The sequence below is a fragment of the Methanoculleus sp. UBA291 genome, assembly GCF_002499755.1.
In the GTDB taxonomy this organism is placed as follows: Archaea; Halobacteriota; Methanomicrobia; order Methanomicrobiales; family Methanoculleaceae; genus Methanoculleus; species Methanoculleus palmolei.
Genome location: NZ_DANC01000055.1, coordinates 1 through 41,750, shown reverse-complemented (window position 1 = coordinate 41,750; position 41,750 = coordinate 1). Strand labels below are relative to the sequence as shown.

The 41,750-nt window shown below is 61.0% G+C and carries 37 protein-coding genes and 1 tRNA gene; 23 read left to right on the top strand and 15 right to left on the bottom strand.

Going from position 1 to position 41,750, the window contains the following annotated elements:
* From BP737_RS13345 to BP737_RS13325, 5 genes are all read right to left on the bottom strand, one after another.
* A partial coding sequence (locus BP737_RS13345; protein WP_292407235.1) for a PRC-barrel domain-containing protein occupies positions 1-665 on the bottom strand: 665 nt, incomplete at its 3' end.
* A 151-nt stretch (positions 666-816) separates the two neighbouring features.
* Entirely contained in the window at positions 817-2,130 is a 1,314-nt protein-coding gene (locus BP737_RS13340) for a methyl-coenzyme M reductase glutamine C-methyltransferase (protein ID WP_292407239.1), read from the bottom strand.
* Between the two features lie 56 nt (positions 2,131-2,186).
* Positions 2,187-2,864 (bottom strand): hypothetical protein, encoded by a 678-nt coding sequence (locus tag BP737_RS13335; RefSeq protein ID WP_292407242.1) that lies wholly within the window; start codon positions 2,862-2,864, stop codon positions 2,187-2,189.
* Between the two features lie 87 nt (positions 2,865-2,951).
* Positions 2,952-4,034, bottom strand: a complete 1,083-nt coding sequence (locus BP737_RS13330; RefSeq protein WP_292407244.1) for an ABC transporter permease — start codon at positions 4,032-4,034, stop codon at positions 2,952-2,954.
* Positions 4,031-5,836, bottom strand: coding sequence for a PrsW family intramembrane metalloprotease (locus BP737_RS13325; RefSeq protein WP_292407247.1), 1,806 nt, complete (start codon positions 5,834-5,836; stop codon positions 4,031-4,033). The genes BP737_RS13330 and BP737_RS13325 overlap by 4 nt, the downstream gene beginning before the upstream one ends.
* Before the next feature lie 81 nt (positions 5,837-5,917).
* Between BP737_RS13325 and BP737_RS13320 the strand changes: the two genes are divergently transcribed.
* Together BP737_RS13320 and BP737_RS13315 are read left to right on the top strand one after the other, a co-directional pair.
* Positions 5,918-6,805, top strand: a complete 888-nt coding sequence (locus BP737_RS13320) for an ABC transporter ATP-binding protein (RefSeq protein ID WP_292407250.1) — start codon at positions 5,918-5,920, stop codon at positions 6,803-6,805.
* Between the two features lie 399 nt (positions 6,806-7,204).
* Positions 7,205-7,939 (top strand): PAS domain-containing protein, encoded by a 735-nt coding sequence (locus BP737_RS13315; RefSeq protein ID WP_292407253.1) that lies wholly within the window; start codon positions 7,205-7,207, stop codon positions 7,937-7,939.
* A 32-nt stretch (positions 7,940-7,971) separates the two neighbouring features.
* Here the strand turns inward: BP737_RS13315 and BP737_RS13310 are convergent, their stop codons facing one another.
* Complete coding sequence (locus tag BP737_RS13310; protein WP_342686260.1) at positions 7,972-11,088, bottom strand: PAS domain-containing protein; 3,117 nt, start codon at positions 11,086-11,088, stop codon at positions 7,972-7,974.
* Between the two features lie 322 nt (positions 11,089-11,410).
* Here BP737_RS13310 and BP737_RS13305 point away from each other — a divergent pair, with 322 nt between their 5' ends.
* The gene (locus BP737_RS13305) at positions 11,411-13,249 is read left to right on the top strand and encodes a methyl-accepting chemotaxis protein (RefSeq protein WP_292407259.1); all 1,839 of its coding nucleotides are present in this window, start codon (positions 11,411-11,413) and stop codon (positions 13,247-13,249) included.
* A gap of 10 nt (positions 13,250-13,259) precedes the next feature.
* A complete protein-coding gene (locus BP737_RS13300; protein WP_292407262.1) occupies positions 13,260-13,751 on the top strand; it encodes a chemotaxis protein CheW in 492 nt (163 codons plus the stop codon).
* A gap of 349 nt (positions 13,752-14,100) precedes the next feature.
* Here BP737_RS13300 and BP737_RS13295 read toward each other — a convergent pair.
* Positions 14,101-14,174: transfer RNA gene (locus BP737_RS13295), tRNA-Lys, on the bottom strand.
* A gap of 113 nt (positions 14,175-14,287) precedes the next feature.
* Between BP737_RS13295 and BP737_RS13290 the strand changes: the two genes are divergently transcribed.
* The 7 genes from BP737_RS13290 (at position 14,288) to BP737_RS13260 (ending at position 21,348) form a co-directional block, all read left to right on the top strand.
* Entirely contained in the window at positions 14,288-15,748 is a 1,461-nt protein-coding gene (locus BP737_RS13290; protein ID WP_292407264.1) for a DHH family phosphoesterase, read from the top strand.
* A complete protein-coding gene (locus BP737_RS13285) occupies positions 15,745-16,368 on the top strand; it encodes a 6-hydroxymethylpterin diphosphokinase MptE-like protein (RefSeq protein WP_292407268.1) in 624 nt (207 codons plus the stop codon). The genes BP737_RS13290 and BP737_RS13285 overlap by 4 nt, the downstream gene beginning before the upstream one ends.
* The gene (locus tag BP737_RS13280) at positions 16,358-18,001 is read left to right on the top strand and encodes a radical SAM protein (protein WP_292407271.1); all 1,644 of its coding nucleotides are present in this window, start codon (positions 16,358-16,360) and stop codon (positions 17,999-18,001) included. The genes BP737_RS13285 and BP737_RS13280 overlap by 11 nt, the downstream gene beginning before the upstream one ends.
* Before the next feature lie 1,181 nt (positions 18,002-19,182).
* Entirely contained in the window at positions 19,183-19,605 is a 423-nt protein-coding gene (locus BP737_RS13275; protein WP_292407274.1) for a DUF4367 domain-containing protein, read from the top strand.
* Positions 19,606-19,898: 293 nt separating this feature from the next.
* Positions 19,899-20,279, top strand: coding sequence for a hypothetical protein (locus BP737_RS13270; protein WP_292407277.1), 381 nt, complete (start codon positions 19,899-19,901; stop codon positions 20,277-20,279).
* A 302-nt stretch (positions 20,280-20,581) separates the two neighbouring features.
* A complete protein-coding gene (locus BP737_RS13265) occupies positions 20,582-20,785 on the top strand; it encodes a hypothetical protein (protein WP_292407280.1) in 204 nt (67 codons plus the stop codon).
* A gap of 35 nt (positions 20,786-20,820) precedes the next feature.
* Positions 20,821-21,348: a hypothetical protein gene (locus BP737_RS13260; protein WP_292407283.1), complete on the top strand. Its 528-nt coding sequence runs from the start codon at positions 20,821-20,823 to the stop codon at positions 21,346-21,348.
* A gap of 527 nt (positions 21,349-21,875) precedes the next feature.
* Here BP737_RS13260 and BP737_RS13255 read toward each other — a convergent pair.
* Positions 21,876-23,012 carry a CBS domain-containing protein gene (locus BP737_RS13255; RefSeq protein ID WP_292407286.1) on the bottom strand — a complete coding sequence of 379 codons (1,137 nt, stop codon included), beginning with the start codon at positions 23,010-23,012 and terminating at the stop codon, positions 21,876-21,878.
* A 53-nt stretch (positions 23,013-23,065) separates the two neighbouring features.
* Here BP737_RS13255 and BP737_RS13250 point away from each other — a divergent pair, with 53 nt between their 5' ends.
* Complete coding sequence (locus BP737_RS13250) at positions 23,066-23,329, top strand: PRC-barrel domain-containing protein (RefSeq protein WP_292407290.1); 264 nt, start codon at positions 23,066-23,068, stop codon at positions 23,327-23,329.
* Between the two features lie 45 nt (positions 23,330-23,374).
* On the top strand, positions 23,375-24,109 hold the full coding sequence (locus BP737_RS13245) for a tRNA(His) guanylyltransferase Thg1 family protein (protein ID WP_292407293.1): 735 nt from the start codon (positions 23,375-23,377) through the stop codon (positions 24,107-24,109).
* Here BP737_RS13245 and ileS read toward each other — a convergent pair.
* Positions 24,092-27,271 carry an isoleucine--tRNA ligase gene (gene ileS / locus BP737_RS13240; RefSeq protein WP_292407297.1) on the bottom strand — a complete coding sequence of 1,060 codons (3,180 nt, stop codon included), beginning with the start codon at positions 27,269-27,271 and terminating at the stop codon, positions 24,092-24,094. The two genes, BP737_RS13245 and ileS, sit on opposite strands and share 18 nt — an antisense overlap.
* 187 nt (positions 27,272-27,458) lie before the next feature.
* Between ileS and BP737_RS13235 the strand changes: the two genes are divergently transcribed.
* Positions 27,459-27,941 (top strand): TIGR00725 family protein, encoded by a 483-nt coding sequence (locus tag BP737_RS13235; RefSeq protein ID WP_292407302.1) that lies wholly within the window; start codon positions 27,459-27,461, stop codon positions 27,939-27,941.
* Here BP737_RS13235 and BP737_RS13230 read toward each other — a convergent pair.
* From BP737_RS13230 to BP737_RS13220, 3 genes are read right to left on the bottom strand one after another with little or no spacing between them, the layout of a single operon-like run.
* Positions 27,868-29,730 carry a molybdopterin biosynthesis protein gene (locus BP737_RS13230; RefSeq protein WP_292407332.1) on the bottom strand — a complete coding sequence of 621 codons (1,863 nt, stop codon included), beginning with the start codon at positions 29,728-29,730 and terminating at the stop codon, positions 27,868-27,870. The genes BP737_RS13235 and BP737_RS13230 overlap by 74 nt on opposite strands.
* Positions 29,724-30,926, bottom strand: coding sequence for a gephyrin-like molybdotransferase Glp (gene glp / locus BP737_RS13225; protein ID WP_292407335.1), 1,203 nt, complete (start codon positions 30,924-30,926; stop codon positions 29,724-29,726). The genes BP737_RS13230 and glp overlap by 7 nt, the downstream gene beginning before the upstream one ends.
* Complete coding sequence (locus BP737_RS13220; protein WP_292407337.1) at positions 30,923-31,105, bottom strand: hypothetical protein; 183 nt, start codon at positions 31,103-31,105, stop codon at positions 30,923-30,925. Before BP737_RS13220 ends, glp begins: the two co-directional genes overlap by 4 nt.
* Before the next feature lie 93 nt (positions 31,106-31,198).
* On the opposite strand from BP737_RS13220, the gene BP737_RS13215 reads away from it, so the two are divergent.
* From BP737_RS13215 to BP737_RS13175, 9 genes are all read left to right on the top strand, one after another.
* On the top strand, positions 31,199-32,512 hold the full coding sequence (locus BP737_RS13215) for a D-aminoacyl-tRNA deacylase (RefSeq protein WP_342686259.1): 1,314 nt from the start codon (positions 31,199-31,201) through the stop codon (positions 32,510-32,512).
* Entirely contained in the window at positions 32,509-33,606 is a 1,098-nt protein-coding gene (ftsZ, locus tag BP737_RS13210) for a cell division protein FtsZ (RefSeq protein WP_292407343.1), read from the top strand. Before BP737_RS13215 ends, ftsZ begins: the two co-directional genes overlap by 4 nt.
* Before the next feature lie 6 nt (positions 33,607-33,612).
* Positions 33,613-33,822 (top strand): protein translocase SEC61 complex subunit gamma, encoded by a 210-nt coding sequence (locus tag BP737_RS13205; protein WP_292407346.1) that lies wholly within the window; start codon positions 33,613-33,615, stop codon positions 33,820-33,822.
* A 5-nt stretch (positions 33,823-33,827) separates the two neighbouring features.
* Complete coding sequence (locus BP737_RS13200; protein WP_292407358.1) at positions 33,828-34,301, top strand: transcription elongation factor Spt5; 474 nt, start codon at positions 33,828-33,830, stop codon at positions 34,299-34,301.
* A 205-nt stretch (positions 34,302-34,506) separates the two neighbouring features.
* On the top strand, positions 34,507-34,983 hold the full coding sequence (locus tag BP737_RS13195) for a 50S ribosomal protein L11 (RefSeq protein WP_292407349.1): 477 nt from the start codon (positions 34,507-34,509) through the stop codon (positions 34,981-34,983).
* 51 nt (positions 34,984-35,034) lie between these two features.
* Entirely contained in the window at positions 35,035-35,676 is a 642-nt protein-coding gene (locus BP737_RS13190; protein ID WP_292407352.1) for a 50S ribosomal protein L1, read from the top strand.
* Entirely contained in the window at positions 35,676-36,704 is a 1,029-nt protein-coding gene (locus BP737_RS13185) for a 50S ribosomal protein L10 (protein WP_342686258.1), read from the top strand. Before BP737_RS13190 ends, BP737_RS13185 begins: the two co-directional genes overlap by 1 nt.
* Before the next feature lie 30 nt (positions 36,705-36,734).
* A complete protein-coding gene (rpl12p, locus tag BP737_RS13180) occupies positions 36,735-37,061 on the top strand; it encodes a 50S ribosomal protein P1 (RefSeq protein WP_342686257.1) in 327 nt (108 codons plus the stop codon).
* Between the two features lie 158 nt (positions 37,062-37,219).
* Positions 37,220-39,055, top strand: coding sequence for a KUP/HAK/KT family potassium transporter (locus BP737_RS13175; protein WP_342686256.1), 1,836 nt, complete (start codon positions 37,220-37,222; stop codon positions 39,053-39,055).
* A gap of 102 nt (positions 39,056-39,157) precedes the next feature.
* Here the strand turns inward: BP737_RS13175 and BP737_RS13170 are convergent, their stop codons facing one another.
* The 3 genes from BP737_RS13170 to BP737_RS13160 are packed head-to-tail and all read right to left on the bottom strand — an operon-like array spanning position 39,158 to position 41,643.
* Positions 39,158-39,916 (bottom strand): DUF364 domain-containing protein, encoded by a 759-nt coding sequence (locus tag BP737_RS13170; RefSeq protein ID WP_292406306.1) that lies wholly within the window; start codon positions 39,914-39,916, stop codon positions 39,158-39,160.
* A gap of 3 nt (positions 39,917-39,919) precedes the next feature.
* Positions 39,920-40,954 (bottom strand): ABC transporter ATP-binding protein, encoded by a 1,035-nt coding sequence (locus BP737_RS13165; RefSeq protein ID WP_292406309.1) that lies wholly within the window; start codon positions 40,952-40,954, stop codon positions 39,920-39,922.
* Positions 40,951-41,643, bottom strand: coding sequence for a GTP-binding protein (locus tag BP737_RS13160; RefSeq protein WP_292406312.1), 693 nt, complete (start codon positions 41,641-41,643; stop codon positions 40,951-40,953). The genes BP737_RS13165 and BP737_RS13160 overlap by 4 nt, the downstream gene beginning before the upstream one ends.
* Positions 41,644-41,750 lie beyond the last annotated feature (107 nt).

Below are 41,750 nucleotides of genomic sequence, written 5' to 3'. Positions count from 1 at the left end.
AGGTATGTCTGCAGGTCTGCGGCGGAGAGGTGCGCGAGAGACGGCTTCCCGGTCGCTGTAACCGGGCGTTCTGCTCCCGCTCTCTCCCTGGTCCCCATCGTGGGTTCGGGCGTCGGAGCGTGCGCCTCCCTCTCCGCCGGATATTCCCTCCCGGCCTCTTCAGCCGGATGCGCCTTCTGCTGCCCTCCCCAGCCGGCTGCAACCGTCTGAACGGCGGGCTGCGGGATATCTCTCTCCTCTTCTCGGCGCATCGATTTCGCTGCGGTCGCCGCTGTCGCTGCCGTCGCTGCCGCCGCCGGGACTGTCCGGACCAGACTCCAGTCTCCTTCCCGGGGAATTCTGTCCCTGATATATCCGGAATTACTCTCAAATGTCTGTTTATCCGCATCGATGACGGCGATCCCCTCTTCAGGCCGGATGCGAATCGCTTCCCAGGGAATGGCGAAATGTTTCTCGCCGAATCCGAGGATTCCGCCGTACGAGAGCACCGCATACGCGATGCACCCGGTATCGCGGTCGATCGCGATGTCTCCGACCTCACCGAGGTTTTCTCCTTCCGGGTTCTGTGCTTTGAGATCCCTGATGTCGTCTGTGCGCATCAGGTTCATTGCCCCTTCCGTTCTCGGTCGGGTTTCCAGCACCGACCCTGCCTGTCTCTCAACCATCCTTCTGCACCTCCAGTGTGTTCCCGCCTTGGCGAAGGGGATACCCCCTCAAGGCATGGGGGGTAGAGGATCGAAGATACTTAAGAGTTTCCCGAATAGGACGGGATCGGAATATTGCAACGTAGCGGGGGAGGGGTTGCCGTCCCGGACTTTACGTCCGGTCCCGGGCGTAGCGGAGAATGAGTTCGGTCGCCGCCCTGATATCCTGCCCCTGCTTCCTTGCCTCGGCGAGGTACGCGGCGTAGACTTCTTCGGTCACGAGCCGGATCTGCGGGCGGTACATATCGGCATGCATCATCAGGTCAAAGCACCGGGCCTCGCTCTCCGTGAGGTTCAACGCCCGGTACTCCCCGGTATGGGGAATAAAAGACGGGTTCTTCTCCCGTGGCGTCCTTGCCGCGAGGGCGGCAAGCGGTGTCCCGGGAATGGGTTCGGCGCTGCTTATGAAGACGTCGTCGAGAGAGAGACGGGCGATCAGGTCTTTTGTCGCCTCGTAGTCCCGCTCCGTCTCTCCGGGGTAACCGACGATGAAACTTCCCGCAACCCTGAGGTTGTGCTCCCGGCACCGCTCCACCGCTTCCTCGACCTGCCGCACGGTCGCACCCTTGCCCATCATCCGGAGCACCCGGTCGCTCCCCGACTCGATCCCGAAGAAGACCCACCCGATGGTATACCGCCGGATGGCGTCCAGGACCTCATCGGTGATGCAGTCGACGCGGATGTCGGGAGAAGAGACGTTCCGCGGCCCCATCACCCCGGCCATCCCGCGAAGGAGGCCGATGAAGGCTTCCGGGTTCATCTCCCCGTTGTGAGAGCCGTAGAGCGATCCGGTCCCCCCGGAGACCGAGAGCCGTGTGGCGCCGTGCGCCGCAAAAGCCTTCACCTCCTCGACGATGCTTGCAAGCGGCCGGCTCCGGACCGCTCTCCCGAAGAACCGGGGCACCTGGCAGAAGGTGCATCCCCCGATGCACCCCCGGTGGGTCTCGATGTAGGCGCTCGCGCCCCGGATGCTCTGGCTCCCGATGTCTTCCGGGATCAGGGGGAGCGGCCGGTCGATCGGCGCTGGCGGTGCGGGCGGCGTCACGACCACCCGGTCGCCGTCGAGGTAGGCGATCCCGGGGAGGATAGTCGAGACTCCCTCGGTGACGAGGCGGACCACCGTCTCCTCCCCTTCGCCGACGACCACCGCGTCGGGGCCGAGCTCCCCGAGCACCATTTCCGGTGCGGCCGATACCGGCCCCCCGACGTAGACCGCCCCCCCCTGCTCGCGGTGGGTCCGGACCAGATCCCGGATAGCGGGATCGAGGAGGTGCTGGGTCGAGAAGAGGCTCATGAGCAGGATTGGAGTGGCCGGAGCGGCGGGCGTTCGGGTGAGGGTCACCCGGTGGCCCGCGTCGCGGAGGACGCCGCCGATCAGCATGGCGCCGTAGGTATAGATACCGGGGGAGAGTATCGTGATATCCATTGCTTACTGTATCGGCGGAACAGTATACAAATGGTGGGGGTCCCCCGGTTGCCCGGTCAGAGCGGCGTCGGCTGCTTGAACCGCCGGGCCTCGGCGACGGTGTGGGCGTTCCGATCCGATGCGGTCGACAGCTGCACCTGGAACCGCATGATGTCGGCTATGACGGGCTCCGGGTTCCGTAGCAGGACCTCTTTTGCCACGGCGCGGGCTTCCCGGAGCCTCCCCGACCTGCGGAGCAGGTCCGTGAGGAGCGCCTCGTCCGCCCCCTCCTGATGGGCCAGGCGTTCGCCCCGCTCCCACGCCCGCTGCAGGAGGTCGGCGGCACGTCTCCGGCAGATCCGGGCGGGCACGTCTTCCCCTTCGTCGTCGCAGGTCCAGGCCGCGTGGAGGGATGCCCACGCAGCCCGAGCGGGGGCGCCGAGTTCTTCCTGGATGATCGACCAGCAGAGGAAGGTGTTTGCAATCTCCGGGAATCTCCGGGAGTCGAGCTGCACCCGGTAACGCGGGAGTTTCACCACGTCGGCCGCACCCTCCGGGGCTTTGCCCGGGTCCGGGGCGCAGTAGCCGCAGGAAGGGCACCGCTTCACCCATGCATAGATGGTGGACCGGAGGGGTTCGGCGGGGCGGGTGTCGAGGTCCCGCGACCCGACGTTCGCGGCGGCTTCGGGGATGGTGAACCGGCAGGTCTCCCCGCAGACTGCACAGGTCGTATTGAGGTAACGGAGGTGGGTCATCGATAGCCTAAATTACATAATATCCAGTATATACTTTGTCATGGATGAAAATCCGCGGGATGACGGGTACATCCCGACCCCCTCCCCTCACCGGATTTCCGGGGCCCCTTCTCCGATGCGCCGGGCGTAGACCGTCGCGATCCATCCGAGGAGAACCGTTCCGCCTGCGGCCAGTGCCAGAACAAGCCAGTGGACCGGGCCGGCGGTGTCCACCGCGAGCCGGACCATAAGGTTTAAGGGATTGCGGGGGACGGCCATGACAACGAGAAGGACCACGACGAGTGCCGTCGAGAAGATGAACTGGGCGCTGGTCCGCTCGCGGTAGTGAAGTGCCACGAGGGCTGCAAGGAGGATGAGGAAGAACCCGACTGTCGATGCGTGGAGGAGGATTGCGACGGCGTTATTGACCGCGATGCCGTTTAACCCGAGGAGGAAGAGCCACGCCCCGGCCTGGACCGGGACCAGGACAGCACAGGCGGCGATCTTTCCCCAGATCATCTCCGTGAACGTGACCGGCGTCGACATGAGCGTCTCGAGGGTCCGGCGCTGGTACTCCTCGGTGATGAGGTCGATGATCAGGGCCGCCGATATGATCGCCGGGAGGAGAACGAGCAGAGGGATGAGGAGACCGTAGACAAACTCAAAGAAGTTCTCGTCGTTTCCCGATTCGGGGAAGTTCAGCCCGACGGGAAAGGAAGTCATCCGGTCGGCCCGGACTTCCCGGAGTTCCTTCTCGTAGTCCTGGAGGACCTCTTTTACTTTGACGTTGATGATGCTCGACTGCAGGTCGTTTCGGACGAGGTAGAGCGTGATCTTAACCGGTTCTTCTGCGTCCGGCGGCGTATCCGGGACATAGACCACTGCCGCCACCTCTCGCTCGCGGAGTGCTGAAAGCGCCCGGTCGAGGTCCATCCGGTGAAGGATGAGGTCGTCTCTCCTCTCAAACTCATCGATGAGCGGTGAGTCCGCCCCGGCGTAGCCGATGCCGTAGGTGGCCGTCGAGTAGCCTTCGAGCGCCTCCGGGTCGTACATGGTGGTGAGCCCCACCAGCAGAAACGAGGAGAACATAGCGATGAAGACCTGCAGGAGGACGGCAAAGACGATCGTCTTCTCCGCCGAGAGCCCGGCGAGTTCTTTCTTCGCGACAAGACCAATACGGTGCGCGTTCATCCGAGTGCCCCCGTGATGAAGTAGAGGTTATAGAGACTGTGCACAACGCTCGCCGCGACGAGCCCGGGCACGTAGGCGCGCCGCCCCCAGAGCAGGAGGAAGGTGCCGGTGATCAGCACCCCGGCGATGTGGAGGAGGAGCGGCATCCAGAGCACCTGGAGGGAGAGGAAGAGGATGCTCCCGAAGATCGACTCGGTGATCTGGGCGAGTGTGGCAAAGAGGAGGAGTTTTTCCCCGACAAGGAACCCGAAACCGATGGCTACGGCCCCGGCGAGCAGATTTTTTGCCGTGAGAAAACCCGGGCGTTCCCGCGCGATCGCATAGATTCCCAGGGATTTCGCGAACTCTTCGATGAACGCCGCAAAGACGATCAGGAGGATGAGGGAGATCGGCATCGGGATGTTGAAGAAGAGGACGAGCGTCATCATCTGGGCCATAAAGACGAACGGTATCGTGAAGACGGCAAGGAGGAAGAGCGAGACATAAGGGTGATCGCGGCCGATCATATCGGCAATGAAGTCAGTGAACCTCGATACGAGGGAATTTTCTGAAAACAGCCGCTCTTCCCGGAAATTTACGGTGCCGACGTAGAAGAGGATGGCGCTTGTAGCAAAGAAGAGCGCGGTCGAGTAGACATACTCCATGGCAGTAAACCCTTCGCCCTGGAGTTCAAGGATGACCAGGGTGAGGGGGGAGATGATGCTGATGACGTGGGTGTTTGCAAAGACCGTCGGGAAGAAGAGGTACGACGTCGCGAGGGTCGAGAAAAAGATGGAAATAAACGAGAGTTCCTTGAAGCTCCGGGCGGCCATCCCGATGATCAGGGCGCTTGCGAGGAAGAAAAGGACGACCGGGATGAGCGGGATGAGGATCGCGAGCGGCGCACCGACGAAGAGGGTGATGGCGGCCGCGATAAGGAGCATGACCGTGAAATAGGGAAGACCTTTTCCGATGATGATCGCAGACGGCCGGATGGGGGTGGAGAGGAGCGCCTCCCCGGCCCGCCCCACCCGCTCGTTCATCACGCTCATCATGAAGAACTGGGAGGTGAAGTAGAGGGGGAAGATGAAGACGAAGATGAGGACGATGGAGTCCAGGGGGAGCGGCGGGGAGAGTTCCGCCGGCGTCTGGAGCCGGTCTTCTCCTCCGCCTTCCGAGAAGATGCCGGTGTAGCGGGCGAGCGGGTTGTCGCTCTCCGTCCCGGTGAGTTGCTCCCGGAGATCGTCCTCGGAGACCGGCATGGCCGACGGAGGGAGAGTCGCCGCCTCGACCGGGCCGGAAGGGGCGGGGGGCACCCGGGAGTCCGGCGGGGTGCCGACCCGCTGCCCGCTCTGGGTCGTCTGAAAGTCGAGTTCGCTCTTCACGTACTCAAGGTCGATCCAGAGCGGGTAGGCAGCGAAGAGGTCTGGCTCTTTTGCAGCCACGTAAGAGACGTAAGCCTCGTAGTCGCGTTCGAGCGCCGTCAGAGCCGCCCGTCCCTTCTCCGTGTCGGCGGCATAGATTTCCCCGTCCAGGACGATCAGGTCGTACGCGAACCGGTTCTCCCGGAGGGCGGGGCCGGCGTCGAGATAAGCGGTAAAGCGGTTGTCCTGGGCGACGATCCGGGCGACGTCGGGGTCGTCGATGCCGATGCGATAGATGCCGTCCTGCATATGGACGCCGCTCTGGGCGGCAAACGCGGTCGCCAGGACGAGGAGGACGAGCAGCCCGGCCGCAAGCGGCAGGACATGTCTTCCCATGGTGGTCATCGACTGGCTTATCTCCCAGGTGGCGATCGTCCGGATGGAGGAAGCGAAACTCATGGTAATCCTTGAGGGCGTCGGAGAGAGTTCTACCTCTGTGCAGCAACCTATTAGTAGTCATCGGAACTATATGGAACTTCGATGATTGCCGCCCGCTCTCTTGTCAAACACTACGGCGACTTCCCGGCCCTCGACGGCGTTACCTTCGACCTCGACGACGCGCAGATCCTCGGGGTGATCGGGCATAACGGGGCCGGCAAGACGACGCTCTTGAAGATCATGGCCGGCCTCGTCGCACCGACGGCAGGAAGCCTCGTCATCGACGGGATCGATGTCGCGAGAAGACCGTTCGACCTGAAGCAGAACCTGGGTTACCTTCCCGAGGAGTCCCGGCTCTACGAGACGATGACCACGGATGCCTACTTAACGTTCTTCGGCGAGATCTACGGCCTTCCGAAGGCGGCCATCAGGACCCGGAGAGACGACCTCCTCGCTTCGCTCGCGCTTGAACCGGACGGAAAGAAGATCGGGGAACTCTCAAAGGGGATGAAGCGGAAGGTTGCCCTTGCGAGGTCGCTGATGCATGACCCCGGGCTGCTCATCTACGACGAGCCGACCTCCGGTCTCGACCCCATGACCTCCCGGTCGGTGCTCGACTACATCAAAGCCCTCCGCGACCGGGGAAAGACGGTGGTCTTCTCGGCCCATAACCTCTTCCAGGTGGAGGAGGCCTGCGACCTCGTGCTGATCCTGCGCCGGGGGAGGGTGGTGGCCGGAGGGACCATGCCCGAACTCCGGGAGACCTTCGGCTCGATCACCTACCGGGTCTTCTTCCGGATACCCGATCCGGCGGCTTTCACGGCATCGGCCGATTACACCGCTTCCGACGGCCGGTACTTCGCCGAAGCATGCTCCATCGAGGAGTTGAACCGGACGACCGCGACGCTCGCGGCAGACGGCGCGACGGTCGAGCGGATCGAGTCCCACTACCCGACACTTGAAGAGATGCTCTTAAAGATCGGGCGGTGACCCTGGCGTTTCAACCCGACCGGAGACGCATCCGACGATGATGAACTAACGGCAGAACACGGTCTCTGCCGGTGAGGTGCTGTTGTCGCGTCGATCTGCTGCCTCTCGGCCGGTCCTCCGGCACCCGCGATTGCCGGGTTATTTGCGGAGATGTTCCGGCGTGCCCGGTTCCGATCTAATACCGTTTTTTTATTCTGCGACCTGCCTTGGCGTAGTGTTCAGCACCTTTGCCTGGCAAATCTGACATTTAAAGCACTTTCCCGGGAATCTATCAGGACGACTGGTTAGTTGTTCGAGAAGAGTCGGGAGAGGGACGGGTCGGACAGGAGTACATCACGGCGGAAGCCGGACCTCCGGTGTTCGCCTGATGCCGGAGAGAACGGAGGTCGGGTACGTAACATGCGTCGTGAGCGATCTACGCTGGAAGATGATAAACCCTGGTACCGGGCAGTACTGCACACCCTGCCCGATGCGGCGCTGCTGGTTAAAGACGGCAGGTGTATCGATGCGAATGCCGCTGCCGCGGAGTTCTTCGGCGTCGGCGGGCGGGACGCGGTCTCCGGGCAGAACCTTTCCCGGTTCCTGCCGCCGGTACAGCCGGGTGGGGGAGAGACGATCGATGCCCGCATCCTGGATTCGATGCAGGGGGGGCCCCGGCAGTTTACCTGGCAGTGCAGACGGGCCGACGGCACGTCTTTTTGTGCGGAAGTCACCGTGGAGGCCGTTCGTGCCGAGGTTCCCGGTGTGACCCTGGTCCTGGTAAGGGACCCCCGCAGAGCGAATCGTCCGCCTCCCATAGCCCGGTCATCGTCTCCGATGATCCGGAAGAATTCCCTGTATGTCGTTCTCTGGAGTCCGGGACTGCGTATCCGGACCGTAAACAAAGCGTTCCTGCAGGCGACGGGCTTCGAGCGGAGAACCGTGGAGTCGATGCGTGCCCGTGACTTTGAGTCATTCGATCCGACCGCCTGGAAGATTGCGGATGTGATCCGGTCGAGGCAGACGGTCGTTGAAGAAGTCCATTTGGACTTCCCTGCGGGGGCCCGTACCATGCTTCGCTTCAGCGCTCCTATCATGGATGAAGAGGGGAGCGTTGTAGAGATACTGACTGTTTATCGGGACCACATCCCGTAGGGGAGAGTGTATGGCCCTGCCCCTTTCCAGTATCAGCACCGGCTGTTCTGCCACGTTCTGTGTTCCTGGACGTTGAGGGCGGGAATCCGCCGGAGTATTTCATGAGCCGTGCTCGCGAAGGTTTTCTCCTTTCTCAAAACCTCTTCGCCCAGCCTCTGTTCCGTTACGTCCCGGATCGACTCGATGGCCCCGACAACCTCTCCCTGGCCGTCGTAGAGCGGGACGGCCTTAAGCCACCATAATCGCGGCGTATCACCATGATTGGGCGACAGCATGGTCTCTGCGGTGATGCCGTTGCCCTCGGCATAGGTGATGGAGCGGTATCGGTTCCAGATCACCTGGTCCGGCTTTAACACTTTATTTATAAGCATGGGGACCCGCTGTCCGTAGAACGGGAGTGCATATTCATAGTTCCCTTTGCCGAGCATCTCTTCTGCGGGAATCCCGGTCAGGTCCTCCATTGCGAGGTTCCAGACGGTGACGACTTCCTTCTGATCGATTGCAAACATAGCGTCGGGCAGGTGCCGGGCGATGCGTGCCAGATGATCGTGTGACTCCCGGAGCGCCCCCTCGGCCAGAACACGGGTGGTGACGTCGCGTACCTGGACAAGGTATCCCTCCGGGAGCCCGCCTTCCTGCGACCTGAGCGGGCGGATGACACCTCCGATGTGAATGGACCCGGTTCGGGCCGTCGGGAGGAGACCCTGATTCGCGACCTGATCGAAGTCGAGGAGGCACTCAAACGGGGTCGCTGTGTTTCCGGATACCTGTACGTCATCGTTCCCGATCTTCCTGCAGACCTCCCGGAGACCGGTTCCCCGGATCTCATCCTCGCGGGAAATCCCGAATAGTTCGAGACAGGCCCGGTTGGCGTGAAGCAGCAACCCCTCGGGGTCGCAGACCGCAATCCCGATGGGGGAGTCCTCGTAGATGCTCCGGAACCACCCGGCGTTCTTACGCGAGGTCTCTTCGGCCCGCATCTGTGCGGTAATGTCGCGTGCGACGCCCATGACCTGTCGGCACGTCCCGTCCTGTGCCCTGACCGGGATGAACCGCGTATCGTACCAGGTTTCGCCGTCGGGCAATTGCAGCCGGTTTACGCTGGTTTTGATCGTGCCGGTGGCGACCGCCGATGCAATGCTCCGGCGATACTCCTCGCCCGGGTCGTCCGGAAAGAGATCCGGGAGTTCCTTTCCGATGACTTCCTCCGAAAGGCGATGCAACATGCGTACTCCGGGCGCGTTGACATGGAGTACATGTCCCTCCGGGTCGAGCAGGAAGACGACGTCCGGCAACGACTCCACAAGCGTCCTGTATCGGTTCTCGGTCTCCCTGTGCATCTCCTCGACCTCCCTTTGCCCGGTGATGTCGCTGAATACAACGACTATCTGAAACGGTTTCGCGTCTCCTGGTCTGAATCGAGGAATAGCGAGAGTATCGAGCCAATGATATCTCCTCTCCCGGGGGTTGAAGATGCCGAGCGTCTTTCTCTCCGGTATGCCGGTTGCCAGGGCCGTCGTATGCGGGAGCAGATCTTTTGTGCATTCAGAGTCGTCCTCGCAGAGAACCCGCCACCGGAGTTCACCGCAGGTTCTGCCCCGCATCTCCGAGAGCGAATACCCGAGTATCCGTTCGGTGACAGGATTGGCGTCGATTATCCTGTCGTCCGCCCCGAGATAGACGACGCCTTCGGCCAGTGCCTCAAGGAGGTTTCGATACCGTGATTCGGCCTTCTTCACGGCGTCTTCTGCTTTCTTTCTCTCCGTCACGTTACAAAGTTGCAGCACAAACCCGGATGACACGCCGTCTTCCCCGGATATCGGCGACGCCACTCCGTCCAGGCAGATCGTCTCCGGACTCTCTGTTTTCCTCATGCCTAGGTGCGGGTCTTCCTTCCCGGAATAGGGTACGGTGAACCTGACCGCTGCCCCACCTTTCAGGCGCTGCAGCATCTCCCGGGGCGTGTTCAGGATGGAGGCGACGTTTCGCCCTACCATCTCCTCGCGGTTTTTGACGCCGAAGATCGTAGCAAACGCTTGATTGACGTGAAGTACGGTGCTGTCTCTATTGCAGAACGCTATTCCGACCGGAGATTCCTCAAAGATTGCCCGAAACCACCCCTCGCTCTCCCTGAGTGCGGCCGTTCGGGTGCTCATCTGCTCTTCAAGGCTCTGCTGGCGCCAGCGCAGAGAGTCCTCGAGCATCCTGCATTCGTGGATCGAAAAGCAGAGGTACTGGTACTCGATCACTCTGCCGTCAGCGTCGCAGAGGGCCCGCCCCCTCCACCGGTACCACTGAACGCTTCCGTCCGGCACGATCATCTCGCAGTCGATCGTCGCGGTCGGGTTGCCCGGCGTGAGGCTTCGAACAAACTCCCTCCACGCCGCCCCGCCGCCCGCGATAAGGAGCGGTCGGAATACCCGCCCGATGATCTCTTCCCGGCTCTTTCCTGTCACCCGGCAGTAGGCATCGTTGGTCCATCTGACGCATCCGTCGGGGGAGACACGGACGATGCCTTCGATCTGGTCTTCCTGGAGTGCCTTTTCGCGAAGCGTCTTGAGGTGGCGTGCCTCCTCCGTGCCGCCTGTCTCCCGGAGTTCTTCTATTACAAGTGAGACCGCAGGTCGTCCGGACTCGAGCACGGTGGGGATCAGGAAGATGCGGCGGTTCGATCCTCCGGTACCCGGCAGGTGCCAGATGAAGGTTTCTTCTTCCCCCCGGAGTGCCCTCCTGAGCGAAAGAATGATATCGTCGGAGGGGTTCAGGCTGAAAAACAGGTCCTGGACCGGTTTACCGGTGAGAACTTCCGGCAACATTCCGATGAGTCCCGCGAGCGTGTCGGACACCTCCAGGATTTCCAGGTTGTGGTCAACGACGATGAGATTTTGTGAGCAAAAGCGGCGGACGGCAGCGACCGGGAGGCGCCGGGTCGGGTAGTAGATTTTGGCTACGCCGATCTGGCGCATGTCGATGGACCCCTGCCTCTGCAGTATATCGAGATATTTTGAGGCGGAGTTTCTGTTCATCGAGAGCAAAACCGCAAGATCGGTGATGCTCAACCCTTCCGGGTGTTCCTTTAAGGTGTCGAGCACCTTTGAGATGCTGTGGTCCGTGCGGGTGTTGACCATGTAGCAACGATCCTGGCGCACTGATAATTTATCGTACCCATTCATGAACATTTTATAACGCCGGGCGAATATGCACGGCATAAGATCTGTTTTAAGGGCAACATGAGGACCCACCTGTATTAGCGAGGTAAACACAGCGCTCCTACCCGTCTTCGTGCGGGATCTGAACCATCCTGGGGTGGGATGGAATGATCGCCACATACCGTAACCGGAATGCTCAGCCGCGACTCCCGTTAACCCCGGTTAGTTCACGTGACCCACGGCGGGGCTGGATCTGTTCGGCACCTGCTGGGCCCCCGGTGGAGTTCACAGGAGGTGCATGCATTCGCACACGAGGTTGACCATGATAACAGACGAACAAGCGGCACCTCCCTCCCTTGACCCGTTGGAGGGAAGTCGACAGCAGGCAGAGATCATCTTTCAGGAGTACCCGATGCCCACCGTCCTCTGGGACCGGGATCTGCACGTAACGGCGGTGAACAAAGCATTTCTGCAGGTTACCGGCTACAGCGGAACGAAAGGCGGGTCCATGGCGCTCAGGGACTTCAGCCGGTCGGGCGAGGAGGTGGTGGACGCCTTCAGGACGAGCCGGTCGTCGTCCCGGGAGGTGACGGTCACCCTTCCGAATGGCATTTTCACGTTCATCTGCTATAGCATCCCGCTCCCCGACGGGGCCGGCGGCGTTGAGAGCGTGATGACCGTCTACCAGAACATCACCGATCAAAAACTGGAGATGGAGCGACTCCAGGTGCTTCAACAGCAGTCGGACGCGATCGTTCAGGAGAACCCGATGCCGATCCTCCTCTGGAACCCGGACCTGACCATACGGGTGGTCAACAGGGCTTTCCAGGAGATGAGCGGTTTCTCCGAAGAGCAGGGCGCTCACCTCACCGTCCGGGACTTCAACTACATCAACCAGTCCGGGGAGGGCGTCGCGGACACGGTGAGGAGCCGCAAGGACAGCAGGGGCGAGGCCACCCTCGAGTTCCCGGCGGGTATCCGCATCGTCGAGCGCTATAATATTCCCCTTTTCGATAAGAAGGGAGATATCGTGAACGTGCTCACCGTCTACAACGACGTCACGGAAAAACGAACCCTTGAAGAGCAGCTCCATGAGAGTATCGGGGAGCTCGCGGAGAGCCTCAGCGCGATCGCCGCCGGCGATCTGACCCGACCGGCGCCAACCCATGCGAATGATCCGCTGGATGAGGTCAAGAAAGACCTGAACGAGGCGCTCAATAGTCTGAGAGACTTCCTCCAGCACACCCTCGAACAGACGGACGCCCTCGAACACGCCATCGAGGATGTCGGGAAGGGAGCCGACGAGATCGCCCGCGCATCCCAGCAGGTGGCGAACACCGCGCAATCAACCTCCGACGGCTCAAAAGAGCAACTTCTGCAGCTCGAACAGGTCACGCGGGAGGTCGGCGATCTCTCCGCCGCCATCGAGGAGATTGCCAGTACCGCCCAGGAGGCCCGGGACCTTTCCATGAATGTCGCAAAAGACGGAGAATCCGCCGTCGGACTCGGCAACGAGGCGAGTATGAAGATGCAGGCGGTGCAGCAGATCTCCGAGCGAGCCGTCGGGGAGATCACGAACTTGAATGCGAAGATGCAGGATATCAGCCACATCGTCAAGCTCATCACCGATATCGCCAATCAGACCAATCTTCTCGCGCTCAACGCCGCAATCGAGGCCGCCCGGGCCGGAGAGCACGGCCGCGGGTTTGCGGTCGTTGCAGGCGAGGTCCGGAACCTTGCCGGGGAGTCGAAGAACGCGACCCGTCAGATCGAGGAGGTGATCAGCGGCGTCACCACAAGCAGCGGAAAGACCGCCGAGGCGATGCGGGAGGCTCACACGGAGATCCTCGGCGGGATTCAGAGCGTGCAGAGGACCATCGACGCCCTGAATCAAATGGTCACCGATGTCAACGGTGCAGTCAGCGGCATCTCGGATATCTCCCGGGCAACGGAGAACCAGGCCGATGCGACGAACGCCGTCACGAAGAGCGTCGACGAGGTCTTCACCCTGATCCGCGAGAGCGAGAAAGGCATGGAGAACCTCGCGGCGCTTGCCGAAGAGTCGTCCGCCTCGACCGAGGAGGTTGCCAGCGCCTCAAACGAGATCCGGCAGATGGCCCAGCACCTCCGCGGGAGAGTCGCGGCGTTCAGGTTCCAGTGAGGCCGGGAGCATGACCGACGTCGTCGAGTTCGAGCTGGGGCAGGAACTGTATGCGATGGATATCCGGTTTGCCCGGGAGATCGTGGAGATGATGCCCATCGCTCGCATCCCCCGGGCGCCGGACTATATCGCCGGCATCATGAATCTCCGGGGAGAGATCACCACCGTCATCGACCTGAAACAGTTGATCCGGATCCCGGGAACATCGGGAAACAACCCGAAGATCATCGTCCTTGTTGCCGAGGCTACCGGGGGGTCGAACCTCGGCATCATCGTGGACGATGTGTACAGCGTCATCCAGGTGGCCGAGAGCGATATAGAGATGGTGGATGAAGGGCTCTCCTCCGGGGTCCACACCTTCGTTAAGGGGATCATCAAATTTACAAAAGATGAGGATGACCGGAAGCAGGCCGATGAGAGGGGTCGACAGGGGACCGGGCTCATTCTCTGGATCGATATCAAGAAGATCCTCGACGATCTCGTCAAGAGTGGTCAGGTATAACTCTCCGGCGGAACGCGGCATATCCTCAAAAATTCTCTTTTTCCGATCCCGCCGTCCCCCCCGCACCCCCTGTTACGGGACGGGGCTCCAGGGTCCCGGCCTCTCTCCCCTGCACAAGGTCTCTCCCGAATTTGCCGTCGGAGCAGGATATATATAACAGCGGCATACATGTGCCTCCTTGCGTCCCGTTATCATTATAGCAACCGGCATCCTGTGAGATATCATGGTGCAGGTGAGGCCCGGCGGGGCGACCGGGCGCCCCGCCGTGACCTCAAGGCGGTCCCGGTAATCGCAGGGAAGATCATCACCTGCGTAGGAGGAAAATGATGCTGAAGAATTGAATATTCGACGGGCCTGAAGGGATTTGAACCCTTGGCCTACGGATTAAGAGTCCGTCGCTCTGCCGAACTAAGCTACAGGCCCACGCATCTGACCTAATAGTATGGCACGGGAAAAGGTATAAATCTTGTGGAACTCTCCCGAAAATCGCCGAAATGGAATCCCTTAATAAGATGAGAAGTTACACCATTGTACGCATGCCTGAGGCAGTCCAGAGCGTTTCAAAAGAACGTATTAAATACATTATTCTTGGCTGCGGGAGCACCGGCTATAATGTTGCCGAGGAACTCGCGCAGGAGAATGAGGATCTCATCATCGTCGATAAGGACGAAAAGCGGGTGGAGGATCTTCGGGATCAGAAATACGAAGCGATTGTGCGCGATCTCCAGGACCCGAACCTGATGGACGGGTTGCCCGTACCGGAGATCGCGTTTATCCTCACCAACGACCGGGAGGCAAACCTGGCGGCGCTCAAGACTGTCAAGAACCGGTATCCGGCGACCTATGTCATCGCACGCGCCGCCGACCCGGTCAGCGTCGATCTCCTCCAGCAGGAGGGCGCCGATATCGTTCTCTATCCGCAGGAAGTGGTGGCCCGGACGGCCATTCATCATATCCGGAAACTTCACTCCTCAAGGCTCGCCCTGCGGCTCTACGACATGCTTGCCGGCTGGGAGGGGACGCTCTGCATCGTCACTCACTTAAACCCCGACCCCGACTCGATATCGAGCGCCATGGCGCTCTCGATGATCGCGCGGCACGCAAGCCACAACAAACTTCTGTGCCGTATCGTTTACGAAGGCGATATCGGGCACCAGGAGAACCGGGCGTTCATCAACCTCCTGGACATCAAGATGGAACGGCTCACTCCCCAGATGCTCGAAGAGTGCAACTACATCGCTCTGGTCGACTCATCCGCACCCGGCGTGAACAACGAACTCCCCAAATCCACCCGGGTCAACATCATCATCGACCACCACAAGAACGGCGACCAGTCTTCCACGGTTGCCGACTTCATCGACATCCGGCCGGGGGTCGGCGCCACCGCGAGCATCCTGACCCAGTACCTGATGGAACTTGATATCCCGGTGAGCAAACCGGTCGCCACCGCGCTCCTCTACGGCATCAGGGCCGATACAAGGGACTTCAAGAGAAACGTCACTCCTCAGGACCTTAACTACGCGGCGTTTCTCCTTCCCCTGACCGACTCGGAGCTCCTCGACAAGATAACCTCCCCATCTTTATCGCAGGAGACCGTGGAGATCATCGGGAACGCCATTCGGAACCGGCGGATCAAGAGCGGGTACCTCTTCTCCGGCGTCGGCTACATCCGGAACCGCGACGCCCTCCCGCAGGCGGCCGACATGCTGATCCACCTTGAAGGCGTAAATACCGCACTGGTCTACGGCATCAGCGATCAGAACATCGTCATCTCCGCCCGGAACAAGGATATCAGGCTTCATCTCGGCAACGTGATGGCCGAGGCTTTTGGCCCTATCGGCGAAGCGGGCGGGCACGCTACGATGGCCGCCGCCCTGATACCGCTCAATTACTTCTCGATGGTGAAGGAGAAAGAGGGCCTGCTCGCCCTGATCATCGATCCTATTCTCAAACGGTTCTCAAGTATCGTCGGCCTGGATAATGAGGACGAACAATGAGGTTTGCGGACTGGGAACCTCACTACACTGCAATTCTTGAGTATTTCGGGTTTGAGCGCGAGGCGGACGAGGCGGCCGCCCGGTTGCTTGCGGATCTTGCCTTCGGCCGGGACGATGTCGGGCTGCTTGAAGCCCTCATCCGCGATAAAACGGTCACGGTCTGCGGGAACGCCCCCTCCCTTCCGGAGGAACTCGACCGGGTGGAGGGAACGGTGCTCGCCGCCGACGCCGCCGCCGAAGTGCTTGTGGACCACGGGGTCCGGCCCGACGCGGTCTTCACCGACCTTGACGGAGCGACCGATGTCTTCGTCGACCTCTCCCGGCAGGGGACGGTGATGGTCGTGCACGCCCACGGCGACAACATCCCGCTCCTCCGCCACTGGGTGCCTCTCCTCCCGGGCCCGCTCGTTGCCACCACCCAGGCGGCCCCCCTTTCGCACGTCCACAACTTCGGCGGGTTCACCGACGGCGACCGGGCGGTCTTTGCCGCCGATGAACTCGGTGCGGCGCGGGTCCGGATCGTCGGGTTCGACCTCTCCGACCGGGACGTCGACCCCGTCAAGCGGGGCAAACTCTTCTGGGCGCGAGAGCTTCTCCACCTGATCGGGTATGACCTCTAACGCTCTCATCGTCGACGGCTACGTCGACGAACCCGCGTGTCTCGGCGTCTCCCCTTACATCTCGCCCTACGTCCGGGAGGTCGCGGGCGTCCTCTCCGAGCACGGCTACGCCGCCCGTTACGTCACCATCGACCAGGTCCGGGCCGACCCGGCTCTCATCGCCGGCCCCGGTCGCGGCGACCTTGTGGTGATGATCGCGGGGATGACCGTGCCCGGCGCCTATATCGGGGGGAAGCCGGCGACCCTGACGGAGGTCCAGCAACTCGGGACCCTCCTTCGGGGACCGACCACCGCCGTCGGCGGGCCGATAACCTTCGGCTATGCTCCGGAAGGCGGAAGGAAGGCGGTTCGGCAGGCAATCGCCGGGTTCGACGTCACGCTCTCGGGGTCTCCCGCGGTCGCGCTCGATGCCTGGCTCTCGGGCGGGGAGCCCGTCGGCCGCACCGACTACTCCCGGACGGACCCCTGGTCCGTAGCAGGCGCCGGGATTGTTGCCCGGCACCCGGCGTTCCCCTACGTGATGTGCGAGCTCGAGACCGCGACCGGGTGCTCCCGTGCGACGGTCGGGGGATGCTCCTTCTGCACCGAACCCTTCTACGGCCTCCCGTGTTACCGCAGCATCGAGGGGATCGCGGATGAGGTGGCGGCGCTCCACGCGGCAGGCGCCCGCCACTTCAGGCTCGGCCGGCAGCCGGACCTTCTTGCCTACCGGAGTCCCGGCGGGGAGTTCCCGGTCCCGCGCCCGGAGGTGCTTGAAGACCTCTTCTCAGCCGTCCGGGCAGGTGCTCCCGACCTTGCAACCCTGCACATCGACAACATCAACCCGGGCACCATCGCCCGGCATGAGGACGCGGCGCGGGCGGCGCTTGCGGCCATCGTGGCCGGCCACACCCCCGGCGACACCGCCGCCTTCGGCATGGAGACCGCCGATCCGGCGGTGGTGGCGGCGAACAACCTCAAAGCCATGCCGGACGATGTCTTCCGGGCGATCGAGGTGGTGAACGACGTCGGGGGGAGGCGGACCCGCGGCGTCCCTGAACTCCTGCCGGGTTTGAACTTCATCGTCGGCCTCGCGGGAGAGACGCCGGCGACGTTCGACGCAAACGAGGCGTTCCTCCGGCGGGCGCTCGACGCCGGGCTTCTGGTCCGGCGGGTCAATATCCGGCAACTGATGCCGTTTGAGGGGACGGCGGCCTACACGAAGAATACCCTCGGGGAGCACGATGCCCGGTTCCGGGCCTTCAAGGAGTGGACCCGGCGAGAATTCGACGAGCCGATGCTCCGCCGGGTCTTCCCCGTCGGTACCGTCCTTTCCGACGTCGTCGTCGAGATCCCCGGAAAGCCGTCGTTCGGGCGGCAGATGGGTTCATACCCTATTCTCGTCGGAATCCCTCTTGAACTCCCGGCGAGGACCGTGCTCGACGCCGTGGTGGTGGACTGGGGGATGCGGTCGGTGACGGCCCTCCCCTGCCCGGTGGAGGTCAACACCCTCCCGATAACGGCGCTCCGGTGGCTTCCGGGCGTCGGCCGGAAGCGGGCCGCAACAATCGCCGCCCGCCGGCCGTTCCGGGACCTTGCGGAGTTCCGGAAGGTCGCAGGGGAGACGGGAATCGAGGGTGTGATGAGGTTTTAGGGAGGCGCGCGGGGGAGTGAGGTGGTCGATTATCAAACGAGGTTGTCCCACAACGATCTCCGAACCAATGGTGCCCACACATCAGAGCATTAAGACGACCTCCGACTCAGTACTTCGCTAATACGCATGGAACGCTTCCCCCTGGACAATTGTAACCGACGGTCTAATATTCCCCACCCGTTCCCCCCGTTGAGCCTGGTGAACCCTTGCAGTCCCCGGGTCCCAATAGACAGACGGATAACAGACGTTGATGACGACGCCTCCGGGCTCGGTGAGGACGACGGACGGAAAGCGATGTTCCGTAAGGAACGGAGCTCGAGAAAACGCGAAGCGTTTTCAAACGTCCGGAGTCAGAGCACCGCAGGTGCGAAGGATGCTGGTCCATCCCCACCGAGACCTATCGCAATGTTGGGAGAGGGGGCCGGGGGGAGAGGGTGCAACCCTCTTCCCCTGAGATGTCGGCACACACGATCTCTGTGCATCCGAGCGTCGCCGTCTGAGTGTAGGCAACCCGTGTCGTGACAGGGTCAGGGGCGGGAGACCCGGGTCGCACCTGCGGTGCTCCAACGCCGGCCCTGACGGCCCGGCGTTCCCTAAAACCCCACCCCTTGTAATGAATGGGTCAGGCGTGGGACCCTAGCCGGACCCACGCCTGACCAGGGCGACGATGTCCCCCTCCCGGTCGCAGTATTCTGGGACAATCTCCGCATTACGTCGAAATTATAGTAATTCGTGGGTTTTTTAGAAAAATTGGGATTTCCGATTTTTCTTTTTGTTGATGCTTCTTCAAGCTCGCCTTCGGTAACCCTGGTTGAAGCATGTACACGCGGGGGTGGGAGTATTCCCTCCCCTCAAACGTAGCGCTTTGGGATGACCTCAAGGTTTGAAGATCGTTTTGGGACAACCTCAAGTACCTGGTACAGACCTGCAGATGTATTCTCGTACCCCAATCAACGGTATGGTTCTTATGCGAGCCCATCGTACTCAAATTTGCGAAGGGAACATCATATGAAGCCCTGTCATATCGTCCTTCTGCTCATCCTCCTTACCGCAGGGTGTGTTTAACCGGGGACCGTTGATCTCGTAACGGTTACACCGCCGCCCACTGTAGACACCCTGACCGAACTCCCCTCCGATAACGTACCGTCACTCCGGGAATCCTTCTTCTTCAGGTTCGAGGGATGGGAGGAACCCGCCGAATACACGAGTTTCCCCCCGCCTACGTATCTTCCCGGGAGTATACCCTCTACGGCCTCCAGATAGTTACCGTCTGGAACGAGACGGAGCCTTACGATCGCCGCACAACGATCGGCGAGACCCTGCGCTACGTGCGTGACGGTACACTGCAGAATGGGTGGACGTGGACCCCCGAGACGGTTCTCCTCGAAGTCTCCTGGAGCAAGTATGGGTACAACCCCTATGCAGACGATCAGACCGTTACCACAGAACCGAAAGTCGTTGAGATCAACGAATATGCAGGGCAGATCTACGAGACCGAACAGGAACGGCTGATCGTCTGGGCAGCCGGAGATGCCACGTATCAGGTACGTGGGCCGCTCGAACGCGATGAGCTGATCCGGGTGGCGCGGTCGATCGCCTGTTGATCGGCAGACACCATATGCCCGGGACCGAACTTCACCAGGATAGGATGGCCTACCCCGCTTTTGCAGATGGCCGATCGATACGTACGTCGCTGTGGCCGTAAAATATAAATATCAAAACGTTGACGTCCCCTTGCGGATGCTCAAAAAAGCGTTCGCATCATGGTGGAGGCTCACCTGGCCTTGCACGGATAGGGTGAACCCCCCACGGCCCGAAGGCAAAAAAGTGTTTCGCATTCCATGTATATTAAGGTTGTGCATCTTTTGCCTCCGGGGATGTAACAGGAGGAAGTCAAATGAATGGAAAGATTGGAATGCGGGCACTCTCCGCGCTCTTTGCTATACTGCTGGTGAGCGTGACGATGGTGCCGGCGGTGGCTGCGTATAGCGAGGCGAAAGTGTATGAGGATGCTCTGGGAAGCGTCGAGATCGTCAGAGAAACCGCGAGTGCCAGGGAGAGCTATGTAACCGTTCCGCACAAAGGCGACTCCGACCAAAAATTCTTTGTTAAGGAATGGAAGGATGAGGTGGATGGAAGAGAGGTCTGGAGGATTAATGTATTTGAGGTCGATTCCAGAGGGGCTGTTGCTAACACCCGATCCTCAGAGACTCGTACTACTGGAACGACTCAACCGGTCTTCATATACACTTTGGAACTTACGATATGGATAATTTGATCGCACCAGGGGGTTTTTTAGTAGTCGAAAGTCTAGGAGCGGCACTGGCCGTAATATTGGGACTAGCTGCTCTCCCCGCACTAGCCTTGGCCGTGGCGATTGCAGGAGCGTTAATCTTCAACGCCTGGTACTACAGGAATCTAGATGGAAGTCTGGACATGTATTTCAGTACTCTGACTCTTGCACTCATTCCTGTGTACCTGGCGATGCCGGGACCGCAACCGATTGTCGTGAGACTGGGATCGCACGATGTGCCGGTGCTTATATAACCAATACGAGCCCATTTTTTGGGGTTGAATTCCATGAAACGAAAAAAAATAATTATTGGATTCACGATCTTAGGTTTTATTATATTGCAGTTTGTTTTCTATAGGCTCATAGGTATCTGGGAAGAAGGCGCGAAACACGGTTTTTCCCAGGTCACGTTCATACTTGGAGTGGTGCTGGGCGTAGCATACGCCTACTTAGCATATATTGTTGACACACGCCTTCCCGACGATCCGTAGAACTATTTCATTACACCGAATGGAAAACGGTTCAAATGAAGACAGATTCAAACGAGAGACCGAGCAGGGCAGGGGGAGCAGTACTCGGGCTACTATTGGCAATCACATGGATCGTTCTTATTCTATTGCTCGTTGAACGTATCTTCTTCCCTCATCAGGGCGGCGGCATTCAAAATCCCGTCATCAACTGGCTTTATATCGGTCCCATGGTGTTCCTTGTCTGCGCCGGGAACTACCTGATGTACCAGCGGAAAGTAGGAGGTACCGAAGCCGCTCGTGGCGCAGCTGAACTTAAAATTCTCTTCTTTGGCGTTTTGCTCTGGTTCCCCGTCACACTGGCGCTGTTTCTCATGCAGTGGGGCGGTCACGGGCAACTGAGTTCGATGGTAGGGCTCCTGACCATGCTCATTATGCTCGCTATTTACACGTTGTGGGAGAGACGGCAGTACGGAGACATTCTCCTGAAAGCGCAGAGCAGGACAATTCACGTTAAGGTAGCGGAAACGCGAGATCACTATCTGTCCCCGGTTTTTCTCTCTCACACCGGGGTAGTGCTCCATTAAATCACTGGTATCACATTTCTAGTGTCTCTACATATTATTCACATATTTTTATTTATTCTCAAGAATAGTATTGCCCATGTCCCGTGCCCGCAGTTCCGGCACGATGACCTGCCAGAATTCTGGATGCCGGTTCTTCCAGCTTGAGGAAGGGAAAGATCTCATTATGAATGGGAGGAATTGTGCTGGGAATCAGCAGTATTTCTGTAAACACTGCCAGACGTTGTCAACGGCGGCGTAACTTTGTGCACTTTCGGCGGTCTAAAAGTGTACATCGGACAACACTCCCATCACTGTGTTTGTACCCAGGGAAAATCTATTGGAGAGCTTATCGGCAACATCCTCGATGCCGCCACCCTTGCATTTCTGGACGAATTAGAAACTGGTGAAACAGTTTCCATCGTCGCAACGTCTTAAACACCAACCAACCATCGACAAACATTAACTAAGGACGGATTTGCGTGTCGCATCATCCAGTTGTTAGCGGGAAAAAACTCATCAAAACTGAGTGAAGAGGAACTATCCACCCCCTACTTCTCCTCTCTCAGTTCCATCACCCGGAGCACGTCCGTCCGGGTGACGATCCCGACAAGATTGCCGTCTTCGACCACCGGGATTCTCCCGATATTCATGCCCGAGATGACCTTCAGCGCATCGATGAGCGGCGCCGACGGCGAGAGGGTGGTCGGGGTCCGGGTCATGACGTCCCGCACCTGCATCGCCTCCCGGTCGACCGGCGAACTCTTGTGGACGTCGGCGAGAGCGACGATCCCGACAAGCGACCCCCGTTCCACCACGGGAAACCCGAGGTGTTTCGTCTCGTACATCATATCCATCAGCTGCGGGAGCGGCATCGTCGGTTCTACGGTGACGACCGGGCTGCTCATTGCGTCCGCCACCGTGACGTCCTGCAGCAGGATGTTGTAGCGGAGGTAAGTGGCCTCCTGGTTTGCCCCGATGTAGATGAAGAAGGCGATGAGGATCAGGATGGGGTTGAGGAGCAGGAGTCCGATGATCCCGAAAATGACGGCAAACGCCTTCCCGACATCGGCGGCGATCCGGGTTGCCTGGGAGAGCGGCAATCTTCGCGCAAGCCATGCTCGAAGCACGCGCCCCCCGTCCATGGGAAACGCCGGGATAAGGTTGAACGCAAAGAGCAGGACGTTTAAGAGACCGAGATAGCCGAAGGTGAAGACGAGGACGCCGGCCAGCCCCGGGTCCGGGACGAGAGCGTCGAAGACGTAGACCAGAGCACTGCAGATCACCCCGACGGCAAGGCTCATGAGCGGACCCGCGAGCGCCATGGGGAGTTCCACCTTCGGGTCCGGCATCGTCTCCTCCATCTGGGAGACCCCCCCGAGGATGAGGAGCGTGATGCTGTGGATCTTGATCCCCTTCGCTTTCGCGATGAGCGAGTGGGCCAACTCGTGGATGAAGACCCCGACAAAGAGGCCGAGCGCAACGACGGTCCCGAGGATGTAGGGATTGAACCCAGCCGTGATCAGCGTCACGTCGATCGGAACATCGAAGAGGACTGCAATCACCTCGGTCGTGAGCAGGATCTGGCTCCCGATGATCCAGGCAAAGAGAGGGATCACTAGAAGAAAACTCCAGTGCAATTTGACCGGAATCCCGGCCAGGTTTCCGATCTGCAACGACGCATCCATGAGAAAAGAGTATCTTTTTATCATTTATAGTAATATACCTTCAGAGGATGCCGATGAGAACACAGATTACAGAGCTGTTCGGACTGAGTGTCTATACCGATAGGGCTGTATATATCGGGAACGTCGATGATGTCGTGCTCGACGTCGACCAGAAGAAGATCGACTCCCTTGCGGTCGGCGAGCTCAACCCCGAGATCGGAGAGGTAAAAGGCTACTCGGGACTGCAGATCCCCTTCCGGGTCGTAAAGAGCATCGGGGATATCGTCATCGTCCGCCATATCCCCGGTATCTTCAGGTCGCCGGAAAAAGAAGAATAAACGCGAATCCGACCGGTCCGGGGCTCCTCATACATCTGATAGCATATGGATATTCAAGACCGGGAGATCTTCGCGGGTCTCACCATCTTCCCCCCTGTTTTTGTCAGGCTCGACGGCCGGGCTTTTCACCGCCTGACCCGGACGCTCAATTTCAAAAAACCGTTCGACCCCGCCTTCTGCGCGAGCATGCGGGCTGTCTGCCGCTACCTCCTCACCGAAAGCGGTCTTGCTCCTGCGTTCGCCTATACCTTCTCCGACGAGATCAGCCTCTATTTTAAGACGCTGCCGTTCTCCGGGCGGGTGGAGAAGATCGACTCCGTGACCGCCGCGATTGCGGCGAGCAGGCTCACGATCGAACTCAGGTGCGCCGAACCTCTTGCGTTCGATGCCCGGACAATCCCCGCAACGGGGGAGTTTGCTGTCGAGTACCTCATCTCCCGGCAGAACGAGGCGTGGCGGAACCATATCAACGCCTACTGCCAGAGTGCGCTGGTCGACGAAGGGATGAGCCCCCGGGAGGCCGCCGCCGCACTCCGGGGGATGCGGTCCGATGCGATGCACGAGATGATGTTTGAGCGAGGCATCAACCTGGCGGCAACGCCTGCCTGGCAGCGGCGGGGTATGCTCCTCTACCGGGAAGAGTGCATAAAAGAGGGGTATAACCCCATAACGGGCGAGATCGTGCAGGCCCAGCGGACCTGCATCCGGGAACCGGAGGTGACCCCTCTCTTCTCAACGGACGAGGGGGCCGCCCTGATCCGTTCACTCACCGGCGCGTGAGATGCCGATCTGCATCCGCACGCCTTCCACGTCCCAGTCTTTCTCGAGTTCAAAGGTCTCTGCCGGCTTCTTTCCGTCTGCGTGGCGGACGGTGAGGGTTGCCGCCCGCACCTCTCCGGCGATCTCGTTCTGCCACACCTCTTCCCCGATGAGCGAGGCCACCCTTCCATCGGCAATATCCACGGCTGCGGCGATGAAGTCGTCGACGTTCAGGTCCAGCTGGCGCCGCATCTCCTGGATTCGCCGGATGACCTCGCGAGAATAGCCCTCGGCTTCGAGCCCCGGCGTGAGGGTGACGTCCACGTAGACCGTCGCGTCCTTCATGGGGGCGGAGAAGACACCCTCGGGGAGGGCCTCCGCGAAGGCGACGTGACGTGCAGACACTTCGTAGCCGTCGAGTTCGGCTTTTCCGTCCCGCTCGATGGTGGCCTTCAGGGCGGTGCCGTCCGCCCGCTCGATCAGCGCCTTGACCTTCGGCCCCTCCCTGCCGAACTCCGGGCCGACACTACGCATCACCGGTTCTGCCTGCCAGAGGAGCCGGTCCCACGTCCCGTAGACGACCCGAACCGTCCGGGCGTTCGCCCGGTTCCGGGCAAGAGCGTTCAGGTCGTGGAAGGCTGCCTTCACGTCTTCGCTTTCGGTGACTACCACGACCTCTTCTACCGGCCAGCGGAGTTTCCGCTTTCCGGCCTGCCGGGCGTTGGCGACCGCGTCGTCGAACGACCGGATGACCTCCATGTCGGCCTCAAGGTGCGAATCGATCAGGAGGTCGTCCACCTTCGGCCAGTCGAGCATATGGACGCTCTCCGGGTCTCCCGCAAGACGGAGGTTCCGGTACATCTCCTCGGTTATATGAGGAGTAAACGGAGAAAGAAGCACTATCAGGCGGCGCATGACGTAGTAGGAGGCCTCGTAGGCATACCGCTTCTCCGGAGAATCCTCTTCAAGCCACATCCGCGGCCGAACGATCTGCACGTACCAGCGGGAGAGGTCCTCGAGGATAAAGGCGGAAAGCGTCCGCGTTATCCTGTGGAGCAGGTACTCCTGCATATCCCCGGCTATCGACCGGGCGAGCGAGTTGACCCGGGAGATGATCCAGCGGTCTTCCTCCGGCATTTTTTCGATGTTGTCCCGGACGAACGCGTCGTTCCACCGACCGCCGTCGTCGGACGCCGGCTGGAACGAGTCGAGGGCCATATACGGGAGCGGGAACCGGTAGACGTTCCAGAGGATGTTGAGCGCCCGGTGAATGGTCTTCACGCCGTCCCAGTTGAACTTCAGGTCGTCCCAGGGGGCGTTTGCCCAGAGGACGTAGAACCGGAGGACGTCGACGCCGAACTGGTTCATCACCTCTTCGGGCGTCACGACGTTTCCGAGGCTCTTGCTCATCTTGCGCCCATCGGCGTCGAGAGCAAACCCGTGCATCAGGACGCTTTTGTAGGGAGCGCGGGAGAACGCCATGGTGCTTGCCCCGAGCTGGGAATAGAACCAGCCCCGGGTCTGGTCCTGTCCTTCGGTGATGAAGTCCGCCGGCCAGTAGCGGTCGAAGGCCTCGCGCCGCCGGGGGAACCCGAGGGTTGCCCAGGACGCGACCGCCGAGTCGAACCAGACGTCGAAGATATCGGCGACCCGGTGCATCTTTCCGCCGCAGGAGCACGGGATGGTGACCGCATCCACGTAGGGGCGGTGGGGATCGGGGATCGCCGTTCCCGACCGCTCTTCGAGTTCGGCGATGGTGCCGATGACGATCTTCTCTCCGCACTGCGGGCAGTGCCAGATGGGGATGGGGATGCCCCAGTAGCGCTGCCGGGAGATGCACCAGTCGCGTGACTCCTTGACGAAGTCATGGAACCGGGCGCTTCCTGCCCATTCCGGATACCACTTCACCTTCGTGATCTCGTCGAGCATCCGGTCGCGGACGGTGGTGGCCTTCAGGAACCACTGTGCCGTCGCACGGTAGATGATGGGGGCCTTGCACCGCCAGCAGTGGCCGTAGCGGTGGGTGATCGTCTTCCGGGCGAGGAGGTAGCCGCCGAGTGCGTCGATGACGACATCGTTTGCGTCCCGGACGTACATGTCGGCAAACGCCCCGGCCTCCGGGGTGAAGCACCCTCCGGCGTCGACCGGGCAGAAGACCTCAAGCCCCTCCCGGATACCGACCAGGTAGTCGTCCCACCCGTGGCCGGGGGCGATGTGGACGAGGCCGGTGTTCTCGAGCGCGACGTAGTCGGCCGCCACGACCCGGTGCCGGATCTCCGCCTGGTGCGGCACGTGACCGGCGAGCGGGGAGGTGTACTCCATGCCGACGAGGCTGCTCCCCGGGACCTTATCGAGGACCGTGTAGTCCTGATACCTGCCCATCTTCAGGACGGGTTCGACGAGTTCTTCGGCGAGCCAGAGAACCTCCTCGCCGTTGTCTTTCTTCGCCCGCACCCGCGCGTAGGTGAACGCGGCGTTGACCGCCACCGCCACGTTCGCGGGAAGGGTCCAGGGCGTCGTCGTCCAGATCACGAGGTACTCGTTTTCGCGCCCGACGACGGGGAACTTGACGAAGATGGAGGGGTCGGTCTCGTCCCAGTAGTCCACTTCGGAGTCGGCGATCGCCGTCTCGCACCGGGGGCACCAGTTCACGACCCGGTGGCCGCGTTCGAGGAGCCCGTGCCTGTCGGCCTGCTGGAGCGCCCACCACGCGGACTCGATGTACTCCTCCTTGATGGTCTGGTAGGGGTTGTCGAAGTCGAGCCAGATGCCGAGCCGCCGGAACTGGTCGCTCATGATCTCCATGTGCGTCAGGGCAAACGTCCGGCATTGTTCGATGAATGCGGCGATACCGTACTCTTCGATATCTTTCTTCGAGGTGAACCCGAGCTGGTGCTCAACCTGCACCTCGATGGGGAGGCCGTGCATGTCGTAACCGGCGCGCTCGATGACGTTTTTGCCCAGCATCCGCTGATACCGGAGGATAGCGTCTTTTATGATCTTGTTCCAGGCGGTGCCGAGGTGAATGTTGCCGGTGGTGTACGGCGGCCCGTCGACGAAAAAGAACGCTTCCCCATCCTTCCTCCTCTCCTGGACACGTGCATAGATATTTTCGCTCTTCCAGTAATCCTGGACTCGCGTCTCGATCTCGCGCGGGTTATAACTGCTGGTGACTTCTTTCACCTCATATCCCTCATAGTCACACTCTGGTGTACCATTTGTTGTTGTGAGACAAAGTGTTTGTGTGTGCCCCGCGTGCCCCGCAGGGCAGGCGGGGCAGGAGCACCGCAAGGTGCGACTCTCGACTGGCCGCAGGGCAGGAGCGCCCCCCCGTCCAACCCATTATCTCCTCACCCCCCGACCTCTCCCCATGCAGATAGCCGTCATCGGGAGGGGGGACTGCTCCGGAGAAGACTACGGGCTTGCAGAAGCCGTCGGCCGCCTCATCGCCGGGAACCACGGGACCGTCTGTTGCGGCGGCCTCGGCGGGGTGATGGAGGCCGCCTGCAGGGGCGCAAAAGAGGGCGGGGGGGCGACCGTCGGCATCCTCCCGGATGTCGGGGACGGAAACCCCTATCTCGACGTGGTGGTCCGCACCGGCATGGGGCACGCGAGGAACGTCGTTCTCGTGAACTCGGCGGATGCGGTGATCGCCGTCGGGGGCGGCTACGGCACCCTCTCGGAGATCGCGATCGCGCTCAAGACAGGAAAACCGGTCTACGGTCTTTTGACCTGGAAGATAGAGGGGGTGAGGGAGTGCGCCACGCCCGGGGAGGCGGTCAGCCTCGCAGTCCGCGCAGGACGCCGGTCTCGCCCGTCTCGTAGCCCCCGAGGTCCCGGAGGACCCGCTTGAACGCCTCCGACGAGACAGTCTCGACGAGGGCCGCGATCCGGGGGTCGTCGAGCATCGCCCGGTGAATCGCGAGTTCGTAGCGCTCCGTCGCCACCGGGACGAACGCGAGACCGAGCGCCTTTGCGGCGCTGTAAACGCCCATTCCTGCATCGGCCTCCCCGGTCCGGACGGCCAGGGCCACCGCAAGGTGCGTCGTCGCCTCGCGGTCGTAGCCCGGGATGGCGGCCGGTGCGATCCCGCGTTTTGTGAGAACGTGGTCGAAGAGCACCCGCGTCCCCGACCCCTTCTGCCGGTTGATGAACGTCCGGCCGGGTAGATCGTCAATCGTCAGCCCGTCGCGGGACATGACCCCCTGCTGGCGTTCCGCCACGCAGAGGAGGACGAGGTCCGCGCCGGGCAGGTAGCGCTCCAGGTAATGGATATTGTAGGTGCCGTCGGGGGAGAGAAGGTGCATCGGGGCCGCGTGGCACTCCTGCTTCTTCAGGGCAATCACGCCGCCCATGCTCCCGACGTGGGTGGAGTGGATATCGACATCGCGCGGTCGGATGAGGTCGGCCAGGTAGTCGAGGGCCGGGTCGTGGCTGCCGGTGATGAGCACCGCTTCCTCCGCCTCCGCGCGGGGGACGGTGAGCCGGACGCTCATCGTCTCCCCGGCCTCGACCCCCTCTTTCTGCGCCGGGATCTGCAGGTATGCGTTCGCCCGCACCGCGCTCATCTGAACTCCGGCGCCCCGGGACTGGGGCACCGCCACCCAGCGGTCGCCGATCCTCCCCACCGAGAGGAGGACGAACTCGTCCGTCCCGATATCCGAGTGCAGGCTCGTGGTAAGCCGGGCGTCGACGCATTCCGGCCGGGGGACGGAAAGGCCGTAGCGGGCTATGAACGGCAGCACGATCTCGCGGAGCACGGTTGCCGCCGCAAGGGGATAGCCGGGAAGGCCGATCACCGGTTTTCCCTCAATCCGGCCGATGATCACCGGTTTTCCGGGTTTGATGGCGACCCCGTGCGCCAGCACTTCGCCGAGGTCCCGGACGATATCGGCGGTGTAGTCGCGGGTCCCGGCGGACGAGCCGGCCGAGACGAACAGGATATCGTTCTCGGCGACGCCGCGCCGGACGGCGTCCCGGATCCGGTCGTAGTCGTCCGGGACGATTGCGTAGCGGTGCGCCTCCACGCCCGCCTCCTCGAGTACCGCCGCGGCCATCAGGGTGTTGCTCTCCACCACCTTCCCGGGCGGCGGCATCTCGCCCGCCGGCACCAGTTCGCTCCCGGTGGGGATCAGCCCCGCCCGGACATTTTTGACCGCGACCTCGGTGACCCCGTAGTTTGCGAGCGCCCCCACGTCCTGCGGCCGTATCCGGTGGCCCTGCGGGAGGATCATCTCCGACTCCCCGATATCCTCGCCGACCGGGCGGATGTGCTGCCAGGGGCTGACCGGCTTTCTGATGGTGTAGGTCTCGCCCTCAACCCAGACATCCTCGATCATCACCACCGCATCGTAGCCGGGCGGGACGATGTTTCCCGTGTTGACCCGCACCGCAACCGGGAGGGTCACCGGGTGCTGCTCGCTTGCCCCGCGGGTATCGGCGCTTCTTACCGCGATCCCGTCCATCGCCGAGAGGTGGATGGCGGGGACCGAGAACCTGGCGAATATGGGCCCGGCGGTGATCCTGCCGACCGCTCCGGTGGTCACCGGGACCCGGACGACCCCGGGGATCGCCGGGAAGGAGCGCTCCACGAGCTCCCGCGCTTCGGCGAGAGAGATGACCGAGAGGTAGCGTTTCACCACAGAATCACCTCAACCTCTTCGCCGACCTCGAGCCCCTCGCTCGACGCCGGGATCTGCACCAGCCCCCCGCTCTGCACCAGGGTGTTGAGGAGCCCCGACTTCCCGAAGACCGGCGTCGCCTTCCCGTTCCTGACGCTGACCCGGACGTAGTCCTCCCTCCCGCGGGTGGAAGGAACGTTCTCTGTCAGCTGTGCGCGGATGGTCCGCCGTGAGACGGTGGTCATCTGCATCGCCGCGAGCAGGTGGTCGACGACGGCGACGAGCACGACATAGGTCGATGCCGGGTGCCCCGGGAGTCCGATAACCGGTTTTCCCCCCGCCGTTCCGATGATGGTGGGTTTTCCCGGCGCGATGGCGATCCCGTGCACCAGCACCTCGCCGAGTTCCGCGATGACCGCGGCGGTGTTGTCCCGCTCATCTTTCGAGGACCCCCCCGAGACCAGGACCGCATCGCACCGGTCAAGCGCCGAAGAGACTGCCCTCTTCAGCATCGCCTGCTCGTCCCTGACGATCCCGAAGTAGACCGGGTGGCACCCCCGCTCCGTCACGAAAGCGCCGGCGAGGTAGGAGTTTGCGTCCCGCACCTCCCCCGGCCCCGGGGTCTCGACGACGGGGACGAGTTCGTTCCCCGTGGATATGATCCCGATCTTCGGTCTCGTCACCACAGATACCCGGTCGGCGCCGACCGCCGCGGCTACGCCGATCTCCCGGGGCGAGAGCACACGGCCCCGCTCCAGGGCGACCTTCCCGGCGCCGAAGTCTTCGCCCCGGAAGACCACGTTCTCGCCGGGCGCCACCGGGCGGTGTATCAGAACGTCGTCCCCGATCTGCTCTGCGTGCTCGATCATCACCGCCGCGTCCGCCCCCTCCGGGAGAGCCCCTCCGGTGGGAACGTATCGGCACGCCCCTGAAGAGATCTCACCCACATCCGCGCTTCCCATCCCGACCCGGCCCCGGCACTGGAGCATAGCCGGGATGGCCTCGGAGGCCCCGGTGGTCTCGGCAGCGGCGAGTGCGTAGCCGTCGACCGTCGAGCGGTCGAACCCCGGGATATCGATATCGGCACGGACATCCCGCGCGAGAACCCGATGGAGGGCGTCTTCGAGCGGGACCTCCTCGCACCCGGGCAGCGGGGCGATCCTCCGCACCGCCTCCACGGCCTCGCTGACGGACACGACCTCAAGGAAGAGGCTCATCTGAAGCAGCCCAACTGGCAGGCCCGGATCTTGATCCTCGGTTCGCGCTGATTGCAGTATCGGGCAATGTCCGCCTTCGAGATGTCGTACTTCCCGGAGATCTCGAACGCCTGCGGGCAGGTGATCTCGTTTTCTATGCCGTACGCCTCGAACGCTTTGCGTATCTTCTCTTTGTCCATAGTACCAACATGGTTTGCCTGCCGGCAGATAGGATTTACTGTCGGGTCAACAAGCACTATCATTTAGCGTCCTGCCCGCCCATGTATGTACCGATGCGGATCGCGCTGATCAACTCAAGAGAGGATTGTGCGGGGGTGAACATCCGCGATCGCCTCCGGGAACTGCTTGCGGAGGGCGGGTCGTGGCCGCTTGCGAACCGGCATACGCTGGCGTTCCACGAAATCGCGGGAAGATTGATCTATCAGGACCGGATCGATGAAGAGGTCGATGCCGATCTCATTATCTTCCTCTCCCGGCACTCGAGCGTGCACCCGACGCCCGCCCTGACCGTGCACGCGACCGGAAACTACGGTGCCGCCGAACTCGGCGGAGAGCCACAGACTCTTGCGCCGGCATCTCCGGCATGGATGCACGCCGTCCTTGGTAGCCTCGCCGCCCGGGCCCCGGAGGGCTACCGGGTCTCCTACGAAGTGACGCACCACGGTCCGACGGCGCTATCCACGCCGTCATTCTTCGTCGAAATCGGGTCCACCGCCGCTGAATGGGCCGACCCGGTCGCAGGAAGGGCGGTAGCGGAGAGCATCCTCACCGCCCGGCCACTGAAGACGATCAACCTCATCGGCTTTGGTGGGACCCACTACGCCATGCGGCAGACCGCTATCGCTCTCTCTTCCCGGGGCGCTTTCGGCCACATCGTGCCGACCCGTCAGGTCGGCGACATAACCCCGCCCCTCATCCTGCGGATGCAGGAGGCGAGCCGTGCCGTTGCCACTTACATCGACCGAAAAGCACTCTCGACCGGTGAATTCGAACGGATCGAGCGGATGCTTGACGATGCCGGGATCATTCACCTCACCGAGTCTGAAATCCCGGAGGTCTCGCGTCTCGATTGGGCCACTTACTGCAGGGTCAGAGCTCTCGCCGGAGAGATCGCTCCCGGCTCCCGCATCCACATCCACGGCCTCGCGGGAGAGGGAACTCCGGTCCCGGTAACCGTTGCCCCGGACCTTGTTGAAGAGATCGTAAAATCCAGTAAAGACAGATTTCTTGAATCCATCGATGAATTGCCGATTGTCCATCTCTCAAAAGGGTCGGCGGAAGTACTGCCGACGTTTATCGGCTTTGAGGATGCATCCTCCCAACTCGCAAGAGATATAACTACCCTGTGCGTAAAACTCTTACTTATCTGTGAAAATGCTGTTATCGACGGTGATCACCTTGTCCTTTGCAAGGTGCGGTTCGACCCCGGGAAAGCGCGCATGCTCGGGGTTCCGAAGGGGCCGCTCTTTGCCACGCTTGCCGGTGGGAACGCGGTTACGGTCGAAGGACGAAGGATTACCGCCGATGCAGTACAGACAACCAGCGTGAAGCGGATACATATCCCGGGATTGGAGAGATATACATGAAATCCATTGTAGAAGAGGCACTTTCACGGGCACGAGAGGATCAGCGCTTTTCTGAGCCCATAGAGGTCGACAAGGAGCTTGAGGAGGTCCTCATGGAACTCCGGACTGAGATCGCGGTCGTCGGGTGCGGTGGCGGCGGTTCGAACACGATCACCCGGATGTCGGAGGAGGGTATCAACGGAGCGCGGCTGATCGCCCTCAACACCGACGCCCAGCACCTTATCCGGACCCGGGCGGACACCCGGATCCTGATCGGGAGACAGAGGACCCGCGGCCTTGGCGCGGGTTCGATCCCCCAGGTCGGCGAGGAGGCGGCCCTCGAGAACGAGGACGACATCAAGCGGGCCGTCGAAGGGTGCGATATGGTTTTCATCACCACCGGCCTCGGGGGCGGCACCGGTACCGGCTCCGCACCCGTGGTCGCGAAGTCCGCCCGGGAGGAGGGCGCCCTTACCATCGCGGTAGTTACCCTGCCGTTCACGGCCGAAGGCGCGATCCGGGGTCAGAACGCCGAGGCCGGTCTTGAGCGGCTCCGCGAGGTGGCGGATACCGTTATCGTCGTGCCGAACGACCGCCTGCTCGAGGTCGTGCCCCGACTCCCGCTCCACGCCGCCTTCAAGGTCTCGGACGAGGTGCTGATGCGTGCGGTGAAGGGCATCACCGAACTGATCACGATGCCCGGGCTCGTGAACCTCGACTTCGCTGATGTCCGGACCGTCATGGAGCGGGGAGGCGTGGCGATGATCGGGATGGGCGAGAGCGACAGTGAGGACAAAGCCGCCGACTCGGTCAAGAAGGCGCTGCGCTCCCCGCTGCTCGACGTGGACATCGGCGGGGCGAGCGCCGCACTTGTCAATGTCGTCGGCGGGCCCGATATGACCATGTTCGAGGCAGAGGCCGTCATCCAGGAGGTTTACGACCGCATCGACCCCGACGCCCGCATCATCTGGGGCGCCCAGGTCGACCCCGAGATGCAGGGCAAGATGCGGACGCTCCTCGTGGTCACCGGTGTCCGGTCACCACAAATATATGGGAGAAACGAAAAGAGTATGCCACGGATGATGAAAGAGTTTGAGATTGACTTCCTGAAGTGAGTCGAGATGATGGATTATAAAGAAAAATTTGAAGGCGCAAAATCGTTCAAGATCGAAGAGGAGCTCTTCAAGAAGTACTGGCGCGTGCTGAAACTGGCACGGGCGCCGACCCGCGACGAGTTCTCGAAGATCGCCATCGTGGCGGCGGTCGGGATCATGCTCATCGGTCTTGTCGGGTTTGTCATATACGAGATCATGCTGGTATTGCCTAAATGATGAATATGGCTGAGAGCGGAAACAGGGTATATGCAATAAAGACGACCGCGAAACAGGAACGAACGGTTGCCGACAACATCGAGAAGGTGACGAGGGAGCAGAAGGACATTCATGTGACGGCCGTCATGGTCCCTGAGGAACTGAAAGGCTACGTCCTTGTGGAGAGTCCCGACTCAATCGCCCGAATCGAACAACTGGTGGAGCTGATCCCTCATGCGCGCGCGGTGGTGCAGGGCTCGACTGCGCTCTCGGAGGTGGAGCATTTCCTGGTGCCGAAACCGGTGGTCAGCGGCATCACCGAGGGCACCATCGTCGAGATCATCGCCGGACCGTTCAAGGGTGAGAAGGCGGTCGTCAAACGTATTGATTCCGGAAAAGAAGAGATCACGGTCGAGCTCTACGAGAGCATGGTCCCCATCCCGATCACGGTTCGCGGCGATTCCGTTCGCGTCGTGGAGCGGTCGGAGAGTGGCGGTTAGGCGCATTCTCTTCTCCCTTTTTTAACCCGGGCAACGGGGAGTCGCTGCATCGGTGTTGATGCTGTTTCCCTCATTCTGACGTGCCCGCCTGCGCGACGGGCCCGGTATTTGCGCGGCACGGTCCGGCATTATATTTAAATCTCTTTACGATGACCTTAGATAACCCAGGCAACTATTCCCCTGAGGAATAAGCTGGAGAATTTGTATGACAGAAACGGTCGAGGTATTGGTACCCGGCGGCAAGGCAACAGCAGGCCCGCCTCTCGGGCCTGCGCTCGGACCTCTCGGTATCAACGTGAAGGCTGTCGTCGATGAGATCAACAAGAAGACGGCTGATTTCAACGGCATGCAGGTGCCGGTGACGGTCGCGGTCGACGATAAGCGCAACTACACGATTGAAGTGGGCATTCCGCCCACGACGGCGCTTGTTATGAAAGAAGCCGGTATCGAAAAGGGGTCTGCAGAGCCGGGCGCTCAGGTGGCGGGAAACCTGCCGCTGGAGGCCGCTGTCCGTATCGCCCGTATGAAACTTGATGGCATGCTCTCGTACGACCTGAAATCTGCGGTCAAAGAGGTCGTTGGAACGTGCGTGAGCGTCGGTGTCACCGTCGAGGGCAAGAGCCCCCGCGAGATGATCCAGGCCATCAACGACGGAGCATACGACAGCGTACTCGTCGCATAGATGTCAGACAACCATAGAAGATCGTGAGGTCGCGTACTATGGAGGAAAAGGATGGTCGATAAAACCAGTATACAAAAAGCCGTGACGACGGCCCTCTCGCAGGCTCCGGAAAGGAAGTTCGTGGAGAGCGTGGATATCACCGTCAACCTCAGGAATCTCGATATGTCCCAGCCCAAGAATCGTATCGATGAGACGATTCTCCTCCCGAACGGTTTTGACAACGTCAAGATCGCCGTTCTCGGGAAGGGCGACATCACCACACAGGCCAAAGAGGCGAATGTGGACCTTATTATCGGACCTGAGGAGATCGAGCGGCTCGGGGGAGAACCCCGGGAAGCGCGTAAAATGGCGGAAGAGTATCAGTTCTTCCTTGCAGAGACGGCAGTGATGCCTCTCGTCGGTCGTTATCTCGGTGTCAGGCTCGGTCCGCGGGGCAGGATGCCCATGCCGGTTCCGCAGGGAATGGATATCCGGCCCATTGTTCAGCGTCTGAGGGGTTCCGTGAAGATCCGGACGAAGGACAAGAAAGTCTTCCACACGAAGGTTGGGTCGGCCGGAATGGAACCGGAGCAGATCGCCGAGAACATCGAAGCGGTTCTTCGGCGGGTTGAGTCCGTCCTGGAGAGCGGGGCACTGAACATTCACTCGGTCTACGTGAAGACAACCATGGGGCCGGCAGTGAGGGTAATCTAATGGCACTCTACACACACCACCTGCCCAAGTGGAAGAAGGACGAGGTGGACGAGATCAAGCGCGGTATCGGGGAGCATTCGCTCGTCGGCGTTGTGGACATGTACGGCATTCCCGCCTCGCAGGTCCAGCATATCCGGAGGAACCTCCGCGGTACGGCGAGGGTGAAGATGGCCCGGAACACGCTGATCGAGCACGCCTTAAATGAGGTCGGCGGCAGCGTTGTGGCTCTGAGGGAACATGCCGAAGGCCAGAGCGCCATGATCTTCACGAACGAGAACCCTTTCAAACTCTTCAAGCTGCTTGAGCAGACCAAGACGAAGATGGCGGCGAAGCCCGGCGAGATTGCACCGGAGGATATCGTCGTCCCGAAGGGCCCGACCAGCTTCAAGCCCGGCCCCATTGTGGGCGAACTCCAGCAGGTGGGCATTCCGGCAGCCATTGAGGGTGGAAAGGTCAAGATTCGTGAGACGAAGACGGTCGTGAAGAAGGGTGAGGTCATCAGCAAGAAGATTGCCGATGCTCTCGTGAAGCTCGACATCAAGCCGATGGACGTTGGTCTCGTCCTCCAGGCTGCTTACTACAAGAACACCGTCTTTACGCCCGACCTCCTCGTTATCGATGAAGAGGCTTACTACCGCAATATCGTGCTTGCGGCCCAGCAGGCGTTTAACCTCTCGGTCAATGCCGTCATCCCGACACCGCTCACCATCGGCGCCATCATCGGCAAGGCGGTTCGGGAAGCCCGGACTGTGGGTGTCGAGGCGAGCATCTACGAGAAGGACATCATCGACCTGATCATCGGGCGGGCACAGCGGGAGATGCTGGGCGTTGCGCTTGCGGCAGAGGCCCATGGGTTCGAGCTCGATGAGGCGACCCTGAAGGCCGCCTCGGCGGCAACCGTTGCGGCGGCACCCGCGGCAACAGAGAAAACAGCCGAGGCAAAGCCCGAAAAAGAAGAGACGGAAGAGGAGAAGAAGGAAGAGGAAGAAGAGAGCGGCATGGCCGGTCTCGGCGCCCTCTTCGGCTAACAGTATTTCAAAATCTGAGGTGAATGAACTATGGAGTATATCTATGCTGCACTGCTCCTGCACAACGCAGGCAAGGATGTAACTGAAGAGAATGTGACTGCTGTCCTGAAGGCGGCCGGTGTCGCCGTCGAGGATGCCCGTGTGAAGGCCCTTGTCGCCGCACTCGAAGATGTGAACATCGACGAGGCCATCAGCAAGGCCGCCGTTGCTCCGGCCGCCGCCGCACCCGCGGCAGCCGCTGCTGCCCCTGCCGCCGCCGCACCCGCTGCCGCAGCCGCGGACGAGGCCAAGGAAGAGGCGAAGAAGGAAGAGGAAGAGGAGAGCGGCATGGCCGGTCTCGGCGCCCTCTTCGGCTAAACTTTTTTTCTTTTGCCGGCGGTTGCCGGTATTATGATCCGCCGGAATCTGTCGGTGTTCCGGGCATATCAGAGGGATGTACCACGGAGTTACGGCTGTTTGCGTGAAGAAATGAGCGATTGAATAGATTTATTGGCAGCAGGCGGCCATCTTCCTGTATGGGGGGAACTGGCGCCGCTGGAGGCGGGAAGGAGACCGGAACTCTGGGTGCAGTCAAGGCAGCCGGCCTTGTCTTTGGTGATATCGGAACAAGCCCCATCTACACTCTGACGGTGATTCTCGCCCTCATTCCCCGGACCGAAGCCGCGGTCCTCGGCGTCCTTTCCCTGATCATATGGACCCTGATCCTGATCGTCTCGGTCCAGTACGCCTGGCTCGCTATGAGCCTGGGAAAGAAGGGAGAGGGCGGGACAATCGTGCTGCGGGAGCTCCTGAACCCGCTCCTGAAGCACCCCAGGTCGCGCTATGCCCTCCTGATCCTGACCGTGATCGGGGTCTCGCTCCTGATCGGCGACGGCGTGATTACCCCGGCAATCAGCATCCTCTCGGCCGTCGAAGGTGTGCCGCTGATCCCGGGCCTCAAGGGGGTGGGGTCGGACGCGCTTATCCTGCTTGCGGCCGGCATCGCCATTGTACTCTTCTCCATTCAGCGGCGGGGCACCGATCGGGTCGCGGTCACCTTCGGGCCGCTCATGGTCGTCTGGTTTGCCGCGCTGACTCTGTCGGGCATCATCATGATCGTACAGGCGCCCACCGTCCTCTGGGCGATCAATCCACTCATCGGGGTGAACTTCCTCTTCTCGAACGGGCTTGAGTCCTTCCTGGTCCTCGCGTCGGTGATCCTCTGTGCGACGGGCGGCGAAGCCCTGTACGCCGACATGGGACACCTCGGCCGCGAACCGATCCGTCGGGCCTGGTGCTTCGTCTTCCCGGCGCTCGTGATCAATTACCTGGGACAGGGGGCTTTTGCGCTGATACAGCCCGATGCATCGAGCATCCTCTTTGAGATGATCCTCTCCCTCTCGGCTGGTCTGTACATCCCCTTCGTCCTCCTCTCGATCGCCGCGACCGTGATCGCGTCGCAGGCGATGATCAGCGGGATCTTCTCGATCGTCTATCAGGGGATCATGACCCGGCTCCTGCCGACACTGAAGGTCGAATACACATCGACCGCGCTACGGTCGCAGATCTACATCAACAGCGTCAACTGGATGCTGCTTTTCGCCGTGCTCTTTGTGATGCTCTTCTTCCGGGAGTCCCGGCACCTTGCGTCCGCATACGGGCTCGCCGTCACGGGAACGATGGTTATCTCCGGTATCCTGATCACCGGCATCTTCCTATACCGGCACCGGTACGGCCATGCAGCCCTTGCGTGGGGCATCACCCTTATCGACTTCCTCTTCCTCGGTGCGAGCCAGAGCAAGCTCGTGACCGGCGGGTACTGGTCGCTTGTGTTCGCAGCCGTGCCGATGGGTGTGATCCTGATCTACCTTGCGGGCCAGCGCCGGCTCCATCGTGCGTTCCGGCCGGTTCAGCTCAAGGATTTTCTCCGTCAGTACCGTAAGATCCGGGACACCATGGAGCCTATCAGCGGTACCGCCCTCTTTTTCGCCCGGGACGTGAAACGGATACCGCCGTACATCGCCCGGACCATGTTCGTGAACAACATCCTGTATCAGGATAACATTCTGGTCTCGATTGTGGTCGACGACACGCCGTTCGGGGTCGTGCACGGCTTCAAGCGTGACCTGGCCGAGGGACTCCGGACATTTGAGATCCGGCACGGATACCTCGAGTTCGTGGACATCACCCCGATCCTGAGGGAACATGACATTCGGGAGAAAGTGATCTTCTATGGGCTCGAGGAGATCGTGACCAACCATCTGGTCTGGCAGGTGTTCGCCACGATCAAACGGCTTGCGCCGACATTCGTCCAGTTCTACCGTTTGCCGGCGGACCACATGCACGGCGTTTCGACCCGGATCGAGATGTGACGGACGAAAAGAGAGGGTCTCCGCCCCCGTCAGCCGCTATAGACCTCTGCCGGTAAGTACGGGCGGCACGTCCATGAGCGGCAACGATGCGCCGCAATCTCCTCAGGGGCGGAGGTACTGCACCTTCATTCCCGCCCCGAAGATCCTCTGGCTCTCCGCTCCTGCAATAATCCTTTTGGCGAGCGGAGCGTCGGTCACGACAAAACCCGAGAGATCGGAGACGCCGTAATCGAAGAATACCGAGGACAGAGGAGTTCCCGGACCTACGATCGTCACCGCTTCTGCATTCTCCGAGAGTTCAAGAAGCCGCGGCATGCTCTTGTCCCCGACGGCGGCACAGGTCAGGAACGCATAATCGCATTCCGGCAGCAGATACTCACAGGCGGAATACGGGTAATCCCCCTCCGCGGGGTCCCACTCAACGATGCTCAGGTCGGAGACCGGGGCGATCAGCTTCTCAAGGAACGGAAAATGACCGACGACACAGACCTTCTTTCCTTTCACGAGGTTCTGGGACCGGATGAACGGGTCTTTCAGCCGCTCCTCAACCCGCTTCTTTTCCGGAACCTCGATCCCTGCGCGCCGAGCGACATCCGGGTGGTTGTACCACGCATCGATCGCCGACTGGCCGATGGACGCTTCCCGCAGATTCCAGGACTTCACACACCCGGCGACCTCTTTTAACGGCATTCCAATCCGATTTTTGGTCATCATCGGCGCGCGCTGGACATAATCGCGGTATGCCGCAAGACCGATGCCGCCGTTTGCCTCAACATACGTCATCTCTCCGCCGACGACGATGTCATCGACGATGATATCGTCCGGGATCTCTTCGATCAATGCGTCGTATAACTCCCACATAGGTCATTTCTCCTGAAATTCCGGGATACTCTCTTTTGCAACGATCCCTCCTCCCCGGAGTTGATTACGGATATCGAGGAGGACGGAGTCGATCGCCTCGATTTTATGCAGCGTCTCTTCTTCTTCCGCCGTCGTTTCAATCACTTTTGCAATGCCGCCGTTTCTGATGACGATCCGTTTGTCTGCGCGGAGGGCGAGGAGCGGATCGTGCGTCGACATGAGGACGATCTTCTCGTTGCCGACAAGGAGCTTGACCGCCTCCCGCCGGTCGATTCCTGCATTTTCCAGTTCGTCGATAAGGATGATCGGGGATGAACTCAGAAGTGCGGTATCGGCGATCATCAGCGACCGCGACTGCCCGCCGGAGAGCTGGGTGACTTTCGTATCGAGCGTAAATTTCTCGCCCGCAAGAGAGTTGGCAACCGCAAAACACTTCTCCACAACTGCGGCGGGATCGGGGATCATCCGGCTTTTTGCGTGCATTTTCAGGAATTCCTGCACGGTTAAGTCCATGACGAAGTTCATATTCTGCGAGAGCTGGGCCACCAGTTTGCCCCCGGTGGCGAATCTTTTGTCGGCATCGGGAACCGAGCCGTTGATGAGGATCTGCCTTGCGGTCGGCGTATCGCGCTGGGCGAGGCATTCTATATCTTCAAGCAGTCTGCTCTTCCCCGAGCCGGTGGGACCGACGATGCTGACGACCTCACCGGGCGTTATTGTCAATTCGACCATCTCCGGCCTTCCTGTCTTGTCCCGTCCGCCGAGGATCGTAACGGAGGAGATCGCCTCATCCGACCCCTTCGCCCGGGAAAACGCCTCAAGGAATGCACAGAAGTGGTAGATGACCTCCTCACGGTCGAGCCCGAACTCCTCAAGCATATCCTCATCGACATCCTCCAGAATTTCGGGGAGTGTTTTGGTCTCATCGACCCCGGCGAGTCGCATATTGGCAAGGTAATCGACTGCAAGAGGATAGCGGCGGAGGATCTCGCCGATTGGGACGGTCGAAACCTCGGCAACGTAACCGAGGGCATTCATGCGTCGTCAAACCCCACTCTTTTGACCATCCCCATCTGATACGGCTCCCCGATAAGGGTCTCGCCGGTGCAGTACGAGCAGATGGCGGCGGGCATGGTGAACCTGAGTTTGCGGTCGCGAAGCGTCTGGATATCGAGTGCGTCCTGCCAGTAGCGGGCGAGCATGAACGCTCCCTGGCCGGTAATGCCGTTGACGAAGAGAACGATTGCCGCCGCATTGACCTCGTGGACGTTGAAGGCAAAGACTTCACGCTCCGCCTGAGAGACGATATCCCCTTTGGTGACGACGACGATATCGGCGTATTTCAGCATCGGCCCGATCTTCCTCGGGGTATTGACGCCGGAAAGGTTGTCGATCACGCAGACCGACAGAATGCCGTTCACGTAAGGCGAGCACCGGTTGCAGAGCCCTGCGCTCTCCGTGACGAGAACCGACAGCCCCTTCTTCATGCCCCACTCGACCGCCCCTTCAACATTGCTGACGAAGAAGTGGTCGGGACAGATCTTGCCGGCGAACGCGGTCTGGTTGGGTATCCCCTGTTCGTCGTAGCGCTGGTGATCGAAGGAGGTGAGCGAGTCGAACTTCACGACGCCCACGCTCCCCCCGGGTAGTCCGAGAGCTGCAATGGTTTTGAGAATCACGGAGGTCTTCCCTGAAGACGGAGGGCCTGCAACGGTAATCAACTTCATGGCGTCTGCGCTTTGCTATGGGGCGCGGGGAGGTATATTATTTGCTAAATTTCTCCATTATGTTAACCGGATTTTGTTGATTTGCCCCTTCACTCCTCCTCACTCCC

Bases quoted from the DNA above. Each gene is read 5' to 3' on its own strand.
- ftsZ (WP_292407343.1), top strand. From the start codon at position 32,509: ATGAAATCCATTGTAGAAGAGGCACTTTCACGGGCACGAGAGGATCAG.
- BP737_RS13205 (WP_292407346.1), top strand. From the start codon at position 33,613: ATGATGGATTATAAAGAAAAATTTGAAGGCGCAAAATCGTTCAAGATC.
- rpl12p (WP_342686257.1), top strand. From the start codon at position 36,735: ATGGAGTATATCTATGCTGCACTGCTCCTGCACAACGCAGGCAAGGAT.
- BP737_RS13340 (WP_292407239.1), bottom strand. From the start codon at position 2,130: ATGGATATCACGATACTCTCCCCCGGTATCTATACCTACGGCGCCATG.
- glp (WP_292407335.1), bottom strand. From the start codon at position 30,926: ATGAGCCTCTTCCTTGAGGTCGTGTCCGTCAGCGAGGCCGTGGAGGCG.
- BP737_RS13165 (WP_292406309.1), bottom strand. From the start codon at position 40,954: ATGAATGCCCTCGGTTACGTTGCCGAGGTTTCGACCGTCCCAATCGGC.
- BP737_RS13325 (WP_292407247.1), bottom strand. From the start codon at position 5,836: ATGAGTTTCGCTTCCTCCATCCGGACGATCGCCACCTGGGAGATAAGC.
- BP737_RS13260 (WP_292407283.1), top strand. From the start codon at position 20,821: ATGAAGACAGATTCAAACGAGAGACCGAGCAGGGCAGGGGGAGCAGTA.
- BP737_RS13330 (WP_292407244.1), bottom strand. From the start codon at position 4,034: ATGAACGCGCACCGTATTGGTCTTGTCGCGAAGAAAGAACTCGCCGGG.
- BP737_RS13220 (WP_292407337.1), bottom strand. From the start codon at position 31,105: ATGGACAAAGAGAAGATACGCAAAGCGTTCGAGGCGTACGGCATAGAA.
- BP737_RS13315 (WP_292407253.1), top strand. From the start codon at position 7,205: ATGCGTCGTGAGCGATCTACGCTGGAAGATGATAAACCCTGGTACCGG.
- BP737_RS13235 (WP_292407302.1), top strand. From the start codon at position 27,459: ATGCAGATAGCCGTCATCGGGAGGGGGGACTGCTCCGGAGAAGACTAC.
- BP737_RS13170 (WP_292406306.1), bottom strand. From the start codon at position 39,916: ATGTGGGAGTTATACGACGCATTGATCGAAGAGATCCCGGACGATATC.
- BP737_RS13280 (WP_292407271.1), top strand. From the start codon at position 16,358: ATGACCTCTAACGCTCTCATCGTCGACGGCTACGTCGACGAACCCGCG.
- BP737_RS13300 (WP_292407262.1), top strand. From the start codon at position 13,260: ATGACCGACGTCGTCGAGTTCGAGCTGGGGCAGGAACTGTATGCGATG.
- BP737_RS13335 (WP_292407242.1), bottom strand. From the start codon at position 2,864: ATGACCCACCTCCGTTACCTCAATACGACCTGTGCAGTCTGCGGGGAG.
- BP737_RS13265 (WP_292407280.1), top strand. From the start codon at position 20,582: ATGAAACGAAAAAAAATAATTATTGGATTCACGATCTTAGGTTTTATT.
- BP737_RS13305 (WP_292407259.1), top strand. From the start codon at position 11,411: ATGATAACAGACGAACAAGCGGCACCTCCCTCCCTTGACCCGTTGGAG.
- BP737_RS13285 (WP_292407268.1), top strand. From the start codon at position 15,745: ATGAGGTTTGCGGACTGGGAACCTCACTACACTGCAATTCTTGAGTAT.
- BP737_RS13160 (WP_292406312.1), bottom strand. From the start codon at position 41,643: ATGAAGTTGATTACCGTTGCAGGCCCTCCGTCTTCAGGGAAGACCTCC.
- BP737_RS13250 (WP_292407290.1), top strand. From the start codon at position 23,066: ATGAGAACACAGATTACAGAGCTGTTCGGACTGAGTGTCTATACCGAT.
- BP737_RS13195 (WP_292407349.1), top strand. From the start codon at position 34,507: ATGACAGAAACGGTCGAGGTATTGGTACCCGGCGGCAAGGCAACAGCA.
- BP737_RS13290 (WP_292407264.1), top strand. From the start codon at position 14,288: ATGCCTGAGGCAGTCCAGAGCGTTTCAAAAGAACGTATTAAATACATT.
- BP737_RS13200 (WP_292407358.1), top strand. From the start codon at position 33,828: ATGGCTGAGAGCGGAAACAGGGTATATGCAATAAAGACGACCGCGAAA.
- BP737_RS13190 (WP_292407352.1), top strand. From the start codon at position 35,035: ATGGTCGATAAAACCAGTATACAAAAAGCCGTGACGACGGCCCTCTCG.
- BP737_RS13215 (WP_342686259.1), top strand. From the start codon at position 31,199: ATGCGGATCGCGCTGATCAACTCAAGAGAGGATTGTGCGGGGGTGAAC.
- BP737_RS13275 (WP_292407274.1), top strand. From the start codon at position 19,183: ATGGGAGGAACCCGCCGAATACACGAGTTTCCCCCCGCCTACGTATCT.
- BP737_RS13320 (WP_292407250.1), top strand. From the start codon at position 5,918: ATGATTGCCGCCCGCTCTCTTGTCAAACACTACGGCGACTTCCCGGCC.
- BP737_RS13175 (WP_342686256.1), top strand. From the start codon at position 37,220: ATGGGGGGAACTGGCGCCGCTGGAGGCGGGAAGGAGACCGGAACTCTG.
- BP737_RS13255 (WP_292407286.1), bottom strand. From the start codon at position 23,012: ATGGATGCGTCGTTGCAGATCGGAAACCTGGCCGGGATTCCGGTCAAA.
- BP737_RS13185 (WP_342686258.1), top strand. From the start codon at position 35,676: ATGGCACTCTACACACACCACCTGCCCAAGTGGAAGAAGGACGAGGTG.
- BP737_RS13245 (WP_292407293.1), top strand. From the start codon at position 23,375: ATGGATATTCAAGACCGGGAGATCTTCGCGGGTCTCACCATCTTCCCC.
- BP737_RS13270 (WP_292407277.1), top strand. From the start codon at position 19,899: ATGAATGGAAAGATTGGAATGCGGGCACTCTCCGCGCTCTTTGCTATA.